Below are 45,923 nucleotides of genomic sequence, written 5' to 3' on the forward strand. Positions count from 1 at the left end.
CGGATGCCCAAGACCTGAAAGAAGAGGCCCAGCCATGAAGATTCCCGCCCGGTTTGTAACGCTCGCGCTGGCCGCGGGGCTGGCCGCGCCGCTGCCGGCCCTGGCCGTCGACACGCCGGACGCGGCCAACGCCAAGTCCTATGCCGTCCGCATTCCCGTCACACCGGTGCCCGACGCACCGCTGCAGCGCCTGCTGTTGCCCGCCGAGGCGCTGGTGCGCCTGCAAAGCGCGGGCTATGCCGACCTGCGCCTTTTCAACGCGGCGGGCCAGCCCGTGCCCATGGCGCTGGCCAGCGTGCCGACGCAGACCTCCACGCAGGAGCAGAGCGTCAAGCTGCCCGCCTATCCCATCCTGGGCGCGGAGGGCGCTGGTGCGGCGGGCCTCGAAGGTTTGTCGCTGCGCATTGAAGAGCGCCAGGGCAAGCGTGTGGTGCAGCTCAACACCGGCAAAGCCACCACGGCGTCGGCGGCCCCGCAGAAAGTGCTGGGCGCGCTGCTCGACGCGCGCAAGCTCAAGGAGCCCGTGGCCGCGATGACGCTGGACGCCGACCTGCCCGTCGGCCAGCCCGTCACCTTCAACGTGCAGGCCAGCAAGGACCTCAAAAGCTGGCGCCCGCTGGCCGACACCGTGCTGTACCGCGCCGATGCCTCCAGCGCCGCCGCCAGCCTGGGCGACACGCGCCTGGACCTGTCCATGGCCGACCTCAAGGACCACTATTTGCGCATCAGCTGGGGCGGCGCCGCCGTCACCGTGCGCGGCGCCACGTTGCTCACCTCGCAAAGCACGGCGGTGCGCCAGCGCGTCAGCGCGACCATGGCCGTGCCGGCGCTCACCAACGCGCACGAACTCGTGTTCGCGTTGCCCTTCGCCACGCCGGTCGCCGCGCTGAAGATCACGCCGCAAGGCCGCAACGTGCTGGTGCCCATACGCGTGCTGGGCCGCAACAACCGCGAGCAAGCCTGGGCCTTGCTGGCCACCTCGGTGGTCTACCGCCTGGGCGCGGCCGGCAAGGAGCAGAGCAGCGGCCCCGTCGAACTGGGCGGCGCCTCGGTGCGTGAAGTAAAGATAGAGGCCGACGCCAAGACGCCGGGCTTTGCCGCGGCCCCCGAGATCGCCCTGCAGTTCGAGCCCGCGCAACTTGTCTTCCTGGCCGGCGGCCCCGGCCCCTTCACGCTGGCCGCCGGCTTGCCCGGCCCGGCGGGCGCCGCGGCCGCCTTCCTGCCCATGGCCAGCCTGGTCCCGGGCTACAAGGCTTCGCAGGAAAACACGCTGCCGCAGGCGCAGCTCGACATCAGCCGCATCGACGTCACCGGCGGCGCCGTGGCCGGCCCCCTTGTCGCGGCGCAGGCCGGCGGCGACGGCATACCCACCCGCAGCCTGGTGTTGTGGGGCATCCTGCTGCTGGGCGTGCTGGCCCTGGCCGGCATGGCCTGGGTGCTGATGAAGCAAACCAAAAAGACGGACTGATCCATCATCATCACCCTCATCGTTGTTGGAATGAAACCATGAGCACAGAAGCCTTCCCCCAGGACATCTACACCGAGCCCGAGGTCGACCCCGACACCCTCGCCAACCTGGGCCCGCTGCGCGCCATGGCCGGCATCTGGGAAGGCGCGCGCGGGGCAGACGTCAAACCCGTGGTCACCGGCACCAAGACGCAGGCGTATACAGAGCGTTACGAGCTGCATCCCATCGATGCTCAAACCAACGGCCCGCAGGCGCTGTACGGCTTGCGTTATCACACCTTTATCCACAAGCCAGGTTTTACGAAAACCTATCACGACCAGGTCGGCTACTGGCTGTGGGAGCCCGCCACCAGCACCGTCTTTCACACGCTGGCGATTCCGCGCGGCCAGGTGGCCATGGCCAGCGGCAAGGTCGCGGCCGATGCGACGCAGTTCGAGCTGGTCTCCGAGCGCGGCAGCCTGACCAACGGCATCGTTTCCAACCCCTTTATCGAACACGCCTTCACCACGCTGGCCTGGCGCATTGCCGTCACGCTCAATGCCGACGGCAGCTGGTCTTACTTCCAGACCACAGTGATGCAGATCCAGGGCCGCGACCAGCCCTTCGACCACACCGACCGCAACACCCTGGTCAAGGTCGGCGAGCCCGCGCTCAACCCCAAGGCGCTGGCAAAGCAGCAGGGCACCACCGCATAGCAATTGGCTGCTAGGGTGCCAGCAACACCCGCGGCTCAAACTTCGCACGCCGCGTGCTGAAGAAGGCCTTCACGTTGCGCACGTTCGCATCGCTGGTGAACAGCCGCTGCGCCAGCGCCAGGTAGCGCGGCATGTCGGCCACATGCACCACCAGCATGAAGTCCGGCCCCGGCGACACGCGGTAGCACTGCTGCACGGCCTCGTCGGTGATCACGCGCGCTTCAAAGGCTTCCTGCTGCTCGGCGCCTTGCCGTTCGAGCGTGATCTCCACCAGCGCCGTCAGCCCGTGGCCCGTGATCGCGGCCAGCTTGTCAACGTTGAGCAACGCCACGTCGCGCTCCACCAGCCCGGCATCGCGCAGGCGCTTGACGCGCCGCAAGCAGGTAGGCGGCGAGATGTGCACGCGCTCGGCCAGCGCCTGGTTGCTCAGCGAGGCATCGCTTTGCAGGCTGTCCAGCAGTTTCAAGTCCGTATCATCAAGCGTAATTTGTTCCATTAAATGACTTTAAATGAAATTAAATTCAATGAATCAAGAATTATGAAATTAAATTCCATAATTCAACAAAAATCAATCACTTAACAAAATAACAAGTCCGTAGCATCAAGCCATTCTTTTTCAGGAGACCTCCATGTGCGGCATCGTTGCTTCCGTTTCGACACGAAATATCGTTCCCATCCTGGTGCAGGGCTTGCAGCGCCTCGAATACCGCGGTTATGACTCCTGCGGCGTCGCCGTCTACGCCGGCGGCCTCAAGCGCGCGCGCAGCACCTCCCGCGTGGCCGAGCTGCAGGAACAGGTCGCCAACGACAAGCTCGAAGGCGCCACCGGCATCGCCCACACGCGCTGGGCTACCCACGGCGCGCCCGTGGTGCACAACGCGCACCCGCACTTCAGCCACGGCAGCGGCGCCGCATCGCAAGCCAGGCCGGGCAAGGTCGCGCTGGTGCACAACGGCATCATCGAAAACTACGAAGAGCTGCGCGCCGGCCTCAAGGCCAAGGGTTATGTCTTCGAAAGCCAGACCGACACCGAAGTCATCGTGCACCTGATGGACAGCCTGTATGACGGCGATTTGTTCGAAGCCCTCAAGGCCACCGTCGCGCAACTGCACGGCGCCTACGCCATCGCCGCCTTCTGCAAGGACGAACCCCACCGCGTCGTCGGCGCGCGCGCCGGCTCGCCGCTCATCCTCGGCGTCGGCAAAGGCAATGATGAGAACTTCCTCGCCAGCGACGCCATGGCCCTGGCCGGCGTCACCGACCAGATCGTCTACCTCGAAGAAGGCGACATGGTCGACATCCAGCTCGGCAAGTACTGGATCGCCGGCAAGGATGGCAAGCCCGTCCAGCGCGAGGTCAAGACCGTGCAGGCCCACAGCGGCGCCGCCGAACTCGGCCCCTACCGCCACTACATGCAAAAAGAAATCTTCGAGCAGCCGCGCGCCATCGCCGACACGCTCGAAGGCGTCGAAGGCATCGTCCCCGAGCTCTTCGGCGACCAAGCCTTCCGCGTCTTCAAGGACATCGACTCCGTCCTCATCCTCGCCTGCGGCACCAGCTACTACAGCGGCTGCGCCGCCAAGTACTGGCTCGAATCGATTGCCGGCATCCCCACGCAGGTCGAGGTGGCCAGCGAATACCGCTACCGCACTTCCGTGCCCAACCCGAAGACGCTGATCGTCACCATCACGCAAAGCGGTGAAACGGCAGACACCCTGGCCGCGCTGCGCCACGCGCAAAGCCTGGGCATGACGCAGACTTTGACCATTTGCAACGTCTCCACCTCGGCCATGGTGCGCGAATGCAAGCTCGCCTACATCACCCGCGCCGGCGTCGAGATCGGCGTGGCATCCACCAAAGCCTTCACCACCCAGCTCGCCGGCCTCTTCCTGCTCACGCTGGCCCTGGCCCAAAGCAAAGGCAAACTCACAGAGGAAGAAGAAGCCGGCCACCTCAAAGCCATGCGCCACCTGCCCGCCGCCCTGCAAGCTGTGCTCGCGCTCGAGCCGCAAGTCATCAGCTGGGCCGAAGACTTCGCCAAGATGGAAAACGCGCTCTTCCTGGGCCGCGGCCTGCACTACCCCATCGCCCTCGAAGGCGCGCTCAAGCTCAAGGAAATCAGCTACATCCACGCAGAGGCCTACCCCGCAGGTGAACTCAAACACGGCCCCCTGGCCCTGGTCACCAGCGCCATGCCCGTCGTCTGCGTCGCGCCCAACGACGCCCTGCTCGAAAAACTCAAAAGCAATATGCAGGAAGTCCGCGCCCGCGGCGGCGTCCTCTACGTGCTGGCAGACGCCGACAGCCACATCGAAAGCAGCGAAGGCCTGCACGTCATCCGCATGCCCGAACACTACGGCGCCCTCAGCCCGCTGCTGCACGTCGTGCCGCTGCAGCTGCTGGCGTATCACACGGCTGTGGCGCGGGGGACGGATGTGGACAAACCCCGCAACTTGGCAAAGTCTGTGACCGTCGAATGACGGTCACAGGTGCGCGCTAGCGCACTGCGGGGTTTGGTGGACACTTACTTCGCGTAGCGAAGTGATTCGGCCACACAAACCTCTCCCCCCGCAACTTGGCAAAGTCTATGACCGTCGAATGACGGTCACAGTGCGCGCAAAAAAATACCGGCACGGAGCCAGTATTTAAAAACGGGTTTTCACCAGTCGGAGACTGGCGCGAGAGAGCCGCGCCAACAAAAAACCTTAGCCGCCTTCTATGACGGAGTGATGTCATGCATGAAACAGTTGCGTTCACGCCATGTGTGCCATGTCGCGGATGTCGCTGCGCAGCGCGGCACGGTCAGATCCATGCATGGGAAGCGCGACCAGGAGCTCCAGGCGCCGGCGCAGCGAGTAGAGGGTTTGCAGCGACATGGTTTTCAGTTCCGAGCTGTCGATGCCGGGCAGCAGGATCGCGGGGCTTCCCCACAATGCGGTATCAGGTTGGCCGGGCCAGCTGGGGTGCTGCCTGGCGGTGGCCTCGTCCAGCGAGATCACAAAGTCCATCCTGGGCGTGCCCATGCGCGTGAACTCATTCCAGGATTTGCTGTGCAGGCCTGCGGTCGCAACCGATGCGGTTTCCAGCACCTCCAATACCGGCTCCGGTATGGGTCCGCCGGTGTGGCCCGGCATGCCGCACGAAAAAGCGTGAAACCGGCCTTTCCCGAGCTGGTTGAGGCAGGCCTCGGCCAGGATGCTGCGGGCGCGATTGGCGCACGAGACGAAGAGCACGTGTATTGAAGGTCTGGCCATGCTGGATTGGGAAGAGAAGTTACTGCTGTTATAGCCAAAAAAAATGACCGACGAAAAACGCCGGTATCACGCCTTGCGCGGATACATGGCAAGCTTTCGGGCCGGACGGTGATGTAGACGCCAACTCGCCACGGCAAGGTCATCCTCGACGCCGGCAAGCCAGGCCGTCTGCGGTGCGATTCGGCGGACAGGGTCACCCCTGAACATCAGCGCCCGGCCCAAGCCGGTGAGCCTTTGGAGGCTGACGCTGCTGCCTCGTGTTCTCCGCATTCCAGAATCCAGGCCCTGAACGCCGCAAAAACAGGGCGATCAAGCCTGTCTGGTGCAAAGCATAGATAGTGACCCTGATCGAGCTCGATGGGCTTTCCCACCACGCAGGCAGTTCCTGATGCGATCTCCTCCTCAACCAGCGTCCTGGGAACGAGGCCGACGCCCAGACCACTGACCACGGCTTGAATCACTGCCGAGTATTGGGCAAAAGTGGGGCCGGACATCGCCAGGACTTCGTCAATGCCGTGATGAGCCGCCCATCGAGGCCATGCGGAGACCGCTTGCTCGTGGTGCAAAAGGGTCTGGTCCAGAAGCTCACGCGCAGGCCGCTCCCTGCGCCCCTGTCTGGCGACCGAGGGGGCTGCGATGCACACGAATTCCCGGCCGGAGATGTACTCGGACTTGACGGCTCCCCACTCGCCCTTGCCGTACCGGATGGACGCATCGATGTCCAAAGGCTGCGGATCATTCGGTTCAAGGTGTTGCCGGAAGCTGAACTCGACCCCAGGATGGATCTTCCTGAAGTCAGCAAGCCGCGGGATCAACCACTTGCTCAAGAAGGTAGGTGCGCTGGCCAGCCGCAAGACGCCTGAACTCGGTCCGCCGGAGCGGGCTTCAAACGTCGCCGTTTCTATAGACCTGAGACTTGGGGAAATCTTGGACCAGTAGTCCCGTCCCGCTGATGTAAGCCTCACGCCGCGCCCGGACTTTTGCAGCAGTTCCAGGCCGATGAAGGCTTCAAGCCCTGTGAGCTGTTTGCTGATCGCGCTGACTGACACACAGAGGCTGGACGCCGCCCGAGTGAGGCTTTCATGACGCGCGACAGAATCGAACGCCAGCAATTCCTGAATGGTGGGGCAGCTTCTCTTCATGAAAGCAGTATGACAAATCGTTTCCAAGTGCTCAACTGTTGTCGTTGAATTTTTCACTGGTGCTCAGGCTTCATCATAGACAAAATTTGCGACTGTGCAGTCTTGGTGATTGGTGAAGGTGGACTGCAAGGAAACAATTTAGAAATCTCTCAAGATGGTCCGCTTCCTTTCACTGATCTATGGCGTCTATCTGGCGCTTCCGATCCTGCTGCTGCTTGTGGGGAGCTTTGGCGCGTCCTGGTCCAACACACTCTTGCCGACCGGTGTCACCACCCGGTGGTACATGGATCTCTGGTTCGATCCATCCTTCGGGAAAGCCTTTGCCACCAGCCTCGTTGTGGCACTTTGCGCTTGCGGCATCAACACCGTCATCGCCGTCCCCCTGGCGTATTCACTGCATCACCGCGCAGGACAGCGTGGCGCCTTCGCAGGTCGCCTTGTGAGCGCGCTCCCGATCGCGGTTCCCACCATCACACTCGGATTCGGCTATGTCATCGTGTTCAACACGGATACGCTTCCGTGGCTGGGAACACTACCGCTGCTGATTGCGGCGCATGCTGTACAGACATTGCCTTATCTCACCGCGACACTGCTCGCCGACCTCCGCCACCTTGGCATCGAGAAGCTGGAGGCCGCGGCTGCCACCCTGGGGGCTTCCAGCTGGCAGAGATTCTGGGGCGTGGCGATTCCCAATCTGCGGCATAGCCTGCTGAGTGGACTGGTCATGGTCGCCGCAATCTCCGTGGGTGAGTTCGGCCTGTCCAACCTGCTCACCAGTTTCCAGAACCGCACGTATCCGGTCGTCCTGCTCCAGGCTTTCTACGGCGCCACGGGCTTTGCCTGTGCAGCCACCGTGATTCTGTTGCTGCTGGCCAGCGCTTCGGCCGTTATCTCCTCGTCCGTCATCAAGAGAATATGAGCCTCAAACTCGATCAGGTCGGTTATCGGTATCCGGGAACGTCTCACGGCTTGACGGATTTCACGCTGGAAGTGCAGACCGGTGAACTGCTGGCCGTGGTGGGGCCCAGCGGCTCCGGCAAGTCCACCTTGCTCAAGCTGGTGTCGGGCCTGGCCAGCGGCTATTCGGGCACGATCCTGCTGCATGGGGAGGACATCTCCTCCAAACCAGTCCACAAACGGGACATCGGCGTGGTTTTTCAAAGCTATGCGCTGTTTCCCCATCTGGATGTCGCCGGCAATGTCGGGTACGGGTTGAAGTTGCGTGGCGTGCCGGCGGCCGAGCGGGCGCGGAAGGCGAAGGAATTGCTCGAGCTCGTGGGGATGGGCGACGCTGCCGCCAAATCTGTGGACCAACTATCGGGCGGGCAACAGCAACGGGTTGCTCTGGCCCGCGCCCTGGCGATCGGCCCCAAGGCCTTGTTGCTGGATGAACCGCTTTCTGCGCTCGATGCGGGCATTCGCGCGCACCTTCGCGACCAGATTCGCTCGCTGCAGCGAAGATTCGGGGCCACGACCCTGCTGGTGACGCACGACCAGGAAGAGGCGCTCACCATGGCCGACCGGGTGGCGGTGATGAAAGACGGCGTCCTGCTGCAGGTGGGATCCCCGGAAACGATCTACGCCGAGCCGGCCAATCGTGCAGTGGCCGAGTTCATTGGCCTGTCGAACATCCTGGAGGCCAAGGTGCGGGGCCAGGACGAGATCGACCTGGGCTGGACCATCCTTCACGCGCCTACCGGAAACAGGTTAATTGGCGCCACGGTGCAGGCCCTGATCCGCCCGGAGCACATTCAAGCCGACCCTGAGACAAGCGCGATCAACCGCGTGGCGGGCCACCTGGCTGCCCGCCGCTATCTCGGGCCCGTGGTGCGCTACGACTTCAGCGTCCCCGACAAAGCCGAACCGATTCTTGCCGAAGGCCTGCGCGAGGCCCGCGAAAGTATCGCCATTTCGCCCGATCACATCCGCCTTCTTGATTCCTGACCATCCAAACCGGAGATTTCCATGAAACGCAGAACACTCATCCAATTCGCAGGCCTGACTCCCCTTGCGAGCCTCTCTTGCCTTCCCGCATTCGCCTTCGACGGGCCGGAACTCTATGCGGGCGAGAAGGCGCTCTACGCCGCCGCCGAGAAGGAAGGCCTGGTCGTCTCCTTTGATACCGGACCGGAGTGGGCAAACTGGAAAGCCCTGTTCCGGGAGTTCAAGAAGCGCTATCCCGAGGTCGAGCTCACGTACAACGACTTGGGCTCAGCCGCCACCGTTGTGGCTTTGGAAAAGTCCAGGCGACGGCCCCAGGCGGATACGGCCTACTACTTCGCCGCCTCGGCAGTCGACGCCGTGAAGAAGGACGTGGTCGCCCCTTTCCAGCCAGTCAACTTTGAGAAGCTGCCACCGGTGTTCCGCGAGGCTACCGGCAAATGGTTCACCATCCATACGCTCAACGTCGCCTTCCTGGTCAACAAGAAACTGGTGAAGAACGTACCCACGAGCTGGGCTGACCTGATGCAGCCGGAGTTCAAGAGTTCGGTCGTCTACCTGGACCCGCGCTCGACGGGTGTGGGTCAGGTCATCGTGTTTGCAGCCGCGTACGCCAATGGCGGTTCCGTCGACAACGTCAAGCCTGGCACCGACTATTTCGGGGCGCTGCACGCCGCCGGAAACGTCATGCGCGTGGAAGGCACGACCCCTTATGCCAAATTCCTCAAAGGCGAGATTCCGGTCTGGATCAGCTATGAGAACGACGGCCTCAAGGCCAAGCACGTCGATGGCATGGGTGATGCGATGGAGGTGGTGATACCCAAGGAGGCGAGCGTCTCCGCACCCTACGCCATAAGCCTGGTCAAGAATGGCCCCAACCCTAACGGCGCCAAGCTCTGGTTGAACTTCATCATGAGCGAAATGGGCCAGGGCCTGTTTGCTCAGGGCTTCGTTCGCCCGTCCGTTCCCGGCATCAAGCTCGCCGCGGATGTGGCCGCCAAAATGCCGCCGGCGCCGCAGCTCAAGCCGCTCGACGTGATCAAGGCGTCCGAGCGCAAAGCGGACGTCGACAAACTCTGGGCCCAGGCAACCTTGGCGAAGTAAAGCATGACCATTTCGGAAAGACGCTCGATCCGGCAATTCGGGTCCTGGCCGGCCTGGTTATTCCTCGCCGCATTTCTGGGACTTCCACTGGGCGCGTTGTTTGTGGAAGCGCTCTCTGAGCCTGCTTCGTTTGAGCGCGTTGTAGGAGACGGTCTTTTCGGGACGGCCATCAGGAACACCCTGTTGCTTGGCTTGATCTCAGGCGCTCTGTCGACGCTCGTGGGCGTGGCGATCGCCATCGAGCTGTCGCGCCAGCCTGAGTCACGCCGGCGAGTGATGATGACCCTGCTGGGTCTGCCGCTCGCGTTTTCCGGTCTGGTGATCGCTTTCGGGTTCATCCTGGCCTTTGGGCGTGCCGGCCTCGTCACGCAATTGGCCGCGGGGTTGGGCGCGGACGCGGCGCGGGTGGGAAGCTGGCTTTACAGCGTGTGGGGCCTGGGTTTCGCTTATGCCTACTACCTGGTGCCCAGGGTGGCGTTGTCGCTGTACCCGGTATTCAGCAATCTGGATGAGCGGCCCATGCAGGCGGCGCGAACCTTGGGAGCGTCCAGGCTGAGAGCCTTCTGGGACACAGTAGTCCCCGAAGTTCTCCCGTCCGTCATCACCGCGGCGACGACTGTCTCCGCATTGGCAATGGGAACCTACGGAACGGCGCTGGCCTTGGTAGGGACGCAGTTGAATATCCTGCCGCTGCTGCTCTTCGCCAGGGTCAGTGATGGCGCAGCAGATTTCCCCGCGGCCGCGGCGATGTCGCTGATTCTTATGGGGATTTGTATGCTCGTCCTGGCGGGTGGTGACCTTGCAGCCCGCTTCCATCGCAGGAGTTCAAGCCGTGGCGCGTGAAGTTGATATTTCGACCCTATTGTCCAGACAGGCGGGGACGAGGCGCTTCACGCAGCCGATAGGAATGATAGGGCCTGGCGAGGGCGGCATTGAAGACTGCGAGGCCGCCTATGCTGCCGCGCAGGCGTTCGCACGGGCGGGACTGCACATCATTTGTGGCGGCCGCGGAGGCGTGATGGAAGCTGCATCCGCGGGAGCCCGGGCTGCCGGCGGCGTGGTAGTTGGCCTCCTTCCAGAGGATGACATCAGGGCGGCAAATCCGTATCTGACGGTGGCCATCGCCACGGGTATGGGCGAAATGCGCAATGCCCTTATCGCCCGGTCAAGTCTCTGCCTCGTGGCGATTGGCGGCGGAATCGGCACGTTGTCCGAGATTGCGCTTGGCCTCAAGTGGGGGAAGCGAGTCTTCGCGTTGAATTCAGACGCCGATCTTCCCGGGATGATCAAGGTTGAATCAGTGAATGAATTGATTGACGTCGTCCTCGAATGGTTGGCGGCGCATCCTTGAGCGTTGGTGGATCAGATGTTGGCGGAATTCAACAGGCCGGCGTAAAAGCTTCGATATCGGCGTTGCGCATGGGCTGGGACCTGGATATCTCCAATCCGGGTGCCAGCCATTCAGTATCGATGCAGTTCTCCCGAAATGGTCCGGGAAAACTGTGATTCACGAATGAAAAAGCATTCGTATTGGCGCCCGAAAGCGTAAATCCTCCCGAGCTTTGTCCATCAGGTTGACACAGTAAATTGCGATCATCTCCAGGAGTCAAAAGCACAGCCCAGGAGAGAGAAAACATGGCCGCAGGGATCCTCGACAAGAAGTACCTGCGCTCGCGGCCGCGGGGGTTCACGCTCATTGAAATCATGGTGGTGCTGGTCATCATGGGCGTGCTCGCGGCGCTGATCGTGCCCAACCTGATGGAGCGCCCGGACCAGGCGCGCGCCACGGCGGCCCGCCAGGACGTGGGCGCCATCATGCAGGCGCTCAAGCTGTACCGCCTCGACAACGGCGAATATCCCAGCGCAACCCAGGGCCTGCGAGCGCTGGTCGAAAAACCCACCGCGGGCAAGGTTCCGCCGAACTGGCGCAGCTACCTGGAGCGCCTGCCCAACGATCCCTGGGGCAAGGCCTACCAATACCTCAACCCCGGCACCAATGGCGAGATCGACGTGTTCTCGCTGGGCGCAGATGGGGAGCCGGGCGGAGAAAAAGCCAACGCCGACGTCGGTTCCTGGCAGTTGTAGGCGGTCGTCATGGGTGGAACCAGGGAGCAGTCCGCAGGCCTGCGGAGAAGGGGCCGCATGGAGCGGCTTCGCGCGCAGCAGGGCATGGCCATCGTCAGCATGCTGCTGGTCGTCGCCGTTATTGTCGTGCTGGCTGCGGCGCTTCTGGGAAGGCAGACCACGGCCATCCACGCCGCCCAGACGGAACAGACCCGGGCACAGGCGCGCTGGTTGCTGCGCGGCGAAATCAGTCGCGCGCAACTGGTATTGCGCGCGCAGGCGCAGCGTAGCGCCGCCATTCGCCTCGACGGGCTCTGGAACCAGCCCGTGAGCGGGCAAGTGCTCGGTGAGGTCGAGGGTTCTCCCGCGCGCGCATTCACCGAGATCATCGACGAGCAGGCCAAGTTCAACCTGCGCAACCTCGTGAGCTTCGGGCAGGTCGATCCGGTCGAGAGCGCCGCCTTCCTGCGGCTGTGCGCGCTGGTGGGTGTGCCGGCTGAACAGGCTGCTCGCATCGCCCGTCGTGTAGTGGTCAGCGTGGTGGAAGCAGATCCATCGTCCACCCGGCCCACCGCGCCGGAGGAAATCAAGGCCGCGCAGGAAGCGGCGCAGGCGCTGGGCCTGGCGAGCCTGCCGGCGCGCGAGCAGGCGCCGCGCCTGCGCGTGATCGAAGACCTGCTCGCCGTTCCCGGCATAGACGCCGGCAGCGTCGCGCGCCTGCGCCCTTATGCCACCGTGTTGCCGCAGCGAACCTGGATCAACGCCAATACCGCGAAGGCCGAAGTGCTGGCCGCCTGGGTGCCGGGGCTGGCGCTGGACCGCGCCCGCGAGGTGCTCAAAGCACGCGACGGCGGCCAGTGGTTCATCAACCGCGGCGATTTTGTGTACAGGCTGCAGATGCCCGAGCTCAAGCCGAGCGAGGTTCTCATCGGCATCACCAGCCGGTGGTTTCGCGTCTCAAGCGCGTTGCAGATGACCCGCACCACGCTGCTGATGCAGGCATTGGTGCACGACGACAAGGAAGCCTTGCCGCAGGTGATGTGGCTGCGGGAGGGCGCCTGACATGGCTCGGGTCGATCTTCTTCGGCTGATGCTGCCGCCCGCGCGGAACTTCAAAAGCTCGCCCGTGCGCTGCGCGTGGCGCACGCCGCAGGGTGTGTGGCACAGCGCGACCTTCCAGGACCTTTCGCTGGCCGCCGCCAGTTGCCGGCCCAGGCGCATCGAGGCCTGCCCGCACCCGGCCGATGTGTCGATGGCGGAGATCGAATTGCCCCCCCTGCCGGCCAGGCGCCTGCGCGCCGCGGTGCTGGGCGCCGTCGAGCTGATGGCGCTGGCCTCACCAGAGAAGCTCGCGGTGGGCTTCGGCCCGCGCAGCGGAAAGGGCACGCTGGCGGTGGCATGGATGAATGCCGATGCCCTGTCGGCCTGCCTGCGCGAACTGCGGCAACACGGCCTGCCCGCGCATGCCATGTTGCCGCCGCCGGCCTTCCTGCCCAACCCGGAGGACGCGTCCTCGCCGGAACACACGGCAAGCGCGATGCTGATCGACGGTTGGGCGCTCGTGCGCACCGGTGTGGCTACGGGCATCCTGCATCCGGTTCCCATGGGCTCCATGAATCCTGTGCAGGCCGAGGCGAGATTGCGGCCCCTCCTGCCCGAGTCATTGCCGCTGCGCTGGTTGCCCTTTGATGATGCGTTTGATCCCGGCCTGGGCCAGGCGCCCGCACCCTGGTCAGGAACCGGGTGGAGCTGGACGCTGCCCATGGGTAAAAGCCCAGCCCACGGCATGGACCACCCTTGGCTGCGACCGGCCATAGGCTGGGCCGCGGCGACCGCCGCCGTGTGTTTGCTCGGCCTCAACCTCCACGCCTCGCGGGTCGCCGCACAGGGCCAGGCCTTGACGCGGCAGATGGCGGCGCAGGTCAAGGCCGCTTTCCCCGAGGTGTCGGTGGTCCTCAATCCGCTGCAGCAGGCGCGGCAGCTGCGCGATGCGCGCAAAACGGGAGGCGTGGTCGTGGAGTCGGCGGACTTCGCCGCGCTGGTGCGCGCGTCCGCGGGATTGCTGCCACGCGCCCAAGGGCAGGTGCAGAGTTTGGACTTCCGTGACGGCCAGCTGCACATCCGGTGGCGGGAGGGCGCGATGCTCAGCGCGGACGAAATCAAGGCCTTGCAGGCGCAGGCCCAGGCGCTTGGCCTGGCGGTGCAGTTCGAGGACGGCGGGCTGCGCATGCAAGCGGCCTCCGGTATCAGGAGCGACAAGGCGGCGCCCCCGGCGAGGGCGGCGGCTTCGGGAGCGGCGCCGTGAGAGCCTGGCCGGGTGCGCTCCCCGCGCAGCGCCTTCAGGCCCGTCTGCGGCCCGTCCTGGCACAGGCGCAGAGCCGCTGGCGCGGACTGCCGCCGCGCGAACGCAAACAGATCCTGGGCATGCTGGCCGTCGTGGCCGCGGCATTCGTCTGGCTGGTGCTGGTCAAGCCGCCGCTGGCCACGCTCCGGCACTGGAACACTGAATTGCCCCGCCTGCGCTCGCAGGCCGCGGCGCTGGCGGATGTGTTGTCCGGTGCCGGAAGCTCCGCCATTGCCGACACGTCCCGCAAACCCGCCGAACGCGTGCGGGCCAGCCTGGATGCGGCGGGCCTGGCGGGCGCCTACCAATTGCGCGAGGCCGGCCCCGGCTTGCAGATTGAATTCGGGGACGCCGCCGCAGCCTCCCGGGTGATGGACTGGCTGCTGGCCGCGCCGGCGTCCCTGGGGATGGTGGTGCAGCAGGCCACCTTGCAACGCTCAGAGGACGGCGCTTCGCCCGGCCAGAAAAGCCACGTCCGGGCCACGGCCACGGTGGCGCTGAAACGACAAACAGGGAATGGATCATGATGCGAGCCACCGCGGGTCAAATGGGAAAGCGCTATGCGCTGCTGTGTTGCATGGCGCTGGCGGGGTGCGCCGCGACCGCGCCGGAGGACACGCTGTTCCGGGAGGGAAATTACGTCCCGAGTTCCGGCGCGGGCGCTGACGTCGCCGCCGTGCCGCCCCGCACACAGGGGACGCCGCCCGCGCCAGTCGAAATCAGCCCCGTCATCCGCCCGGTGGCACAGGCCAGGCGCGCGGCAGGCGCCACGCCGGCGCGGGCGCCCGCGGCGGGCGCCGAGGAGAAGGTGATACTGAACTTCGTCGATGCCGACATCCAGGCGGTGATCTCGGCGCTGTCCCGTTTCCTGGGACGGAATTTCCTGATGGACCCGCGCGTCAAGGGCCAGATCACCCTGGTCTCCGACGGCGAGATCGCGTCGGCGACGGCTTACGACATGCTGGGGTCGGCCCTGCGCATGCGCGGCTTCACCATCGTCGATGTCGGCAAGGTCAGCCGCGTGGTGCCGGTCGCCGACGCCAAGCTGCAGGGCGGCGCCGTCAATGCGGCCCAGTCCAGGGGCGGCATCGCCACGCGGACCTTCCGGCTGGCCTACGAGAATGCCGATGCGCTGGTGCCGGTGCTCAAGCCGATGATCGCGCCCGAAAGCAGCATCGCCGCCTACGCGGCCAACAACACCCTGGTCATCACCGACTATGTCGACAACCTGGAACGCATCGCGCGCATCGTCGAAAGCATAGACACGCCGGCCTCGCTCGACACCGAGGTGGTCAAGGTCCACAACGGCGTGGCGATGGACATCGCGGGCCTGGCCAACGAGTTGCTGCAGGGCGGCGGCAAGGACAGCCGCAACGACATCGTCGTGCTGGCCGACCCGCGCTCGAACAGCGTGATCGTGCGTTCCAGCAGTCCGGCGCGCACCTCACTGGCGCGCGACCTCATCGTCAAGCTCGACAACACGCAGGAAGACCCGGGCAACCTGCATGTGGTGTACCTGCGCAATGCCCAGGCGACCTATTTGTCCGGGGTGCTCAGGGGCCTGCTCACCGGCGATTCGGGCGGCAGTGCGTTGGGAAGCGGCGACGGCGCCCGCGCCGCGCTCGGCGCCGGCGGCATGAGCAGCGGGGCCGGCGCCGCGGGCACTGCCGGCGGCAACGGCAATACAGGCGGGGCAGGCGGCACCGGCAGGGCCAATGCCTCCACATCGGGCTCGGGCACACGAAGCACGTCGAACAACAGCGGTGGCGGCAGCGCGCGCTTCGGCGGCGGTAGTGGTGCGGGCGGCTCGCAGCAGGGCAGCGCAGGAGGGGCGTTTTCGTCCAACGGCGTGACGGTGCAGGCCGACGCCACCACCAACACGCTCATCATCGCGGCGCCAGAGCCCATGTACCGCAGCATCCGCCGCGTAATCGACCTGCTCGACCAGCGGCGCGCGCAGGTGCTGGTCGAAAGCCTGATCGTGGAGGTCACGGAAGAGGACGCCGCACAGCTCGGCATTCAATGGATGCGCAACAACGGCCGCTTCATAGGCGGCACCAACCTCGGCGGCGCGGGCCTGAACAACAGCGCAAAAAACACCGTAGACCTGCTTCCCAAGGGGCTCAGCCTGGGCATTGTCGACGGCAGCGTGAACCTGCCCGGGGTGGGCGAGATTCTCAACCTCAACCTGCTGGCGCGCGCCCTGCAAACCAAAGGCGGGGCCAACATCCTGTCGACGCCCAACATCCTGACGCTGGACAACGAAGTGGCCTCCATCATCGTCGGCAAGACGGTGCCCTTCGTCTCCGGCCAGTACATCACGCCGGGCGGCGGCGGCTCGGACAACCCCTTCCAGACCGTGACGCGCGAGGACATCGGCCTGCAGCTCAAGATCAGGCCGCAAATCTCCGAAGGCGGAACGGTCAAGCTCGACATCTACCAGGAGGTCTCCAGCATCGACGAGCAGAACTCCGGCACGGCGGGGATAGTGACCAACAAGCGGGCGCTGGATACCAGCGTGCTGCTCGACGACGGCCAGATCATGGTCCTGGGCGGCCTGCTGGAGGACAGCGTCACCAACAGCACGGATTCGGTGCCGGGGCTGGGGTCGATTCCGCTGTTGGGCCAACTGTTCCGCTCCGACAAGCGCCAGCGCGTGAAGACCAACCTGATGGTCTTCCTGCGGCCCTATGTGATCCGTGACGCCAATGCCGGCCGCGGCCTGACCCAGGACCGCTACAACTTCATGCGCACCCAGCAAAGCCGGGGGCAGCCCGCCAAAAACAGTCTGTTGCCGGACATGTATGCACCCATCCTGCCGCCGGCCGGCGTGCCCGTGGCCGGCGGCAAGCCCAAGCTGGACCTGCGGCCGGAACAGTGGAGCAGCACGCGTGAGCAGCCGGCGCCCGCGACGCAGATCTCCGGCGAGGTGCGCGAGCGGCCCGCGCGCGCCACGCCGAAGGAAGCCGAAATACGCAACCAGCTGCCCTCCAACGTCGGCGTGACCGGCGACCCCTCGGTGCTCTACGCCACGCCCCAAAATGATCGCAGCGTGCTGCAGGTCGCCGACGTGGCGCGCGAAGAGGACGCGGTGCGCATCGCCAAACGCGTGCGCATCAGCGGCATGGCCGCGTACGTCGTGGCCGGCCCGGGCGGCATCGGTTATGCGGTGCGGGTGGACCTGCCGCGCGATGCCCGCTCGGTGGACACCGCCGTCGGCGTGCTGCGCGAGCTGGGCTACCAGCCGGAGATCGTGGTGGCGCCATGAAGCCGGCCGAGCCGCAGTCAGTTGCCGCCTTGCCGCATGCCTGGGCGCGCATCCAGCGCATCGTGGTGTGTGGTGAAGGCGAAGCCCTGGTGCTGGCACTCAGTGCCCGCACGCCGGGCTGGGCTCTGGTCGAAGCGCAGCGCCAAACCGGGATCTATGCATGGCGCGAAGTGCCGGAAGCGGAAATGGATGCGCTGCTGTCCGCCAACCATGCCGAGACAGGCAGTGCCGCCGCCGTGGTGGGCGCGGCCGAGTCCGAGGTCGACCTCGAACGGCTGATGCAGGACATCCCGGCGGTGACCGACCTGCTCGATGCGCAGGACGACGCGCCCGTCATCCGCATGATCAACGCGCTGCTCGCCCAGGCCGCGCGCGACGGCGCCAGCGACGTGCATTTCGAGGCCTTCGAGACGCACTCGGTCGTGCGCTACCGCGTGGACGGCACGCTGCGCGACGTGGTCTCGCCGCGCAAGGCGCTGCACGCCGCGCTGATCTCGCGCATCAAGATCATGTCGCAGCTGGACATCGCCGAAAAGCGCATCCCGCAGGACGGGCGCATTACCCTGCGCGTGGGCGGGCGCCCCATCGACGTGCGCGTCTCCACCGTGCCCACGGTGCATGGCGAGCGCGCCGTGCTGCGCCTGCTGGAAAAAGACGCCGGCCGGCTGCAGCTGCAGCGCCTGGGCCTGGCGCCCGACACGCTGGAGGAGCTCACGCGCCTGATCCGCCAGCCGCACGGCATCGTGCTGGTGACGGGCCCGACCGGCAGCGGCAAAACCACCACGCTGTACGCCGCGCTGGGCCAGCTCGACAAAAGCGTGAGCAACATCCTCTCGGTCGAAGACCCCGTCGAATACGACCTGCCCGGCGTCAACCAGATTCCGGTGCACGCCAAGATCGGCATGACCTTCGGCGCGGCCTTGCGCGCGGCGCTGCGCCAGGACCCGGACAACATCATGATCGGCGAGATACGCGACCTGGAAACCGCGCAGATCGCCGTCCAGTCCTCGCTCACCGGGCACGGCGTGCTCGCCTCGCTGCACACCAACGATTCGGTCTCCGCGGTCACGCGCCTGACCGACATGGGCATCGAGCCGTTTTTGTTGTCGTCGTCATTGCTGGGCGTTCTGGCCCAGCGGCTGATACGCTGCCTGTGCCCCGAATGCAAGCGCGGCGAGCCGCAAGCCGACGGCACTGTGCGATGGGTTGCCGTGGGCTGCGCGCATTGCAACCAGTCCGGCTTCAAGGGGCGCACCGGCATCCATGAACTCTTTGTCATCGACGACGAGGCGCGCCGCATCATCCACGACGGCGGCAACGAACACGCCTTGCGCGAGGCGGCCCGGCGCCGCGGCATGCGCACCATGCGCGAGGACGGCCAGCGCTGGGTTGCCGCGGGCATCAGCACGCCGGAAGAAATCCTGCGCGTCACGCGCGATGACGGATAGGGCGATGCGCGATGCCACGCTTTCATTTTGAAGCCGCCGACGCGAACGGGAAAATCCAGGCCGGCACCCTGGATGCCGAATCACCGCGCGCCGCGCGGCTGCAGCTGCGCGAACGCGGTCTGGCGGCGCTGGATGTGCAGGAGGCGGCGGGCGCGGGCGGCGCGTCGTGGCTGGGCCCCCGGCTCAGCGCCGCGGATTTGTGCTGGGCCACGCGCGAGTTGGCCAGCCTCCTGGGCGCGCGCCTGCCGCTCGAATCGGCCCTCATGGCCACCATCGAACAGGCCGAACACAAGGTCACGGCCGAGGCGCTCACGGCCGTCTGCAACCACGTGCGCGGCGGCATGCGCCTGGCCGACGCGCTGGGCGAACGCCCCCGCGACTTCCCCCTGATCTACCGCGCGCTGGTCAGTGCCGGCGAAGACTCGGGCGATCTGGCGCGCGTGATGGAGCGCCTCGCCGACTACCTGGAGAACCGCGACAACCTCAACAGCAAAATGCTCACGGCCTTCATCTACCCGGGTGTGGTGGCCTTCGTCTCGGTGTGCATCGTGATCTTCCTGCTCGGCTATGTGGTGCCGCAGGTCGTCAGCGCCTTCTCGCAGGCGCGCCAGGAGCTGCCCATGATCACGCAGGTCATGATCGCCGCCAGCCGCTATGTGCGTGAATGGGGCGGTTTCACCGTGATCGTATTGGCGGGCGCGTTTGCGCTGTGGCGCTGGTCCTTGCGCGACGACACCTTTCGCCTTCGCTGGCACAGTGCCTTGCTGCGCGTGCCCATGGTGGGGAGATACGTGCTGGGCGTCAACACCGCGCGTTTCGCGTCGACGCTTTCCATCCTGATGGATGCCGGTGTTCCCCTGCTGCGCGCGCTCGACGCCGCGCGCCAGACCATGGGCAACGACCGCCTCAAGGCCTGCGCGGCCGACACCAGCGCGCGTGTCAGGGAAGGCGCGCCGCTCGCCTCCGCGCTGCGCGTGCAGAAGGTCTTTCCGCCCAACCTGATTCACCTGGTCGCCAGCGGCGAGAAGACCGGCGCGCTCGCACCCATGCTGGACCGCGCGGCCGCCAATCTCTCGCGCGACCTGGAGCGCCGCGCCGCGCGCCTCACGGCGCTGCTGGAGCCCATGATGATCCTCGGCATGGGCGGCGTGGTCATGCTGATCGTGCTCGCCGTGCTGCTGCCCATCATGGAAATAAACCAGATGGTGAAGTGAAGAACGGGCGGCATGCATAGCCAGGCCGCCGGTGAAGACGGGCACTCAATTATTTTTTGCGGCGAACCGACGAACGGCGAATTCGCGACGAGTACTTTAGGCGTCATCTTCAAATGGTCCTCCCGAGCGTTTCGCGCATGTTCGGGAGAACAGGCATCAAGGGCCTGCTCTCAAGCGCCGCGAACCCGCCGCGCGACGCGCTTCAAACCAGAACAGCCGATGCGAAATCGCAGTGGTAAATCAACGGCTTGCGCCCTCTTCGCAGTGATCGCGCGCGTGCTTTCAAAACGTGTTCATCAACGATTCCCGCATGCAACAAAACGTTGAAAGCTCGGGAGAATTTTCAGGCGTGTTGGGGGTTCTTGTTCAACGCTGCGTCACTGTCGTTCTTCAAACTGGACACGTCGCCAAAGCAATGGCGGCATGTCGATCCAGAGGGTGACAGGGGCCTTGTACATCAACTGTGTATGCGGCGCCCGCAAGTTAGTCAGTTCGTTTCCGATTCTCAACTTTTCAACTTTTTTAGTTTGCTTAAGGAGCAATTCGATGAAATCCGTTAACTCTAAACTCAAGGCGCTGTCCGCACTCGCGGCCGGCATGGTGATGATGGTGGGTGCCGCTTCGGCACAGACCGTGACCTTCGGCGGTGCCACGCTGCCCCAGCCGATGTACAGCGCCATCATTGCTGGTGGTCCCATCCTGGGATCGTGGAGCTATGCCAGCACCGGCAGCGGTCCCGGTAAAAGCGCCTTCCTGACCAACAACTCGGCGCTGTTCAGCACCACCGGCACCGTTCACGCCGCAGCCAGCGATTCCGCGCTGTCGTCGACGGAACTCAACAACTACAACACCGCATACAACGGCCCTGGCGCGACCGTGGCCAATTACGGCCCGCTGGTCCAGGTGCCCATGGTGGCCACGCCGGTCCTGCTGACCTACAAGGAAACCGGCGTCACGACGCTCAACCTGAGCACGGCGCAGATATGCCGCATCTACTCCTTCCAGCCTTCTTCGCGCACCTGGAACCAGGTCACCACGGCCGCTGACGACGGCGCCGTGGGCACCACCAGCGCGATCGAAGTGCTGTACCGCACCGGCGGCAGCGGCACCACCGAACTGCTGTCCCGTTTCCTGAACGCGGCCTGCCCATCGTTCCTGCCTGCCGGCAAGTCGTTCACCGTTTCGAATGACTTCAAGACCATGGTCGCCACGGCCCTGCCGACCCTGACGCCCGCCCAGGACGCCAATGCCGACGGCCTTCCTGACGTGTGGGTTGCCGCCACCGGCAGCGCCGGCGTGGAAGCCGCCGCCGCGGTCAACCATCGCCTGGGCTACCTGAGCCCGAGCTTCTCCTTCCTCGGCACCGACAACAGCGTCGTCGCCAGGATTGACGGCTTCCAGCCTAACGATGCCGCCATCCAGGCAGCGCTTCCCGCACCACCCGCAGTGGCCGACCAGGCTGATCCGCTGAAATGGATTCCCGCCTATTCAGTTCCTTCCGGCGCCTACCCGATCCTTGGCACCACCAACGCGCTGGTCGGCCAATGCTATGCAGACGTTCTCGTCGGCGGCGTTCCTACCGCCAACCCCCAAGGCATCGCTGTCAAGGACTTCCTGAACAACTTCAACAACGGTACATATGACGGCTACATCACCGCCAACCACTTTGTGAAGCTGCCCGCCGCATGGAACTCGGCTATCGCCGCCGCCTTCCTGGGCACCTCCGGCACCCTGGCCATCAACGATGCCTCCGTCTGCGCCAACATCGGCCGCCCATAAGAACCGGCATTGATGCTCCGTGAGTTGCGCGGACCTGTGCCGCGACGGATCAAGGGGCCTTGATGGACGCCGGACAGGTGCGATGCACCTGTCCGGCTTTTGTCGTTTGCGGATCATCGCGTCTGCATGCCATCAATGGTTCCGCTCCTTGCCGGCTCCATCGAACAGTCTGGTGAGGGAGCCGCATTTCCACCTGTACGGTATGGCCGTCGATGGATGTGGACCAGGCGCAGTGGCAACGGCATTCGCACCAAAGCCGTCACCGCACCGTCCGAACCTTCAATCGAACGCCAACACCCGGCGGTACTGCATCGCCGGGCCCGCGCTGCGGCGCACGCCAAGCGCAAGCTCAAGCCCCGACGCGGCATTGTTTGCCTGGCCCGTTGCCGGAAGCCGGCGCCAGCCTTGCTCGGGCTCCCATGCGCGCACTTCGAATGAAGCGATGCCCTCGAGCACCGCGACACGGTCGGCGGCCTGAGGCGCGGGGAGGGGATAGGCGTCCGCGGCCGGCCCGGCTGCGCGGTAAAGCGTTCCGGACTGGATCCACCATTGCACGCGTTGCCAGCGCCCGGGTGCGGCCGGCGCGGCGCGCACCACCTCGACCAGAAAGGGCGTTTCGGTGAGCCGCCGCACTTCCATGCCGGCCGGCAACAGGGGCACCGGCACGGCCGCGCGCGGGCCGCGCCGCGTTCCGGGCGTGGCCGCCTCCTGGCTTTCGGGAATCGCCTCGATCGCCGCGGAGGGGAGTTCGGTAGTGGTGCGCCAGGACAGGTCGCGCTCGATCTGCTGCAGCGCGCGCATGAGGCGCGCGGTCTCTTCGGTGCGCAATTGAAGCTGCGTGTTGGCGCGGCCCATGCTGTCCAGGCCGCGCCAGGCGATCAGGCTGAGCACCGCCATGATCACGATGGCGATCATGACCTCGATCAGGGTAAAGCCTGCTTGCCGTTGGCGCGGCCGTTGTGGGCGCACCGGTTTCATCGCCGCTGCTCCGGCAAACGTGTCTGCAGGCCGGCCAGGCGCTGGCTGCTGTCGCGGCCGAGGTAGACGTCGACGGCGACCGGGCGCAGGCCTTGATCTGGCGGGCCTATCTGCACCCTGCAGGTGAAGGCCTGGTCGGCCTGCGGGCACTCGACCTGGCGGACGCCTGAGGCAGGCAGCGCGCTGATCTGCAATTCGGCCAGGCTGTTCTCCGCCGAGAGCATGGCCAGCGAGCGTTGCTCCAGCAGGCCCAGGTTGGTGGCAGTCTGGCTGGTCAGCCGCACAAACGCCGCCAGCGCCACGCTGATGATCGCCAGCGCCACCATCACCTCGATGAGCGTGAAGCCCGCGCGGCGCTGCGCCTGCAAGAGCCGGTGTGGAGACAGCCGCGCGCGCATCGCTCACTGCACCTGGAAGCCGCCGGTGGCATCGCGCACGACCATCACGGTGTGGGGCCCGCTGCGCAGTTGCAGGCGCAGCGGCGCGCCTATCCATTCGGACGCCAGCAGCAGCGGCGCCGGCGGCGTGACCTCCACCGCGGTGGCGTGCCATTGGCGGGGGCGCAGGGCATCGTCCTGGCCGAAGTTGTCGAGCTCGCCCGCGGTGGACACCACGGGAACCACGCTGCCGGGCGCGGTGGCCCAGGTGCCCCGCACAAAGCGGTAGCCGTCGCCGCGCGGCTCCCAGGCGATGACGCGGCCGTCGATGCGCACTTCGTGTTGCGCGGCCGTGAGACGCTGCGCGAGTTCGCGCGCGTCCAGCCGCAGCGGCGCGGCCGGGTCGGGCGCGACGCTCACGGAAATGGCGGCCGTCGCGATTCCGATGATGACCAGCACGATCATCATCTCGATCAGCGAGAAGCCACGATGGCGGCAGAAAGTATTCATGTGAAAGAGACCGGTATTCCGTGCGTGCGCGGCGTGCGCGACGCGTCATGAAAATAATAGGCGCGAAATGTGGCGTTGACATGAATCGCCAATATGCATCTGCTAATACTGTGTCCCTCCGCGGGCGCTCAACACGCTGGGTCCGCGGCATGAAAACATTCAAGGAGTTGCGTAATGACACGAACATGGAAATGGCCGTCTTCGCTATCGCCGGCGCGCATGGCGCATGTGCTGGGACTGGCCGCGGTGGTTGCCGCCGCGTGCTTCTGGGGTTACACGTTGCGCCCGCCCAAACCGGCCCCGCCGCAGGTGCGGGCTGCGCCGGTGGTCCCGCAAGACCCCGCGGCCAGGGCGGTGGCGGGCTGGCTGGCCCCGGGGCAGGTTCGCCTCAACGTCGCGGTGGTCGGCCTCATACGCCGGCACGATCGCGCGGTGGCCGTGCTGAGGGTCAATGGCGCGCCGCCCAGGCCCTTCATGGCCGGGGAGACCTTGATGCGCGACGTCACGCTCAAGTCCATAGCGCCCGACGCGGTGATGCTGGAGCGCGCCGGCACGGCGATACGCATCGCGGCCCCGTTGCGCCGCGACTACGGCTCGTCCGGGATTGTGCGAGTGCCTTGACCTTGCGCGGTGCGCTTGGGCCATTGCGTTGAAGCGGGCCTCGTAGCGCTTTTGTCGTACGCGTGGCTTTTGATGGGCGCACGCCACGGTTTCGGCGCGAAGGGTATTAGTACCGCTTCCTGCGGATTCACCGATCGGAACTCGTCTAGAAAAAAAGCAGTCGCGGATCATGGTTGGAAAACGCTTGTTGCTGCCTGTGGAGTTTCCACGCGCAAAGGGCGTATTCAGGGAGCTTGAATGCTGAAAAAGAAAGCCGGACCGAATCTCTCCGCCAGCCCGGGCGGGAGCGTATCGATGCAGACGCTGGACAAGGAACTGTCCAGGCACGTGGAGGTCGCCCGGAGCAGGCCCGTGCTGGTGGACCGCTATGGCGTGCCGTGGGTGTGGATCGTGTCGCACCCCTTGTGGGTCGAAGCCGATTGCCTGAAGTCGTTCGCTCCCGAGGACCACGCGCTGGTGGCCTTGCGCGAGGCCATCGACAGCACGCTGGCCTACGAGGGCCACGTCATGAACGAGCTCACCGCGCAGTGCGCCAGCGGTGTCGACGCGCGGGTGATCACGCGCGCCTGGCTGCTGCAGATCGTCTATTCGCTGGCGGATCCCAAACGCGTGCGCGAGGGCCTCGGCTACAACATGCTGTGGCGATGGTTTGTCGGTTACCTGATGCGCTCCGAACCGCTGCCGGAACCGCAGGCTTTCATCCAGGACATCAAGATGGTCAGCGCCCATCCCCGCGTGATCGACATCGTGTCTCGCTGCCTGACCAACGACGCCTTCCTGAACGCGGACACCGAAGAGTTCTGCATCAACTACGGCTTGCTGCACACCTTGCGGGCCCATCACTTCGAGAGGATGAATCCGCCGGCGCGCCGTCCCGCCGGCCTCGCCCACAACGAACGGGACGGGCAGGTCTTGAACAAGTAAGTCCGCGGGAGATGGCTCAGGCCCGCGGCAGGCGTGCCTGGTAGGCGAAGCCGATGCGGGCGTGCACCACACCCGCATGGGCAAAAGAGCCCAGGCTGAACAGCCAGGCCAGCAGCAGGTTCCACATCAGCGCGGCCGATACGGCCGCCAGCGAGGCATGGGTATGCGCCGCAGGCAGGGTAAGGTCCGGCAAAAATCCGCTGGCCCAGCCGCAGGCCAGGAACAAGGCCGCGCCCATGCGCCGGCTCATGCCGAGGTAGTGGCGCGCCAGCATTTCACGGCAGGCATATTCCTGCCGGTGCTGGCGCTGGTTGATGCGCAGGATGGTCGTTGCATTGACGAAGGCGACGATGCCCATCAACGATACCCAGAACGCGGGATGGTCGCTGCGCGAGTTGATTGCCAGCAGCAGGCCGGTCAGCCAGAAGGTCGGCGCCGTCACCGTCGCCAAAGTCCAGGAAGCCACCTGGCATGTTCGCCAGGGCGCGCGCCAGTGCAGGGTGCTGGGCGCGTTGTAATCCGTGTGCTCGTCGGTGTCGGCCCGCAGGGAAAGCCACTGGCGAAAAGCCATTCTTGTCATCGGGTACTTTCTGGGAGGGGGCTGTGGTTCGCTTGCCGCAGCCTTCGGCTTCATCGGGCTGCTCTTCCAGACGAGTGAGGACACGCATTCCCGCAAGTTAACGGCAAAAAGGCGGAGAACAGGAGGGCACAGCGGGCCGGGCTGGCTGCTGCTGTCACGGATATGTCACTGGCGCTGCGGACAATCCCCATTTTTAACAGGGTGCCTGTGCCGTGCTGACGCGATCCTCCAACCCCTTGCCCCCTGGCCGTCGTTTTGACGGCGGTGCGCGGGGCGTTTCCGGCCAGGCATTGTGTGGGGGTGGGCAGTGGTGCGAGCCGTTGCGCGCGACGTAAGCCGCGCGGCGGTGTGCGCCTGCGTACTGTGGATGGCCGCGGAATCCGTTCCGGCATGGGCGGCCGGTGATCCGTCTGCCGAGGCTGCCTCGGTCCACGGCGATTCATTCGACTTCGACCTTCCCGCGCAGCCCTTGAGCTCGGCGCTGGAACGCTACGCGGTCATCACAGACCGCACCGTCCTGTTCAGCGATACCCTGGTGGCGGGCCGCATGTCGTCCCCGGTCAAAGGCCGCCACGCCCCCGAGGCGGCGCTGGCGGCGCTGCTGGCGGGCACCGGCCTCGCGGCGGAGAACCCGGGCGGCAGGCTGCAGAACAGTTTTGTGCTCAAACAGGCATCGGCCGCTGTGGCGGCGCAGGCGGATGGCGCCGGCCTGGAACGCAGCTACGACGGCCTGGTCCAGATGCGTGTCTGGGAAGCGCTGTGCGCCGATCGCCGCACGGCGCCCGGCAACTACCGCGCATCGCTGCGCCTGAATGTCGACCCCACCGGCCGCCTGGCGGCGCCCGCGCTGATCGGCTCGACCGGCGACGCCGGGCGCGACCAGGCCGTGCTCACCGCGCTGGACCACCTGCAGATGGACCACGCGCCACCGGCCGGCCTGCGGCAGCCGCTGGTGCTTGTCATCCTGCCGCGCGGCAGGATTGCCGGGCAGGCGTGCCGCACGGGATCCGCATCGTGACGGAAAACGTCCTGCCCATGCTGCGCAGCGTATTGGTCCAGCGCTATGAGCAGATCAAGCGCAGCCTTTCCATCCAGCTGGGCAGCGCCGAGCTGGCGGGCGACGCCCTGCACGAGACCTGGTTGCGCCTGCAGCGGGACGCGCACATCGCCGGCCCGGTCGTCAACCCGCAGGCCTACCTGGTCCGCATGGGCGTCAACCTGGCCATCGACGTGCGGCGCAGCCAGAGCCGCATGCTGTCGGCCGAGGACGTGCAGGAGTTGATGAGCGCCATCCCGGACCCGGCGCCCGGCCCGGCCCAGGTTGCCGAGATGCGCTCCGAGCTGGAAGCCCTGAAGGCCGTGGTCAACGAGATGCCCGCGCGCCGCCGCGAAATCCTGATTCTCGTGCGGTGGGAGAATTGGCCGCAGCGCGAAGTCGCCAGGCGGCTGGGCATATCGCTGCGCACCGTGGAAAGCGAACTCAAGGCCGCCCAGGAATACTGCGCCGCCCGCCTGGCGTGGCCGTAACGGGATTCCATGACGGACGTGCAGGATTTTTCAGCGGGTTTGCGGTTTGGCAATCGTCTAGTGGATGCGGGGCCGGCCCTGGAAAACGCACGGCCCCGCGCGCGGCCGCGCATGACCGGTCAAGATTAAAGCAATGACAATATCCCGCGATCGAAATGAACTGCCGGACGTGTCCAAGGATGCGCAGGCTTGGGTGCGCAAGCTCACCTCGGGCCACGCCAGTGCGTGGGAAGCGCAGGCCTTCAAGCGCTGGCGCGATGCAGACCCCACCCACCTGGCAGCCTTCCAGGAAGCGAGCCGCCAGTGGCAGCTGCTGGCGTCGGCCAGCGGCAGCGTGCTGGACACCAATGCGGAGGCCGCGCGCTACCACCGCAAGACCCTGCACCAGCCGCGCGTCGGCCGGCGCGCCTTCCTGGGCGCGGCGATAGGCGGGGCCGCGGCCGCGGGTGTCGCCGCCTATTCGCCGCTGGGCCTGTGGCCCGACGCCGGGCAGTGGGGCGCCGACTACCGCACCGCGGTGGGCGAGCAGCGCGAGCTCACGCTGGACGGCCGCGTGAGCGTGGCGATGAACACCCGCACCAGCCTGCGCCGGGTCAGCGACCAGGGCCGCATGGCCGGCGTGGAATTGCTGGAAGGTGAAGCGGCGCTGGAAGTGCGCGGCGACGCGGGGCCCTTCCGTGTGGTGGCGGGCCTGGGGCAGGTTGTGGCGGAAGCGGCGGGCTTCGAGGTCAGGTACCTTGAGGGCCGCACCTGCGTCACCTGCCTGCACGGCCAGGTGGGCATCGAGCACCCGGCGAGCCGGCGCCTGCTGCAGGCGCGGCAACTGGCCGTGTACGACGGCCGGGCCATCAGCGAGATCGCTTCCGTCGACCCGGACAGCCTGTCGCCCTGGCGCCAGGGCGAACTGGTGTTCAAGCAGACGCCGCTGCCCGCCGTGCTGGAAGAGATCAACCGCTACCGCCCCGGCCGCGTGATGCTGTTGGGGAATGCGCTGCGAAACAAGACCGTCACCGCGCGCATCAAGATCACCGAGATCGAAACCGCCTTGCTGCAGATCCAGTACAGCTTCGATCTGGGTGCGCGTTCATTTCCCGCGGGCGTGCTGGTCCTGAGCTGATCTTTCCGGTGCGAACGCCCGGTTGAAATGTGACGGCGCCATGACAAACCCCCACGCATTTCCGGGGTGTGCCATGCCCATTTCGGTGCGGGCCTTCCCGGGAATACGCTGTTCGCCAAGGCTGAAAAAAATCGCGCTTTTTTTCCTGCGGATCAAGCGGTTGGCACTCGTCTAGAAAAAACCCGTCGCGGACCGTGTGCGCAAAACGCCCATGGATGCCGCGACGTTCTGGACCAGGTGCGCACGCAAGCCCGCGTGTGGCCGGATCGACTTCGACATCTACATCGGCGGGAATTCACATGAGCACACGCGCACGCGGCGGCAGGGATCAATTCACAGTCAATGAGAGCCAGGTGTTCCGGATGGCGCCGATCGCGCGCGCCATCGCCGTGGCGCTGGCCGCCAGCGGCGTGGTGGTGGACATCCATGCGCAGCAGGCCTTCGGCGGCGCCTGGTTTGCGGCCAAGGGTGCGGCGCAGAACACAGCCGTCCAGACCGGCCTGCTGCCCAACGGCACGCCGGCCTCGCTGCTCGCCAGCCCCGCGGCCCAGCAGCAAAAGGCCAATGCCCAGCTGCAGCGCTCCATCGACAACCTCAACCTGGCGGCCCGCGGCATCGCGGCCCAGCAGGCCGCGCAGACGGCGGCCCGGCTGGCTGCGGCCAACGGCACGTCTGTCCCCGACGGCATGGCCGAAGGCGGCCTGAAGGTCGACACCAACTCCCTGACCGCGGGCTGGGCCAATGCCAACACGCCTGTGCAATCACAGGCCGACGGACGTACCAGCGTGGCGATCCAGCAGACGGCGGACAAGGCCATCCTGAACTGGGAGACCTTCAACGTCGGCCGCAACACCACGGTCGACTTCAGGCAGGATGCCGGCTGGGCGGTGCTCAACCGCGTCAATGACCCGAATGCCCGCCCCAGCCAGATCCAGGGCCAGGTCAAGGGCGAGGGCACGGTGATGATCGTGAACCGCAACGGCGTCATCTTCAGCGGAAGCGGCCAGGTCAATACCGGCAACCTCGTGGCGGCAGCCGCCAGGATCAGCGATGCGCAGTTCAACACCAACGGCATCTACAGCGCCGGCAACACAGCCGCGTTCACCAATGCCCAGGGCAAGGTCGAAGTCCAGGCGGGCGCCCGCATCGCCACCCTGGCGCCCAGGACGTCCACCGAAGGCGGCGGCTACGTGCTGCTGCTGGGCCAGGAAGTGAACAACGCCGGCGAGATCAGCACGCCCAGGGGCCAGGCGGCGCTTGCGGCCGGCGACAATTTCCTCATCAGGAAGGGCAACGGCACCGACGGCAATCCCGGCTCGACCACCCGCGGCAACGAGGTCACGCCGCAGTTCAACACCAACAGCCTGGCCGGCAAGGTCAGCAACAGCGGATTGATCGTCGCCCGTGAAGGCGACGTGACCATGCTGGGGCGCGACGTGCAACAAAACGGTGTGGCGCTTGCCACCAGCACCGTCAACACCCGCGGCACCGTGCACCTGGCCGCGGCCGGCACGAACAGCAAGGTGACCCTGGGCCAGGGCGCCGCCACCGCGGTGGTGATTGAAGACGACGGCACGTCCACCGCCCTGGACGGCCAGCGCGACGTCCTGATCGGCCCGGCCGTGCCCGGCGCGAACAACATCGTTTCGGTCACCGACCGCCGCGACCAGTCGCGCATCGAGATCACCAGCGGCGGCACGGTGGACTTCCAGGGCGATTCCCTGACCTTGGCCACCGGCGGGCAGATCGTGGTCAATGCCGCGCAGCGCAGCCTGGTGCGGGACCGAGCGCGGCTCGACGTCTCGGGCGCCATCGGCGTGAACCTGGCCATGGAGTCGAACAACGTCAAGATCAACGTCCAGGGCAACGAGCAGCGCGACGCGCCCGGCAACCGGGACAACCAGAGCCTCAACAGCAACGACCTCTGGATAGACCGGCGCACGCTGGTGTTCGTGCCCAAGGGCACCAACGGCTACGAGAGCGACCGCTGGTACACCGCCGGCGGCCTGCTCGAGGTCGGCGGCTACCTGGGAACGCAGGGCCACACGGCGAGCGAGTGGATGGCGCAAGGCGGCACCGTCAGCTTCGGCGGCAACGACGTCGTCACGCAGGCGGGTTCGAACATCAACCTCTCGGGCGGCACCCTCAACGTGCAGAGCGGCTACATCAACCTGAGCTGGCTCAAGGGTGCCGACGGGCGCCTGTACGAACTCTCCAAAGCGCCGGGCGACCAGCTCTACACCGGGGTGTACCGGGGCTTCGAGGACGAGCACCTGCGCTGGGGCAAGAACGCCACGGAATACTTCTACAACCCGCTGATCGGCCCGCAGAGAAGGCTGGAAAGCGGCTACACGGCGGGGCGCGACGCGGGCAAGCTGGTCATTTCCACAAACGCCGCGGTGCTCGAAGGCGACATCACCAGCGAGGCCTTCCAGGGCGCGCGCCAGACGCAGGCGCCGCAAGCGGAGCTGGACGGCTACGACCAGTCGCACAACGCGGCGGCGCGCAGGGCCCAGCTCATCATCGGGCAATACCTGCCGATGTACGACAAGAGCAGCGGCGTGCTGAGCTACAGCCTGGCCGCCCTCATGAACCAGGCCGAACTCAAGGACACGCAGGCGCGCATCGCGGCGGGCCTGGACCTGGGCACGGTCCTGCCGGCGGACCGGCAGGGCAAGCTGGTGCTCGACACGGCGCAGCTCAACGGCTTCGGGCTGGGGGTCATCAAGATCGCGGCCAAGGGCAAGATCGCGGTCAACAGCGAGCTGCAGGTCGGATCGGGCGGCGAGATCGTGCTGTATGCCCCGGCCGTGGACGTGGCCGCCGGCCTCACGGCGCACGGCGGCACCATCAGGCTGGGCAATGTGCTCAGGCAGGTGGGCACCTCGGGGGCGCTGGACACCGGCATCGCCGTTCCCGTCAATGTGGAGGGCGGCGTATGGGTGCGCGAAGGCGTCACGCTCGACGCCACCGGCCTGCTGGCCGACCTGCGCACCGCGGGCGCGGACCCGGGTGCCACGGCCTACATCAACGGCGGCACCGTCAGCATCCGCTCGACCGAGGGCGTGACGCTGGCGGCCGGGTCGCTGGTCGATGTCTCCTCCGGCGCGGTGGTCAAGGCCGGTGGCCGCATCACGGGCGGCAGCGGCGGTTCCGTGCAACTGGGCTCGGGCCTGGCCAGCACCGGGGCGGGCAACGCCGCGGCGCTGCTGACGCTGGACGGCCGTATCCGCGGCTACGGTGTGAAGGGCGGCGGCACTCTGGACATCGAGTCGGCCAGCGCGATTTCCATTGGCGGCCGGGTGTTGAAGACCGATGGCGTGCTGGGTGCCGGTGAGTCGGCCCTGGTCGACCTGGTGTTGGACAGCGACGTCAACATCGCGGCGGGTAAGGCCCTTCCGGTTGACTATTCCTACCGGGTCTCGCGCGCAGCTCCGGGGGAGGCCGTCGGATCGGCGCCGATTTTCACGAACATCGTATTGGCGGCGAACTGGACGCTTCCCTATGGCACCGGCGTGGGCGGCGCTACTGTCGGCAGCTACACCATCTTCTACATATTGCCTGGGGAAAGCGCACAACGTTCAATGCAGGTGCGTCCGGCTGCCAATGCCAATGGGGCGGTGTACCAACTGCCGGCCGGCACGAGGATTGTGGGGAGGCTTTCCCAGGAAGGATTCCCTATTGACTATGTTGTTCCCGCGAACGTGTTTCCGGGCGGCGTTCCGGTGACGGAGTATGGGAAAACCGCAAAGGCCGGGACCGTCCTGCCTTTTGACGCGCTGATCAAGCGTGGAACGCTGCTCAAGGCCGGCACGGTTTTTACCGATGCCGTGCCGGTGAAAGAGACCACGGTCCTGTCGGCCGAATTGTTCCAGACAGGTTTTTCCCAATACACCCTGCGCGCCCGAAACGGCCTAGCCGTGCCGGACGGCGTGTCGCTGGACGTGGTGATGCCGGTGCTCAGGGGCGATGTGTCCGCGCTGCCCGCAGGCGGCTGCATCACGGGCCTGCTGCAGCCCTGGCTGCCGGAGCTGTACCAGGACAACCCGGCGGCCCGCACGGTGGCCCAGCGCCGCGGCGCCAGCCTGTCGCTGGCCGGGGGCATGGCGAACGAGCAAGCCGGCGTGGGCGATGGCGGAAACCTGTATGTGGGCGAAGGCGCCGGCGTGCGGGTCGATCCCGGCCAGTCCATCGCCCTGTCCAGCCGGGGCAGCCTGGCGGTCGACGGCCTGTTGCAGGCGCGGGGCGGCAGCATCAGTCTGCTGGGGCCCCAAACGAGTATCGTGGGCAAGGCATTGGCGGATGGCGGACTCGTCGCGGACGGTTCGGCCAATGGGCGCGCCATCGTGTTGGGTAAGCACGCCGTGCTCGATGCATCGGCGGCGGTCCATGTCGCCTACGACGTGCTGGGCCGGCCGTATGGCGTGTTGACCAACGGCGGCAGCATCACCCTGGGCGGCAGCCTGCAGGAATCCGCAAGCCGCGCGATGGCCTCGGATGTCTTTGTGGTGATCCGTGAGGGCGCCGTGGTGGATGTGTCCGGCGGCCAGGCTTTGCTGGACCTGAACGGCGCCGGCAGCAGAAGCATCTCCAGCGACGGCGGCAGCATCCAGATTGCCTCGGCCAGCGGCCTCTACCTGGACGGCGTCCTGCGTGCCCAGGCGGGTGGCGCGGGCGCGTCGGGCGGCAACCTGGTGGTGGCGCTGGAGGCACCCAACTACAAAACGGGCACCACCGACAACGCGGTCATGGCGTTGCGCGACCTGACCCTGGTCCAGCGGCGCGCGGCGGGGGCTTCCGATGCGGCGGGTCTTAAATACGGCCGGGCGACGCTGGGCGTGGACCAGGTGCAAAACGGCGGCTTCTCTTCATTGAGCCTGTACAGCAACGGCACGGTGAGTTTCGGCGGCGACGTGGACCTGTCGCTGGGCAAAGAGCTGCGCATCTATTCAGGCGCACTGGCCGCCCTGCCGGGCGCGGCTTCCGCCACCAGGGTTTCGCTGACAGCGCCCTATGTGCTGCTGGCCGGCATCACCGACAACGGGGAGTCCGCCGACACCTATGTGCGCCCTTCCTACCAGGGCGGCGTGAGCACGCTGGCTTCCGGCGCGGTGCTGACCGCCCACGGCAAGCTCATTGACATCAAGGGCGTCGTCACGCTGGGCCTGAACGACACCGTCGGGACATCCCTGGTCGAGCGTGCCGGCTTTGGGCAGTTGAACCTGGACAGCGAGGGCGACCTGCGCTTCGTGAAAGCTACGCGCATGCTGAACGGCGCTGTTTACGATGCCGAACTGAACACCACCGGCGATATTTTGCTGCGCGCGGCGCAGGTGTATCCGGCTACGGGCGTTTCTGCGCGCGTACTTGCGGGCAGGGCCAGTACCAGTGCCTACAAGCCCGCCGGCCGCCTCGTCATCGAACGCCATGACGCACAGGCCGCCGCACCCGCGTTGCCGTACTCGGTCTTTGGCAACCTGATTCTCGGCGCGGCCCACGTTGAGCAAAACGGTGTGCTGCGCGCGCCGCTGGGAACCCTCTTGTTGGGTACCGACTCTGCCGTCATGGGCACCACCGCTTCGGTGACGCTGGCCGCGGGCAGCCTGACCTCGGTCAGCGCCGCGGGCCTGGTGATGCCCTACGGCGGCACCGCCGACGGCGTGAACTACAGCTACCTCGGAACACCCGTTGCCCTGCGCGGCGTGGGGAGCGCGGGATCCATCGAGGTGTCCGCCCAAGGCATCACGGTGGAACAAGGCGCGCTGCTTGACCTGTCGGGGGGCGGCGATCTGCTCGGCGCCGGCTTTGTTTCCGGCCGCGGCGGCTCCACCGATGCGCGCATGTACCCCCTGATGCAGGTCGGCAGCAAGGGCTTCACGCTGCCGGGCCTGGCCAGCAACCCGGTCTACGCCATCGTGCCGGGCTATGCCTCGGCCTATGCCCCCGCCGGCGGCGGCGGCGCGGTCGATCCGCGGATAGGCCAGCAGGTCACGATAGGCGCCAACGACATTCCCGGCCTGGCCGCCGGCACCTACGTCCTGCTGCCGTCCCATTACGCCTTGCTGCCGGGCGCCTTCCGCGTCGAGGTCAACGGTGCGCCGACGGGCAAGTCATCCGGCCCCGCCGTCGCCATGCGCAACGGTTCCTACAACGTGGCCGGCACGCTGGGCACCGCCAACACCGGCCTGGCCAACAGCCTGTCCAGCCAGCTCACCCTCACGCCGGCGGACGTGCTGCGCAGCTACTCCCAGTACAACGAAACCAGTTATACGGACTTCGTGCTGCAGCAGGCGGCGCTGGCCGGCACCGTGCGCGCCATGCTGCCGGCGGATGCCAAGGCGCTGGCCTTGCGGCTGCCGTCTTCGGCCGGTAGTTCGCTCAGTTTTGAAGGCCGGGCGAACTTCGCCCCCGGCAAGAATGGCTACGGCGGCACGGCCAGCATCGCGACCAGTGACGGCAACCTGGGAGACGGGGCCATCGAGATACTGGGCGAGGGCGCGGCGCGGACCGCGGCTTTCAACGGCTTGTCGCTTCATGCCGGGGACCTCAACGCCATAGGCGCGACCCGCCTTGTCGTCGGCGGAAACCTGTCTTCGGTTCACGGCGCGCAGGGCGATGGCACGAATTTCAGCAACTACATCGACGTGACGGGGCAGACCGGCAGCATCGTGCTGCGCGAAGGCGCCATCCTGAAGGCGCCCGAGGTCTTCCTGGTTGCGGCCAACACCAACGGCGGCATCACCATAGAAACCGGCGCCGGCATCAACACCATCGGCACGGGCAAGGTGGCCTACGATTCGACGGACGGCTACATCTACCGGCCGGGTGCGGTTGCCGTGGTGGCCGCCTCCAACGGCTGGCTGAACCTGCTGGCGCCGGAAGCGGCTCCGGACCCCGCCGGCACCCAGGGGGCGGGTTCCATCGCCATCGGTGCCTGCGGCCTCACTTGCACGGGCACCGCCCAGCTGTATTCGGAAGGCACGCTGCTGGCCGCGACGCGGCGCGATTTCGAGTTGAGCGACAGCGTGCGCTACGGTACCCGAAACCTGGTGCTGGCGGTCGGCGCCGTCAACGCCGGCAGCAATGAAGCGCTGGCCGCCGCGGCGGCGCGCGGCGCGCTCACCAGCGGCCTGGCCCTGAACCAGACGGTGCTCAACCGGCTGCTGCGCGGCGACACCGCCTATGGCGCGCCCGCGCTGGAGCGCCTGGTGCTGACGGCCGCCGAATCGGTCAACTTCTTCGGCAACGTCAGCCTGGACACCACCACTGCGGCCACCGGAAGATCGTCGCTGGCCAACCTGGTGCTGTCCACACCGGCCATCTACGGTTACGGCGGCGCGGGCGACGTCGCCAGCATCACCACCGGCAAACTCACCTGGGCGGGGCTGGGCAATGCCGCGCCGGCGCCGATTGCCGGCGGCCGCGGCACCGGTTCGGGCACGCTGGCGGTCAATGCCGGCGTGATTGAGTTCGGCTACGACGGCAGCGCCCAGCCCAACGGCGTCGACAACTTCAGCCGCACCATCCTGGGCTTTGCCGATGCGCGCTTGACGGCCAATGAGCGCATCACCGCGAACCACAAGGGCTCGCTCTCGGTGTACCAATCGCAGATTGCCGGCATCGACGGGCCGCGTTACCAGGGCGGCAACCTGACGCTGACGGCCCCGCTGGTCACCGGCGCGGGCGGCTCCGTCAACAGCATCACCGCGGGCGGCGCACTGCGGGTGCTGGCACCTGCCGGCGGCGCGGCCAATGCCGCCGCCACCAGCCTGGCGGCCGGCGTGCAGACCGGCGCCGAACTGAACCTGGCCGGTGGCACGGTGTGGGTCGACACCACGGTGGCGCTGCCCAGCGGCAAGCTCGACATCACCGCCGACGGCGACATCACCCTGGGCGGTTCGGCCTGGCTGGACCTGGCGGGGCGCGAGCTCGTGATGCACGACGTCAAGCGCTATTCCTGGGGCGGTGACGTGACGTTGCGCAGCACCGCAGGCAACATCACCCAAGCGGCGGGTTCCATCATCGACCTCTCCGCCAGGAACAACAACGCGGGCCTGCTCACTGCCATCGCGTTGGCGGGCAGTGCCGGGCGCGTGAACCTGCAAGGCACGCTGCTGGGCGGCGCCAGCGGCCACCGCGATGCCGGCGGCACCCTGGTGCCCTACCGCGCGGGCGGCGTGAACATCCGCGCCCAGCACTTGGGCAGCGGCGGCACGCTGAGCGATGAGTTCGCGGCCTTCAACACACGGCTCAACGGCGGCGCGTTCCTGGGCGAGCGCAGCTTCCAGTTGAAGCAAGGCGACCTCACCATCGGCAATGAGCTCAGGGCGGGCGAGATCAATGTCTCGCTGGACAACGGCCGCCTGACCGTGGCCGGCACCGTGGATGCCAGCGGCGAGCAGGTCGGCAGTATCCGCCTGGCCGCCGCCAACGGCCTGACGCTCGCGAACACCGCCGTGCTCGACGCCCACGGCACGGTGCTGCGCGTGGACAGCTACGGCAAGATCATCGACAGCCCGAACCGGGCCATGGTGGAGCTCGATGCCGGCACCGGCACCCTGACCCTGGCCGGCGGCGCGCGCATCGACCTGCGCCACGGCACCGGCTCGGCCGGCGGCGACGGCAAGAACCGCGGCACGCTGGACCTGTACGCGGCGCGCATTGGCAGCAACGGCGGCGCCGGCGATGCCAACGCGGCCACCTACGGCGACATCGCCATCGATGCGCGCGGCAGCCTGGACATCCTGGGCGCCCGCTCGATTGCCGTCTACGGCAGGCAGGTGTACAAGGACGCGCCCTACGGCAGCGACCCCGCCGCCAGCGGCCGCCCCTACCAGGTCATCGACCAGGCCTACCTGGGAGCCAAGCACAACCAGGCCGTGACGTTCATCAACGCGGCGCTGGCCAACGGCAATCTGCTCAGCAGCAAGCTGGCCGGCCTGAACAACGCCAGGTACCGCGACGCTTTCCACCTGCGCCCCGCGATGGAAATTGCGAGCGCGACGCCCGACGGCGACATGGTGGTGCAAGGCGACCTGGACCTGTCGGGCTACCGCTACGCCAGCCTCAACCCGAACACGCCCAGGACAGCCGCCTACGGCTCGGGCGAGGTGGGCATGCTGACGCTGCGCGCCGGGGGCGACCTGTCCATCTACGGCAGCATCAACGACGGCTTCGCGCCGCCGCCCGACACGCCCGACGACGGCGGCTGGATATTGACGGCGGGGGTGCAGGCCTTTGGCGGCGACGTGGTGGTGCCGGTTGCCGGCGTCACCCTGGCCGACGGCACCACCTACCCGGCGGGCAAGACGCTGAACTACGCCATCACGGCGAGAGACGTCACGCTGCCCGCGGGCACCGTGCTGCCCGGCACGATCACACTGAGCAGCGCGCTGTCCTTGCCGGCCGGCACGGTGCTGGCGGCGGACGTGCGCGCGGCCAATGGCAGCGTGTTGCTGGCGGCGGGCACGGTGGTAGGGGCCGGCGGCCTGGCGTTGCCGGCGGGGGCGCAACTGCTGGCCGGCGCGCGCCTGCCCGTGGCGGTGACGCTGGCGAGCCTGGCCTGGCCCAAGGGCGCAGCGTTGCCGGTGGCGATGGTGCAGGCGGGTGCCAGGCTTTTGCCGGTCGGCGCGTTGATCGCGTCCGGCACGAACGTGGTGCTGCCGGCCGGCGCCTTGTCGGTGAACCTGCGGCCCGCGGATTCGGCGGGCCGGCAGGCGCGCAATTGGGCGGTGGCGCAGATGCTGCCCGCAGGCTCGCAGTCATGGAGCATGCGGCTGGTGGCGGGCGCCGACACCCAGGCGGCCGACGGCCGTCTGACGCGCCTGAATGCCGGCAGCATCGTGCTGGCCGATTCCCACTACAGCGTCTTCCGGGAAAGCCGGACCGAGCCCGGCGGCGTCTGGTACTGGGGCGGCGGCAATACCTATGGCGGCGCACCGGGAACGCCCGCGGATGACTGGGCGACGGACCCGAGCTACAACCTGTGCGCGGCTGAGCCCGGCGAATGCGTGCTGGTCTCCTGGCTGTGGACGGCGGGCAATACCTACGGCGGCACGCCCGGCGCGCCGGTGGATGACTGGGCCCTGGACCCGAGCTACAACCTCTGCGAGGCCGAGCCGGGAGAATGCGCGGCCATAGGCGCGCCCGGCGGCACGGTGCTGGTGTCCGTCAAGGCCAAGGCGCCGGTCTTCAGCGTGCTGCGCACCGGCACCGGTGACCTGGACCTGGAGGCGGGCCGCAACTTCTCCATGCAGTCACCCTACGGTGTGTACACGGCCGGGACACAGACCAGCCTGGGCAATGCCGCGCTCGATGCGGGCTACAACCAGGCTCGCGGTCTGGTGAACGGCACGACCGTGCTGGGAACCAGCGCGGGCGACCTGGCGGTTGACTATGAGAACCTGGTCAAGGGAACTAACAGCTTGTACAAAGCCTGGTACCCGGACGGCGGCGGCAACCTGTGGCTGAACGTCGGGGGCGACCTTACCGGCGACTCCTGGAGTGCCAGCGGTGAACTGGCCGGGGCCAGTTCCAGCGTGGGAAACTGGCTGTGGCGGCAAGGTACCGGCAACACGGCGGGCGTGAACAATGTGCCGACGGCGTGGTGGATCAACTTCGGCACCTATGCCGCTTCCGGCGCATTCTGGCCCGCGCTGACCGGTTTTACCGGTGTGGGCACCCTGGGCGGCGGTGACGCCACGATTCGCGTTGGGGGAGATGCGGGCGTCATCCACACGCGCTCCACGGACGGGGTGACCATCAATTCCGCGACCAGCAAAACAGCGCGCAGCGAAGGCCTGGTGCTGGCGATCGGCAGCACCGGGCGGGTCCTGGCGGATAACCGCCTGGTGCTGACCGGCGGCGGGGACCTGGACCTGCGTGTCGGTGGCGGCTGGAACAGCAGCATTGCCGGGCGCCTGACGAACAACTTCGCGGTCACCGCCCAGACACATGAGTTGTATGGCGGGCTGGTCAACCTGCGCGGCGCGATCGACGTGTCAACAGGCCGGATCGGCACGGTGGAGCTGTTCTACGGCGCGGTGCAGGATGCCAGGGAAGTGCGTGCCTCGAATCCCTTCACCTCAAGCCTGTCCCTCGCCACGGGCGGCCTCATGGTGATGGCGGGCGATACTGCTGCCTCCATTACCAGCCGCGGTGACCTGGTGCTGGGCGGCACGGGCGATGCGGGCCTTGTGGGCACGCCCAATGCCACGGCCTTCACGTCCACCGCCGGCAACGGCCAGCGGGGGCAGAGCTGGTTCAGCCTGTGGACGGACAAGACGGCGCTCAACCTGCTGGCCGCTGGCGGCAACCTGGCCTTTGACACCCGCGCCGGCGAAACCATCGCCAACCCGTCGGTGGCCAACTGGGACTACACCAGCAACGGCGGCTGGTTCCTGCTGCCGGGCAATGCCAGCGCCGTGGCGGGCATGGGCAGTATTTACTACGGAAAATCGGCGGCCTATCTCAACAGCTCGGGCAACGCGACCCAGTGGGATGCGGGCGGCCTGCTGCTGGCGCCGCTGGGCGAGCGACGCATCGACATGCTGGCAGGCGATTCGCTCTATGGTGGCGGCTACGCGATCAGCGCTTCAGGCGCGGATGCATCGGCCATGGCGACGGCTTTCCGACCCGCCTTCGCCGGGTACAACGCATCGGGCACCCGGCTTGTCGGAAATACCAGCGCCACAGGCCCGCGCATCGCCATTGACCGGTTCCCCTTGCTGGCCTTCGGCCTCAACAGCGTCGGTGGCCAGGTCGGCGTGTCCGATGCGGCCTCCAGTCCTTCACGTTTCTACGCCGTCAACGGCGACATCATCGGCTTGCGAACAGGCACGGTGGTGAAGTTCCCGACCGGCGGTGTTCGTGCCAACCAGGTGGATTACGTGGCCGCGGGGCCGGTCGCCGTGAAGGCGGGGCGGGATATCGTCTACACGGGTAATCGCGCGAATGAGGTTTTGCCCGAGATCGATGGACTCACAAGCGATACCTCGAAGGCATCGGCGTCCGGGAACCTGGTCGTGCATACCAACAGGAACGACGTCTCCGTTGTCCAGGCGGGCCGCGACATCCTCTATGCCAACTTCAACGTGGCCGGCCCCGGCACCCTGGAGATTTCCGCCGGCCGCAACTTCATCCAGAACGACGCGGCCAGCATCACCAGCATTGGCCCTGTGGCGCCGGGCGACAGCCGCCCCGGCGCAGGCATTGTGGTGCAGGCCGGCCTGGGCACGCATGGCGCCAATTACACCGGCCTGTTGAACCAGTACCTCAATCCCGCCAACCTGGCGCAAGCCGGCGCGCCGCTGGCTAGCCAGGCTGGCAAGGTCGCCAAAACCTATGGGAACGAGCTGGCCGTGTGGCTGTCCGAACGCTACGGCTTCAAGGGCACGGTTGAGCAGGCGCTGGCCTATTTCAACGCGCTCGCGCCCGAGCAGCAGCGCGTCTTCGCGCGCCAGGTCTACTTCGCCGAACTGCGCGAAGGCGGGCGCGAATACAACGACGCGGACAGCCCGCGCAGCGGCAGCTACCTGCGCGGGCGCAACGCCATCGCGGCGCTGTTCCCGGGCGAGGATGCCGCGGGCAACGCGATTGCCTACCAGGGAAACCTGCTGATGTACGGCGGCTCGGGCATCCGCACCAACCTCGGCGGCGACATCCAGGTGCTGACCCCGGGCGGCGCGCAGACTTACGGCGTGGAAGGCGCCGCCCCGCCTGCCACGGCGGGCCTCATCACCCGCGGCAAGGGCAATATCCAGCTGTATTCGCTGGACAGCATCCTGCTGGGCCAGAGCCGCATCATGACCACCTTCGGCGGCAACATCCTGGCCTGGTCGGCCCAGGGCGACATCAACGCGGGCCGCGGCTCCAAGACGACGGTGGTCTACACCCCGCCGCGCCGGGTCTACGACCAGTGGGGCAATGTGTCGGTCTCGCCCGACGTCCCCAGCACAGGCGCCGGCATCGCCACGCTCAACCCCATCCCCGAAATCGCGCCGGGCGACGTGGACCTGATCGCGCCCCTGGGCACCATTGACGCGGGCGAGGCCGGCATACGGGTGTCGGGCAATGTGAACCTGGCCGCCTTGCAGGTGGTCAACGCGGCCAACATCGCGGTCAAGGGCGACTCAGTGGGCATTCCCACCATCGCGGCGGTCAACGTGGGCGCCTTGACCAACGCGAGCGCGGCGGCTTCGCAGGCGACGGTGGCGGCGCAGGACGTGGTGCAGCGTGATCGCGTTGCCGCCCGCGGCAGCCTGCCGTCCATCTTCACGGTGCGGGTGATCGGCTTCGGCAACGAGCCTCTGGAGGCCGGTGAGCAGGCGCCCACGCAGCCGCCCCGGGGCGGCCTGCAAAGCGGCACGCGCTTCCCCTACGACGCACAGAACTTCGTCCAGATAGCGGGCCACGGTGACTCGTTCGATCCCGCCGTGATGGCCAAACTATCCGAAGCCGAGCGGCGCGAGCTGCGTCAAGCGAAGTAGTCCCCCGTCCCTGTTCCACGCGGTTCCCCTGCAGGAGGGAACCGTGGGGGAGAGGATGTGTTCCCGTGTCCGCCACCAACGCCCGGCAACGCTTGTTGCGCAGTGAAGCCCGAAACGACGAGGAGGAGGTTTTCATGTTGGACTTGAGCAGCTGGTTTTGCCTGGATACCGCCGGCCATGCGGAGGGGTATGCATCCGGCGAGGATGCCAATGCCGATGGCGGAGCCGCCGGTGTCTTGCCGCGCGACTTCCTCGTGGCGAACTACGCCAGCCTGCACCGGCGCCTGGCCCGGCACCTCAATTGCGCGGACCTCGCCAGCGAATGCCTGCACGAGGCCTGGCTGCGCCTGGGCGGGTCTACGCTTCGCCCGGCCGTGCGGAACCCGGAAGCTTATGTGTACCGCACCGCCTGCAACCTGGCGATGGACCGCCTGCGCAGCAACCGGTGCTGGCAATACACGGCTGACGCCGACACCGAACTGGAAGGTCTCGCCGACGAAGTCCCCGGCCCCGACCACATCGCGGCGGCGCGTTCCGACCTGGCCGCGGTGGAGCGCGCGATGCAGCGCTTGCCGCACCGCCATCGCTCGGTGCTGATTGCACTGCGAATAGAAGAGATGACCCGCCAGGAAGTCGCGGACTGGCATCGCATCTCCCCGCGCAGCGTGGATACCGTATTGCGCCAGGCGCAGGACTACTGTGCGCAGGCATCGGCCAGACGGTGATGGCAGGCGCAAGCTCGCCACAGCGGGTCATCCCCGGCGTTCGCAAGCCAGGCTGCCTGCAGCGCAATTCGGTGGACGGCCACCCCTCAACATGACAGCGGTTTTGCCGGGGTTGCACTGAAGTCTGACTTCACTGTGTTGCGAGCCAGGCCCGCACAGCCAGACCCGCGCTACTCGCAGGGGCACAGCTTGTCACGCAGGCGTCACGCAAGTTGCATAAAGTTCACGCCTGCTCGCGTCTATTGGCACTTTGATTCCTTGATATGAAAACCGGCCGCAACCATTTATGTCGTGGATTCTTGCGTCCAGATGTGCCTTGACGATTGTGGCGTGCGTGCTCTGCCTGAATCGGGTAGCGGCCCAGGAAGGCTTGCCGCCAAGCCCTTCCAGCGGCCATATGCAGTTTGATATTCCCGCTCTGCCGCTTCAAGTCGCGCTTGAGCGCTTTATGAGTTTTACCTCGTACTCGGGGCTTTACGACAGCGCATTGACGGCCGGTCTCTACGCTCCTGAAATTCGCGGTGCCATGCAGCCTGAAGCCGCATTGCGCCGCATGCTCTCGCTGAGCGGCCTGCAGGTGCGATATGCCTCACCCGACACATTCAGCCTGGTGGCCGCATCCGCCGAACCGCCGGGGCAAACAACCGGCAGCGCCTTCGCGCAGGGCAGTGAGCGCACGGAACCGGAAAGAAAATACTTCGCTGTGGTCCAGTCGGAGGTCCGGGCCTTCTTTTGCCGCCTCCCCGTGGCATCTTCCGGTTCATACCGCATCGCTTTGAGCCTGTGGATCGAGCCTTCGGGGCGAGTCACCAAGGTGCATCTGCTCGGCACCAGCGGCTCGCCTTCACGCGACGCCAGCATTCGCGCGGGCCTGCATGGCATACACCTTCCATCGCAGCCTGGCCTCGGGGAGATTCGGCAGCCTTTGACGATGATCGTGCTTCCGGCGCTTGCGAATGCACAAGGCGAATGCATTGGCTGAGCATCCCAATCCCCTTCGGCGAAAAATTTCCGGACGGCCGTGTTGATGCCCGGAAATCCATTGACATCGCTGCGCGACTTCTTGATCTCGAACTACGACGAACTCAAGAAGCGCCTGACCTATCGCCTGGGCAATGTGGACATGGCCAGCGATGCCCTGCAGGATACCTACCTGCGCCTGCAGGATAAAAGTGTTGAGCAGAAGGATGCCGCCCCTTCGGTGGCGCACCCGGTTGCGTATCTTTTGCAGATGGCCTTTCACATCGCGATGGACCGAGAACGCAGCGCGGAAAGACGGCTTACCGTTGAGGAAGCTGAAGGGTTTCTTGACATTGTCGATTCGGCTCCCGGACCGCTTGCCATTGCCGAGGGACGAGAGGACCTGATGCGGCTTCTGCAGGACCTGGAAACACTGCCGAAGCGCCAGCGGGAAATTCTGCTCGCGGTGCGTCTTGATGGGGAGTCACGTGAACAGCTGGCTCTGCGCTATCGCATATCGTTGCGCACGGTCGACAGGGAGCTGGAGCGGGGTTATGCGTTCTGCCATGCCCGGATCCGGGAAAGCGATCAATGAGAATGGCAGTTTTGGCTCGCTGGTCCCGTCTGGGTTGTAAAAGGCCACTTCTCGCTGGATGCGCTCGAATGTCCGAGGAAAAAATTGGAAAAACGTGATTCGCTAACCCCATCTTCGCCTTATGAAGAGCACCAGCTGTTGTCGCGGCAGGCGCAAGCCTGGGTGGTGAAAATCAAAACAGGCCGGGCGACGCAGGCGGATCTGCTCACCTTCAAACAATGGCTGGCGGCCGGCTCTGAACGTGAGCAGGCGTTTCGGCATGCAAGACAAAGCTGGGATGACATGGGCGCCGTGGGCCATGCCTGGCGGCTTGGACATCCCGAACCCGTTTCAAATCCACGCCTTGCGCGCCAGGTGGTCCGGGAACGGCGGATGTTCCTGGGCGCGGCGTTTTCGGCGGCTGGTGCGGCTGCAGTCGGTGCGATGGTCTTTCCTCCCGCCGGGCTTTGGCCGTCCGTGTTCGAACTTGGTTCGGACTACCGTACGGCAACAGGCGAGCAGCGCCGTATTGAGCTGGCACATGGCGTGGTAGTGGAGCTGAATACCCAATCAAGCCTGAACGTGCGTGCCGACGATGGCGGTGACGGGCCCTACGAACTCAAGCTCGTGTCGGGCGAGGCGGTTATCTCCAATGAGGATGTGCGAAGAGAGTTGAGAATCGTTGCCGGCAAGGGTGTGATGTTGATGGCTTCCGGCGAAATAGAGCTGCGCCAGATAGAAGGACGTGCGTGTTTGACATGTTTGCGTGGCAAGGTCCAGTTCGAACATGCGGCTGAGCGGCTGAGTTTGCAGGCCGGCCAGCAGGTCTTCTATGACGATGGGGGCGGCAAGGCAGTGCAACAGGCGAGTGTCGACCTGACGGCCCCTTGGCGTGACGGCGTGCTGGTATTTCGCGACACGCCGCTGGTCGACGCGGTGGCTGAAATCAACCGTTACCGGCCGGGGCGCATTGTTTTATTGGGCCGGGCTCTGGGCGAGCGGAAGATGAGCGGAAAATTTCAGATCAAGCGGCTTGATCTTGCGATAGGCCGTATCAAGGAAGCCTTTGGGGTGACGTCCAGGCATTTGCCCGGCAATGTGATTCTGCTCGGCTGACGCGGGCCGAGCTGCTTCGCGAGCGGTTTTTTGTGACAGCTCTGTCATAAAAATCCGGCGAAATGCGTGGCAGTTTTGATCAGGGCAAACCCGTCTCTGGACATGGAAGCCGAAAGTCTGCCTTTCGTGCGACGTGTTCATTGATCTAAAACGGAAGCGCCATCATGCATGCCAGCCGCACAGCCAAAAACCAAGCATCTCCTCCTGAAAATGTGGGTCCAGACTTTGATGCATCGAAGAAGACCATACGCCTGACCCCGCTGGCTTCGGCCATTGCAGTGCTGTTGGTCGCAGGTGCTGCAGGCAATGCGCACGCGCAACGCGCCTTCAGCAACGCCTGGTACGCCAACATGGGCGCGGCACAAAGCACGGCGGCCACGACAGGCCTGCTGCCCAACGGCACCCCTGCCGCCTGGCTCACCAACCCGCAAAGCCAGCAGCAAAGGGCCAACGCGCAGATGCTGCGCTCCTTCGACAACCTGAACCTGGCCGCGCGCGGCATCGCCGCGCAGCAGGCCGCGCAGGCGGCGGCGCAACTGGCGGCGCTGGCTGGCGCCTCCGATGTTCCGGACGGCCTGGCCCCGGGCGGGCTGGTGGTGGACACCAACAGCCTCACCGCCGGCTGGATCAATGCGAGCAAGCCGACACAGGCCGCCGGCGGCGGCAGGACGCAGGTCACCATAGACCAGACGGCCGAAAAAGCCAT

At 66.4% G+C, this 45,923-nt stretch carries 36 protein-coding genes (1 of these 36 running past the window's edge); 29 read left to right on the plus strand and 7 right to left on the minus strand.

All coding sequences use genetic code 11. From position 1 onward, the window contains the following. The 3 genes in view from ACLV8F_RS02540 to ACLV8F_RS02550 are tightly spaced (at most 38 nt apart) and all read left to right on the plus strand, a layout consistent with a single transcriptional unit that may run on beyond the window. Positions 1 to 38, plus strand: partial view of a DUF2339 domain-containing protein gene (locus ACLV8F_RS02540; protein ID WP_411882671.1) — the 3' end only. It extends 2,929 nt beyond the left edge of the window; 38 of the gene's 2,967 nt are visible here — the last part of the coding sequence; its start codon lies off the left edge, out of view; it ends in the stop codon at positions 36 to 38. After that, a complete protein-coding gene (locus ACLV8F_RS02545) occupies positions 35 to 1,468 on the plus strand; it encodes a DUF3999 domain-containing protein (protein WP_411882672.1) in 1,434 nt (477 codons plus the stop codon). Before ACLV8F_RS02540 ends, ACLV8F_RS02545 begins: the two co-directional genes overlap by 4 nt. A 38-nt stretch (positions 1,469 to 1,506) precedes the next feature. Continuing rightward, positions 1,507 to 2,163 (plus strand): FABP family protein, encoded by a 657-nt coding sequence (locus tag ACLV8F_RS02550; RefSeq protein ID WP_411882673.1) that lies wholly within the window; start codon positions 1,507 to 1,509, stop codon positions 2,161 to 2,163. 10 nt (positions 2,164 to 2,173) lie between these two features. Here the strand turns inward: ACLV8F_RS02550 and ACLV8F_RS02555 are convergent, their stop codons facing one another. Next, complete coding sequence (locus ACLV8F_RS02555) at positions 2,174 to 2,659, minus strand: Lrp/AsnC family transcriptional regulator (RefSeq protein WP_411882674.1); 486 nt, start codon at positions 2,657 to 2,659, stop codon at positions 2,174 to 2,176. A 133-nt stretch (positions 2,660 to 2,792) separates the two neighbouring features. Here ACLV8F_RS02555 and glmS point away from each other — a divergent pair, with 133 nt between their 5' ends. After that, complete coding sequence (glmS, locus tag ACLV8F_RS02560; protein ID WP_411882675.1) at positions 2,793 to 4,643, plus strand: glutamine--fructose-6-phosphate transaminase (isomerizing); 1,851 nt, start codon at positions 2,793 to 2,795, stop codon at positions 4,641 to 4,643. 273 nt (positions 4,644 to 4,916) lie between these two features. Here the strand turns inward: glmS and ACLV8F_RS02565 are convergent, their stop codons facing one another. Together ACLV8F_RS02565 and ACLV8F_RS02570 are read right to left on the minus strand one after the other, a co-directional pair. Next, positions 4,917 to 5,417 (minus strand): protein tyrosine phosphatase, encoded by a 501-nt coding sequence (locus ACLV8F_RS02565; RefSeq protein WP_411882676.1) that lies wholly within the window; start codon positions 5,415 to 5,417, stop codon positions 4,917 to 4,919. Between the two features lie 206 nt (positions 5,418 to 5,623). Continuing rightward, the gene (locus ACLV8F_RS02570) at positions 5,624 to 6,616 is read right to left on the minus strand and encodes a LysR substrate-binding domain-containing protein (protein WP_411882677.1); all 993 of its coding nucleotides are present in this window, start codon (positions 6,614 to 6,616) and stop codon (positions 5,624 to 5,626) included. A gap of 97 nt (positions 6,617 to 6,713) precedes the next feature. On the opposite strand from ACLV8F_RS02570, the gene ACLV8F_RS02575 reads away from it, so the two are divergent. The 14 genes from ACLV8F_RS02575 (at position 6,714) to ACLV8F_RS02640 (ending at position 21,721) form a co-directional block, all read left to right on the plus strand. Then, entirely contained in the window at positions 6,714 to 7,478 is a 765-nt protein-coding gene (locus ACLV8F_RS02575) for an ABC transporter permease (RefSeq protein WP_411882678.1), read from the plus strand. Next, entirely contained in the window at positions 7,475 to 8,503 is a 1,029-nt protein-coding gene (locus ACLV8F_RS02580; RefSeq protein ID WP_411882679.1) for an ABC transporter ATP-binding protein, read from the plus strand. The genes ACLV8F_RS02575 and ACLV8F_RS02580 overlap by 4 nt, the downstream gene beginning before the upstream one ends. 21 nt (positions 8,504 to 8,524) lie before the next feature. After that, the gene (locus ACLV8F_RS02585; protein WP_411882680.1) at positions 8,525 to 9,604 is read left to right on the plus strand and encodes an extracellular solute-binding protein; all 1,080 of its coding nucleotides are present in this window, start codon (positions 8,525 to 8,527) and stop codon (positions 9,602 to 9,604) included. 3 nt (positions 9,605 to 9,607) lie between these two features. Further along, positions 9,608 to 10,447, plus strand: a complete 840-nt coding sequence (locus ACLV8F_RS02590; RefSeq protein ID WP_411882681.1) for an ABC transporter permease — start codon at positions 9,608 to 9,610, stop codon at positions 10,445 to 10,447. Next, positions 10,437 to 10,955, plus strand: coding sequence for a TIGR00725 family protein (locus tag ACLV8F_RS02595; protein WP_411882682.1), 519 nt, complete (start codon positions 10,437 to 10,439; stop codon positions 10,953 to 10,955). The genes ACLV8F_RS02590 and ACLV8F_RS02595 overlap by 11 nt, the downstream gene beginning before the upstream one ends. A gap of 284 nt (positions 10,956 to 11,239) precedes the next feature. After that, the gene (gene gspG / locus ACLV8F_RS02600) at positions 11,240 to 11,689 is read left to right on the plus strand and encodes a type II secretion system major pseudopilin GspG (RefSeq protein ID WP_411882683.1); all 450 of its coding nucleotides are present in this window, start codon (positions 11,240 to 11,242) and stop codon (positions 11,687 to 11,689) included. 57 nt (positions 11,690 to 11,746) lie between these two features. Beyond that, positions 11,747 to 12,730, plus strand: a complete 984-nt coding sequence (gene gspK / locus ACLV8F_RS02605) for a type II secretion system minor pseudopilin GspK (protein ID WP_411882684.1) — start codon at positions 11,747 to 11,749, stop codon at positions 12,728 to 12,730. 1 nt (position 12,731) lies between these two features. Further along, positions 12,732 to 13,973, plus strand: coding sequence for a type II secretion system protein GspL (gene gspL, locus ACLV8F_RS02610; protein WP_411882685.1), 1,242 nt, complete (start codon positions 12,732 to 12,734; stop codon positions 13,971 to 13,973). Then, the gene (gspM, locus tag ACLV8F_RS02615) at positions 13,970 to 14,539 is read left to right on the plus strand and encodes a type II secretion system protein GspM (protein WP_411882686.1); all 570 of its coding nucleotides are present in this window, start codon (positions 13,970 to 13,972) and stop codon (positions 14,537 to 14,539) included. The genes gspL and gspM overlap by 4 nt, the downstream gene beginning before the upstream one ends. Further along, positions 14,536 to 17,280, plus strand: coding sequence for a type II secretion system secretin GspD (gene gspD / locus ACLV8F_RS02620; RefSeq protein WP_411882687.1), 2,745 nt, complete (start codon positions 14,536 to 14,538; stop codon positions 17,278 to 17,280). The genes gspM and gspD overlap by 4 nt, the downstream gene beginning before the upstream one ends. After that, a complete protein-coding gene (gspE, locus tag ACLV8F_RS02625) occupies positions 17,277 to 18,728 on the plus strand; it encodes a type II secretion system ATPase GspE (protein WP_411882688.1) in 1,452 nt (483 codons plus the stop codon). Before gspD ends, gspE begins: the two co-directional genes overlap by 4 nt. An 11-nt stretch (positions 18,729 to 18,739) precedes the next feature. Continuing rightward, positions 18,740 to 19,942, plus strand: a complete 1,203-nt coding sequence (gspF, locus tag ACLV8F_RS02630; protein ID WP_411882689.1) for a type II secretion system inner membrane protein GspF — start codon at positions 18,740 to 18,742, stop codon at positions 19,940 to 19,942. 12 nt (positions 19,943 to 19,954) lie between these two features. Continuing rightward, positions 19,955 to 20,269, plus strand: a complete 315-nt coding sequence (locus ACLV8F_RS02635) for a hypothetical protein (RefSeq protein ID WP_411882690.1) — start codon at positions 19,955 to 19,957, stop codon at positions 20,267 to 20,269. Positions 20,270 to 20,488: 219 nt separating this feature from the next. Further along, on the plus strand, positions 20,489 to 21,721 hold the full coding sequence (locus ACLV8F_RS02640) for a substrate-binding domain-containing protein (RefSeq protein ID WP_411882691.1): 1,233 nt from the start codon (positions 20,489 to 20,491) through the stop codon (positions 21,719 to 21,721). A gap of 279 nt (positions 21,722 to 22,000) precedes the next feature. Here ACLV8F_RS02640 and ACLV8F_RS02645 read toward each other — a convergent pair whose 3' ends face one another. From ACLV8F_RS02645 to ACLV8F_RS02655, 3 genes are read right to left on the minus strand one after another with little or no spacing between them, the layout of a single operon-like run. Then, positions 22,001 to 22,699, minus strand: coding sequence for a prepilin-type N-terminal cleavage/methylation domain-containing protein (locus tag ACLV8F_RS02645; protein ID WP_411882692.1), 699 nt, complete (start codon positions 22,697 to 22,699; stop codon positions 22,001 to 22,003). Then, positions 22,696 to 23,097: a type II secretion system minor pseudopilin GspI gene (gspI, locus tag ACLV8F_RS02650; RefSeq protein WP_411882693.1), complete on the minus strand. Its 402-nt coding sequence runs from the start codon at positions 23,095 to 23,097 to the stop codon at positions 22,696 to 22,698. Before gspI ends, ACLV8F_RS02645 begins: the two co-directional genes overlap by 4 nt. 3 nt (positions 23,098 to 23,100) lie before the next feature. After that, positions 23,101 to 23,586 carry a prepilin-type N-terminal cleavage/methylation domain-containing protein gene (locus ACLV8F_RS02655; protein ID WP_411882694.1) on the minus strand — a complete coding sequence of 162 codons (486 nt, stop codon included), beginning with the start codon at positions 23,584 to 23,586 and terminating at the stop codon, positions 23,101 to 23,103. 174 nt (positions 23,587 to 23,760) lie between these two features. Here ACLV8F_RS02655 and ACLV8F_RS02660 point away from each other — a divergent pair, with 174 nt between their 5' ends. Both ACLV8F_RS02660 and ACLV8F_RS02665 read left to right on the plus strand, forming a co-directional pair. Next, on the plus strand, positions 23,761 to 24,207 hold the full coding sequence (locus ACLV8F_RS02660; RefSeq protein ID WP_411882695.1) for a type II secretion system protein N: 447 nt from the start codon (positions 23,761 to 23,763) through the stop codon (positions 24,205 to 24,207). 237 nt (positions 24,208 to 24,444) lie between these two features. After that, positions 24,445 to 25,131, plus strand: a complete 687-nt coding sequence (locus ACLV8F_RS02665) for a transposase (protein ID WP_411882696.1) — start codon at positions 24,445 to 24,447, stop codon at positions 25,129 to 25,131. A gap of 16 nt (positions 25,132 to 25,147) precedes the next feature. On the opposite strand, the gene ACLV8F_RS02670 is transcribed toward ACLV8F_RS02665, so the two are convergent. Further along, positions 25,148 to 25,711: a hypothetical protein gene (locus ACLV8F_RS02670; RefSeq protein WP_411882697.1), complete on the minus strand. Its 564-nt coding sequence runs from the start codon at positions 25,709 to 25,711 to the stop codon at positions 25,148 to 25,150. A 310-nt stretch (positions 25,712 to 26,021) separates the two neighbouring features. Here ACLV8F_RS02670 and ACLV8F_RS02675 point away from each other — a divergent pair, with 310 nt between their 5' ends. The 9 genes from ACLV8F_RS02675 to ACLV8F_RS02715 all read left to right on the plus strand — a co-directional run. Next, complete coding sequence (locus ACLV8F_RS02675; protein WP_411882698.1) at positions 26,022 to 26,729, plus strand: secretin and TonB N-terminal domain-containing protein; 708 nt, start codon at positions 26,022 to 26,024, stop codon at positions 26,727 to 26,729. Next, positions 26,726 to 27,238, plus strand: a complete 513-nt coding sequence (locus ACLV8F_RS02680; RefSeq protein WP_411881432.1) for an RNA polymerase sigma factor — start codon at positions 26,726 to 26,728, stop codon at positions 27,236 to 27,238. The genes ACLV8F_RS02675 and ACLV8F_RS02680 overlap by 4 nt, the downstream gene beginning before the upstream one ends. 133 nt (positions 27,239 to 27,371) lie before the next feature. Continuing rightward, positions 27,372 to 28,355 carry a FecR family protein gene (locus tag ACLV8F_RS02685; protein ID WP_411882699.1) on the plus strand — a complete coding sequence of 328 codons (984 nt, stop codon included), beginning with the start codon at positions 27,372 to 27,374 and terminating at the stop codon, positions 28,353 to 28,355. Positions 28,356 to 28,654: 299 nt separating this feature from the next. Then, positions 28,655 to 41,842: a filamentous haemagglutinin family protein gene (locus tag ACLV8F_RS02690; protein ID WP_411882700.1), complete on the plus strand. Its 13,188-nt coding sequence runs from the start codon at positions 28,655 to 28,657 to the stop codon at positions 41,840 to 41,842. 134 nt (positions 41,843 to 41,976) lie between these two features. Next, positions 41,977 to 42,567: an RNA polymerase sigma factor gene (locus ACLV8F_RS02695; RefSeq protein ID WP_411882701.1), complete on the plus strand. Its 591-nt coding sequence runs from the start codon at positions 41,977 to 41,979 to the stop codon at positions 42,565 to 42,567. 325 nt (positions 42,568 to 42,892) lie between these two features. After that, complete coding sequence (locus tag ACLV8F_RS02700; protein ID WP_411882707.1) at positions 42,893 to 43,549, plus strand: TonB C-terminal domain-containing protein; 657 nt, start codon at positions 42,893 to 42,895, stop codon at positions 43,547 to 43,549. 60 nt (positions 43,550 to 43,609) lie between these two features. Next, the gene (locus tag ACLV8F_RS02705; protein ID WP_411882702.1) at positions 43,610 to 44,122 is read left to right on the plus strand and encodes an RNA polymerase sigma factor; all 513 of its coding nucleotides are present in this window, start codon (positions 43,610 to 43,612) and stop codon (positions 44,120 to 44,122) included. Between the two features lie 84 nt (positions 44,123 to 44,206). Next, complete coding sequence (locus ACLV8F_RS02710) at positions 44,207 to 45,217, plus strand: FecR family protein (RefSeq protein ID WP_411882703.1); 1,011 nt, start codon at positions 44,207 to 44,209, stop codon at positions 45,215 to 45,217. A gap of 212 nt (positions 45,218 to 45,429) precedes the next feature. After that, positions 45,430 to 45,923, plus strand: a 494-nt coding sequence (locus ACLV8F_RS02715; protein WP_411882704.1) for a hypothetical protein, incomplete at its 3' end; no start/stop codon positions are given.

Origin of the sequence: Polaromonas sp. YR568 (assembly GCF_943369675.1) — a bacterium.
GTDB lineage: Bacteria > Pseudomonadota > Gammaproteobacteria > Burkholderiales > Burkholderiaceae_C > Polaromonas.

Excerpts from the sequence above, each read along its gene's own strand:
- ACLV8F_RS02590 (WP_411882681.1), top strand. The coding sequence starts at position 9,608 with ATGACCATTTCGGAAAGACGCTCGATCCGGCAATTCGGGTCCTGGCCG.
- gspL (WP_411882685.1), top strand. The coding sequence starts at position 12,732 with ATGGCTCGGGTCGATCTTCTTCGGCTGATGCTGCCGCCCGCGCGGAAC.
- glmS (WP_411882675.1), top strand. The coding sequence starts at position 2,793 with ATGTGCGGCATCGTTGCTTCCGTTTCGACACGAAATATCGTTCCCATC.
- ACLV8F_RS02550 (WP_411882673.1), top strand. The coding sequence starts at position 1,507 with ATGAGCACAGAAGCCTTCCCCCAGGACATCTACACCGAGCCCGAGGTC.
- ACLV8F_RS02690 (WP_411882700.1), top strand. The coding sequence starts at position 28,655 with ATGAGCACACGCGCACGCGGCGGCAGGGATCAATTCACAGTCAATGAG.
- ACLV8F_RS02585 (WP_411882680.1), top strand. The coding sequence starts at position 8,525 with ATGAAACGCAGAACACTCATCCAATTCGCAGGCCTGACTCCCCTTGCG.
- gspD (WP_411882687.1), top strand. The coding sequence starts at position 14,536 with ATGATGCGAGCCACCGCGGGTCAAATGGGAAAGCGCTATGCGCTGCTG.
- ACLV8F_RS02640 (WP_411882691.1), top strand. The coding sequence starts at position 20,489 with ATGAAATCCGTTAACTCTAAACTCAAGGCGCTGTCCGCACTCGCGGCC.
- ACLV8F_RS02685 (WP_411882699.1), top strand. The coding sequence starts at position 27,372 with ATGACAATATCCCGCGATCGAAATGAACTGCCGGACGTGTCCAAGGAT.
- gspE (WP_411882688.1), top strand. The coding sequence starts at position 17,277 with ATGAAGCCGGCCGAGCCGCAGTCAGTTGCCGCCTTGCCGCATGCCTGG.
- ACLV8F_RS02670 (WP_411882697.1), bottom strand. The coding sequence starts at position 25,711 with ATGACAAGAATGGCTTTTCGCCAGTGGCTTTCCCTGCGGGCCGACACC.
- ACLV8F_RS02545 (WP_411882672.1), top strand. The coding sequence starts at position 35 with ATGAAGATTCCCGCCCGGTTTGTAACGCTCGCGCTGGCCGCGGGGCTG.
- ACLV8F_RS02580 (WP_411882679.1), top strand. The coding sequence starts at position 7,475 with ATGAGCCTCAAACTCGATCAGGTCGGTTATCGGTATCCGGGAACGTCT.
- ACLV8F_RS02660 (WP_411882695.1), top strand. The coding sequence starts at position 23,761 with ATGACACGAACATGGAAATGGCCGTCTTCGCTATCGCCGGCGCGCATG.
- gspF (WP_411882689.1), top strand. The coding sequence starts at position 18,740 with ATGCCACGCTTTCATTTTGAAGCCGCCGACGCGAACGGGAAAATCCAG.
- ACLV8F_RS02555 (WP_411882674.1), bottom strand. The coding sequence starts at position 2,659 with ATGGAACAAATTACGCTTGATGATACGGACTTGAAACTGCTGGACAGC.
- ACLV8F_RS02635 (WP_411882690.1), top strand. The coding sequence starts at position 19,955 with ATGCATAGCCAGGCCGCCGGTGAAGACGGGCACTCAATTATTTTTTGC.
- gspK (WP_411882684.1), top strand. The coding sequence starts at position 11,747 with ATGGAGCGGCTTCGCGCGCAGCAGGGCATGGCCATCGTCAGCATGCTG.
- ACLV8F_RS02695 (WP_411882701.1), top strand. The coding sequence starts at position 41,977 with ATGTTGGACTTGAGCAGCTGGTTTTGCCTGGATACCGCCGGCCATGCG.
- ACLV8F_RS02565 (WP_411882676.1), bottom strand. The coding sequence starts at position 5,417 with ATGGCCAGACCTTCAATACACGTGCTCTTCGTCTCGTGCGCCAATCGC.
- gspI (WP_411882693.1), bottom strand. The coding sequence starts at position 23,097 with ATGCGCGCGCGGCTGTCTCCACACCGGCTCTTGCAGGCGCAGCGCCGC.
- ACLV8F_RS02665 (WP_411882696.1), top strand. The coding sequence starts at position 24,445 with ATGCTGAAAAAGAAAGCCGGACCGAATCTCTCCGCCAGCCCGGGCGGG.
- ACLV8F_RS02575 (WP_411882678.1), top strand. The coding sequence starts at position 6,714 with ATGGTCCGCTTCCTTTCACTGATCTATGGCGTCTATCTGGCGCTTCCG.
- ACLV8F_RS02645 (WP_411882692.1), bottom strand. The coding sequence starts at position 22,699 with ATGAAACCGGTGCGCCCACAACGGCCGCGCCAACGGCAAGCAGGCTTT.
- ACLV8F_RS02655 (WP_411882694.1), bottom strand. The coding sequence starts at position 23,586 with ATGAATACTTTCTGCCGCCATCGTGGCTTCTCGCTGATCGAGATGATG.
- gspG (WP_411882683.1), top strand. The coding sequence starts at position 11,240 with ATGGCCGCAGGGATCCTCGACAAGAAGTACCTGCGCTCGCGGCCGCGG.